Origin of the sequence: Candidatus Nitrospira neomarina, assembly GCF_032051675.1 — a bacterium.
GTDB lineage: Bacteria > Nitrospirota > Nitrospiria > Nitrospirales > UBA8639 > Nitrospira_E > Nitrospira_E neomarina.
On sequence record NZ_CP116968.1, the window covers coordinates 863,891 to 921,561 of the forward strand.

Annotated in this window: 39 protein-coding genes and 2 pseudogenes (2 of these 41 running past the window's edge); 11 read left to right on the plus strand and 30 right to left on the minus strand. The window is 52.6% G+C overall.

Annotated features, from left to right (window positions below; genetic code table 11):
* The 3 genes in view from treY to PQG83_RS03910 are tightly spaced (at most 10 nt apart) and all read right to left on the minus strand, a layout consistent with a single transcriptional unit that may run on beyond the window.
* On the minus strand, nt 1-97 hold the start of the coding sequence (gene treY / locus PQG83_RS03900) for a malto-oligosyltrehalose synthase (protein ID WP_312746998.1). It extends 2,810 nt beyond the left edge of the window; 97 of the gene's 2,907 nt are visible here — the first part of the coding sequence; it begins with the start codon at nt 95-97; its stop codon lies beyond the left edge, outside the window.
* A 10-nt stretch (nt 98-107) separates the two neighbouring features.
* Nucleotides 108-1,400, minus strand: coding sequence for a glucose-1-phosphate adenylyltransferase (gene glgC, locus PQG83_RS03905; protein ID WP_312747000.1), 1,293 nt, complete (start codon nt 1,398-1,400; stop codon nt 108-110).
* Between the two features lie 6 nt (nt 1,401-1,406).
* Nucleotides 1,407-1,688, minus strand: coding sequence for a lipopolysaccharide assembly protein LapA domain-containing protein (locus tag PQG83_RS03910; RefSeq protein WP_312747003.1), 282 nt, complete (start codon nt 1,686-1,688; stop codon nt 1,407-1,409).
* A 56-nt stretch (nt 1,689-1,744) separates the two neighbouring features.
* Between PQG83_RS03910 and glgB the strand changes: the two genes are divergently transcribed.
* Nucleotides 1,745-3,949, plus strand: a complete 2,205-nt coding sequence (gene glgB / locus PQG83_RS03915; protein ID WP_312747004.1) for a 1,4-alpha-glucan branching protein GlgB — start codon at nt 1,745-1,747, stop codon at nt 3,947-3,949.
* A 145-nt stretch (nt 3,950-4,094) separates the two neighbouring features.
* On the opposite strand, the gene treZ is transcribed toward glgB, so the two are convergent.
* A complete protein-coding gene (treZ, locus tag PQG83_RS03920) occupies nt 4,095-5,972 on the minus strand; it encodes a malto-oligosyltrehalose trehalohydrolase (protein WP_312747007.1) in 1,878 nt (625 codons plus the stop codon).
* A 201-nt stretch (nt 5,973-6,173) separates the two neighbouring features.
* Here treZ and glgX point away from each other — a divergent pair, with 201 nt between their 5' ends.
* A complete protein-coding gene (gene glgX / locus PQG83_RS03925) occupies nt 6,174-8,309 on the plus strand; it encodes a glycogen debranching protein GlgX (protein ID WP_312747010.1) in 2,136 nt (711 codons plus the stop codon).
* 154 nt (nt 8,310-8,463) lie between these two features.
* Here the strand turns inward: glgX and PQG83_RS03930 are convergent, their stop codons facing one another.
* Together PQG83_RS03930 and PQG83_RS03935 are read right to left on the minus strand one after the other, a co-directional pair.
* Nucleotides 8,464-8,691 (minus strand): YtxH domain-containing protein, encoded by a 228-nt coding sequence (locus PQG83_RS03930; protein ID WP_312747012.1) that lies wholly within the window; start codon nt 8,689-8,691, stop codon nt 8,464-8,466.
* 50 nt (nt 8,692-8,741) lie between these two features.
* Nucleotides 8,742-9,089, minus strand: coding sequence for a DUF2934 domain-containing protein (locus PQG83_RS03935; protein ID WP_312747015.1), 348 nt, complete (start codon nt 9,087-9,089; stop codon nt 8,742-8,744).
* A gap of 536 nt (nt 9,090-9,625) precedes the next feature.
* On the opposite strand from PQG83_RS03935, the gene malQ reads away from it, so the two are divergent.
* The 6 genes from malQ to PQG83_RS03965 all read left to right on the plus strand — a co-directional run bounded on the left by malQ (nt 9,626) and on the right by PQG83_RS03965 (nt 17,802).
* Entirely contained in the window at nt 9,626-11,860 is a 2,235-nt protein-coding gene (malQ, locus tag PQG83_RS03940) for a 4-alpha-glucanotransferase (RefSeq protein ID WP_312747017.1), read from the plus strand.
* Nucleotides 11,861-12,067: 207 nt separating this feature from the next.
* Nucleotides 12,068-12,916, plus strand: coding sequence for a mechanosensitive ion channel family protein (locus PQG83_RS03945; protein WP_312747020.1), 849 nt, complete (start codon nt 12,068-12,070; stop codon nt 12,914-12,916).
* Between the two features lie 3 nt (nt 12,917-12,919).
* The gene (locus PQG83_RS03950) at nt 12,920-13,756 is read left to right on the plus strand and encodes a magnesium transporter MgtE N-terminal domain-containing protein (protein ID WP_312747022.1); all 837 of its coding nucleotides are present in this window, start codon (nt 12,920-12,922) and stop codon (nt 13,754-13,756) included.
* Complete coding sequence (gene mgtE / locus PQG83_RS03955; protein WP_312747024.1) at nt 13,753-15,087, plus strand: magnesium transporter; 1,335 nt, start codon at nt 13,753-13,755, stop codon at nt 15,085-15,087. Before PQG83_RS03950 ends, mgtE begins: the two co-directional genes overlap by 4 nt.
* Nucleotides 15,088-15,260: 173 nt before the next feature.
* Nucleotides 15,261-16,028: a CBS domain-containing protein gene (locus PQG83_RS03960; protein ID WP_312747027.1), complete on the plus strand. Its 768-nt coding sequence runs from the start codon at nt 15,261-15,263 to the stop codon at nt 16,026-16,028.
* Nucleotides 16,029-16,365: 337 nt separating this feature from the next.
* Nucleotides 16,366-17,802: a Do family serine endopeptidase gene (locus tag PQG83_RS03965; protein WP_312747030.1), complete on the plus strand. Its 1,437-nt coding sequence runs from the start codon at nt 16,366-16,368 to the stop codon at nt 17,800-17,802.
* A gap of 152 nt (nt 17,803-17,954) precedes the next feature.
* Here PQG83_RS03965 and PQG83_RS03970 read toward each other — a convergent pair whose 3' ends face one another.
* From PQG83_RS03970 to PQG83_RS03980, 3 genes are all read right to left on the minus strand, one after another.
* Nucleotides 17,955-18,554, minus strand: a complete 600-nt coding sequence (locus PQG83_RS03970) for a hypothetical protein (protein ID WP_312747032.1) — start codon at nt 18,552-18,554, stop codon at nt 17,955-17,957.
* Nucleotides 18,555-18,673: 119 nt separating this feature from the next.
* The gene (locus PQG83_RS03975; protein WP_312747035.1) at nt 18,674-19,114 is read right to left on the minus strand and encodes a hypothetical protein; all 441 of its coding nucleotides are present in this window, start codon (nt 19,112-19,114) and stop codon (nt 18,674-18,676) included.
* On the minus strand, nt 19,111-19,491 hold the full coding sequence (locus PQG83_RS03980; RefSeq protein ID WP_312747037.1) for a hypothetical protein: 381 nt from the start codon (nt 19,489-19,491) through the stop codon (nt 19,111-19,113). Before PQG83_RS03980 ends, PQG83_RS03975 begins: the two co-directional genes overlap by 4 nt.
* Before the next feature lie 605 nt (nt 19,492-20,096).
* Between PQG83_RS03980 and PQG83_RS03985 the strand changes: the two genes are divergently transcribed.
* A complete protein-coding gene (locus PQG83_RS03985; protein WP_312747039.1) occupies nt 20,097-21,641 on the plus strand; it encodes a DegQ family serine endoprotease in 1,545 nt (514 codons plus the stop codon).
* 593 nt (nt 21,642-22,234) lie between these two features.
* On the opposite strand, the gene PQG83_RS03990 is transcribed toward PQG83_RS03985, so the two are convergent.
* The 14 genes and pseudogenes from PQG83_RS03990 to PQG83_RS20865 form a co-directional block, all read right to left on the minus strand.
* Nucleotides 22,235-23,878: an acetolactate synthase large subunit gene (locus tag PQG83_RS03990; RefSeq protein WP_312747041.1), complete on the minus strand. Its 1,644-nt coding sequence runs from the start codon at nt 23,876-23,878 to the stop codon at nt 22,235-22,237.
* Between the two features lie 176 nt (nt 23,879-24,054).
* Entirely contained in the window at nt 24,055-25,719 is a 1,665-nt protein-coding gene (gene pgi / locus PQG83_RS03995) for a glucose-6-phosphate isomerase (RefSeq protein ID WP_312747043.1), read from the minus strand.
* Entirely contained in the window at nt 25,716-25,853 is a 138-nt protein-coding gene (locus PQG83_RS04000) for a hypothetical protein (RefSeq protein WP_312747045.1), read from the minus strand. The genes pgi and PQG83_RS04000 overlap by 4 nt, the downstream gene beginning before the upstream one ends.
* 406 nt (nt 25,854-26,259) lie before the next feature.
* Nucleotides 26,260-26,955 (minus strand): HAD family hydrolase, encoded by a 696-nt coding sequence (locus PQG83_RS04005; RefSeq protein WP_312747047.1) that lies wholly within the window; start codon nt 26,953-26,955, stop codon nt 26,260-26,262.
* Between the two features lie 327 nt (nt 26,956-27,282).
* Nucleotides 27,283-28,317 carry a cytochrome d ubiquinol oxidase subunit II gene (gene cydB, locus PQG83_RS04010; protein WP_312747049.1) on the minus strand — a complete coding sequence of 345 codons (1,035 nt, stop codon included), beginning with the start codon at nt 28,315-28,317 and terminating at the stop codon, nt 27,283-27,285.
* Between the two features lie 11 nt (nt 28,318-28,328).
* Nucleotides 28,329-29,672 (minus strand): cytochrome ubiquinol oxidase subunit I, encoded by a 1,344-nt coding sequence (locus tag PQG83_RS04015; RefSeq protein ID WP_312747050.1) that lies wholly within the window; start codon nt 29,670-29,672, stop codon nt 28,329-28,331.
* A gap of 83 nt (nt 29,673-29,755) precedes the next feature.
* Nucleotides 29,756-29,896 carry a hypothetical protein gene (locus tag PQG83_RS04020; protein WP_312747053.1) on the minus strand — a complete coding sequence of 47 codons (141 nt, stop codon included), beginning with the start codon at nt 29,894-29,896 and terminating at the stop codon, nt 29,756-29,758.
* A gap of 179 nt (nt 29,897-30,075) precedes the next feature.
* Nucleotides 30,076-31,482 (minus strand): Si-specific NAD(P)(+) transhydrogenase, encoded by a 1,407-nt coding sequence (sthA, locus tag PQG83_RS04025; protein WP_312747054.1) that lies wholly within the window; start codon nt 31,480-31,482, stop codon nt 30,076-30,078.
* 406 nt (nt 31,483-31,888) lie between these two features.
* Entirely contained in the window at nt 31,889-33,466 is a 1,578-nt protein-coding gene (locus PQG83_RS04030) for an efflux transporter outer membrane subunit (protein ID WP_376753569.1), read from the minus strand.
* Between the two features lie 46 nt (nt 33,467-33,512).
* The gene (locus tag PQG83_RS04035; protein WP_312747060.1) at nt 33,513-34,793 is read right to left on the minus strand and encodes an efflux RND transporter periplasmic adaptor subunit; all 1,281 of its coding nucleotides are present in this window, start codon (nt 34,791-34,793) and stop codon (nt 33,513-33,515) included.
* 1 nt (nt 34,794) lies between these two features.
* Complete coding sequence (locus PQG83_RS04040; protein WP_312747062.1) at nt 34,795-37,974, minus strand: efflux RND transporter permease subunit; 3,180 nt, start codon at nt 37,972-37,974, stop codon at nt 34,795-34,797.
* 1,314 nt (nt 37,975-39,288) lie between these two features.
* Nucleotides 39,289-40,902: an efflux transporter outer membrane subunit gene (locus PQG83_RS04045; protein ID WP_312749117.1), complete on the minus strand. Its 1,614-nt coding sequence runs from the start codon at nt 40,900-40,902 to the stop codon at nt 39,289-39,291.
* A 17-nt stretch (nt 40,903-40,919) separates the two neighbouring features.
* Nucleotides 40,920-42,194: an efflux RND transporter periplasmic adaptor subunit gene (locus PQG83_RS04050; RefSeq protein ID WP_312747064.1), complete on the minus strand. Its 1,275-nt coding sequence runs from the start codon at nt 42,192-42,194 to the stop codon at nt 40,920-40,922.
* Nucleotides 42,187-45,379 (minus strand): annotated as a pseudogene (locus tag PQG83_RS20865) (efflux RND transporter permease subunit). The gene PQG83_RS04050 and the pseudogene PQG83_RS20865 overlap by 8 nt, the downstream one beginning before the upstream one ends.
* 669 nt (nt 45,380-46,048) lie before the next feature.
* Here PQG83_RS20865 and modA point away from each other — a divergent pair.
* Nucleotides 46,049-46,852 carry a molybdate ABC transporter substrate-binding protein gene (gene modA / locus PQG83_RS04065; RefSeq protein WP_312747075.1) on the plus strand — a complete coding sequence of 268 codons (804 nt, stop codon included), beginning with the start codon at nt 46,049-46,051 and terminating at the stop codon, nt 46,850-46,852.
* Between the two features lie 178 nt (nt 46,853-47,030).
* Here modA and PQG83_RS20870 read toward each other — a convergent pair.
* The 3 genes and pseudogenes from PQG83_RS20870 to tkt form a co-directional block, all read right to left on the minus strand.
* Nucleotides 47,031-47,611, minus strand: a pseudogene (locus PQG83_RS20870) (glucose-6-phosphate dehydrogenase); the annotation flags it as partial.
* A gap of 10 nt (nt 47,612-47,621) precedes the next feature.
* Entirely contained in the window at nt 47,622-48,635 is a 1,014-nt protein-coding gene (gnd, locus tag PQG83_RS04075; RefSeq protein WP_312747080.1) for a phosphogluconate dehydrogenase (NAD(+)-dependent, decarboxylating), read from the minus strand.
* 43 nt (nt 48,636-48,678) lie between these two features.
* Nucleotides 48,679-50,763, minus strand: coding sequence for a transketolase (tkt, locus tag PQG83_RS04080; protein ID WP_312747083.1), 2,085 nt, complete (start codon nt 50,761-50,763; stop codon nt 48,679-48,681).
* Between the two features lie 284 nt (nt 50,764-51,047).
* Between tkt and PQG83_RS04085 the strand changes: the two genes are divergently transcribed.
* Nucleotides 51,048-51,227 carry a hypothetical protein gene (locus PQG83_RS04085; RefSeq protein ID WP_312747084.1) on the plus strand — a complete coding sequence of 60 codons (180 nt, stop codon included), beginning with the start codon at nt 51,048-51,050 and terminating at the stop codon, nt 51,225-51,227.
* Between the two features lie 916 nt (nt 51,228-52,143).
* Here the strand turns inward: PQG83_RS04085 and PQG83_RS04090 are convergent.
* The 4 genes from PQG83_RS04090 to treS all read right to left on the minus strand — a co-directional run.
* Nucleotides 52,144-53,442, minus strand: a complete 1,299-nt coding sequence (locus PQG83_RS04090) for a TrkH family potassium uptake protein (RefSeq protein WP_312747086.1) — start codon at nt 53,440-53,442, stop codon at nt 52,144-52,146.
* Nucleotides 53,443-53,788: 346 nt separating this feature from the next.
* Entirely contained in the window at nt 53,789-54,262 is a 474-nt protein-coding gene (locus tag PQG83_RS04095) for a response regulator (RefSeq protein ID WP_312747089.1), read from the minus strand.
* 425 nt (nt 54,263-54,687) lie between these two features.
* Entirely contained in the window at nt 54,688-56,676 is a 1,989-nt protein-coding gene (locus PQG83_RS04100) for an alpha-1,4-glucan--maltose-1-phosphate maltosyltransferase (RefSeq protein WP_312747091.1), read from the minus strand.
* Between the two features lie 143 nt (nt 56,677-56,819).
* On the minus strand, nt 56,820-57,671 hold the 3' portion of the coding sequence (gene treS, locus PQG83_RS04105) for a maltose alpha-D-glucosyltransferase (RefSeq protein ID WP_312747092.1). The gene runs 2,481 nt beyond the window's last position; only the last 852 of its 3,333 coding nucleotides appear in the window; the start codon falls outside the window, past its right edge; the stop codon is at nt 56,820-56,822.

Below are 57,671 nucleotides of genomic sequence, written 5' to 3' on the forward strand. Positions count from 1 at the left end.
AATACGGGAGGATGCGAGAGGCGTCTTGGAATGTGAATGACGCGTTAAATTGAAGGCGATAGGTCGAGAGCGGAATGTGCAGAGGCAGAGGAGTCATGCTCCCTCCTTTATGTTAAAGAGGAGGGTGAGGAATGGATGGCCCGTCCGCCATAGGATTGCCCACGAGGGAAGAGAGTGAGGCCGAGCTTCCCGGCTGCGGATCGTCGACTGTCTCGTCCGTGTTTGTCGCCTAGTTTGGTTCCGGACGAGATAATGTTAAATCGGTCAATGATACAACGATGGAGATGGCAATTGGAGCCAATGAGTGTCCCATCAAGAATAATCGATTCTTCAATGGTACAGCCTTCTCCAATTCTGACATTGCGTCCAATAATGGAACGTTTCACCGTACTGTCTACGACAAGGCTGCCTTGGCCGACCATGGCATCATCCATGTGGGATCGGACCAGACTGGCAACGGGTTCAACGGACGCATCGGTCAGAATAGGCCATTTGACATTTCGTAAGTCAAGGATCGGCGATTCACCCAAGATATCCATGTTCGCTTGCCAATAGGCCTCCAGGGTTCCCACATCGCGCCAGTACCCCCATTCTTCGTAAGGATGGATGCCGGGAACCACATTGTCCATGAAGTCATAAGCGAGGACCCGGTGAGATTTGATGAGCGACGGAATAATGTTCCTACCAAAATCGTGCGTGCCGGCTTGACTGGCATCTTGTTCCAGGATTTTTACAAGAATGTCGGCATTAAAAATATAATTTCCCATCGAACTAAACGCCATCCCGGAATTTTCAGGCATGGGTTTGGGAGAGGCCGGCTTTTCCTCAAATCCGATAATTTGATGGTCGGCATTGACTTCGACAATTCCGAACCCCTTTGCCGCCTGAATCGGAACGGGAAGCGACGCGACGGTCACATCCGCTTCCTGGTCAAGGTGAAATTGGATCATCTGCCGCACATCCATCCGGTAAATATGGTCGGCTCCGAAGACGGCCACCAATCCTGGCGCAAAATCCTGGATAAGATTAATATTCTGATAGACGGCATCTGCTGTCCCCTCATACCATTTCCCGCGTCCCTTCATTTGAGGAGGGACGACCGTAATGAAGTTTTGTCGGTTGGTGCCACCAAAGCGCCAGGCCCTTCTCAGGTGTTCAATCAAGGATTGTGAACGGTATTGCACCAAAACGTACATGGACTGGATGCCGGAATTAATAAAATTGCTGAGGACAAAATCCACAATACGATAGGTGCCGGCAAATGGCACGGACGGCTTACTTCGTTGTTCGGTTAACGGCATGAGCCGTTCCCCTTTGCCACCGGCCATGATCATGGCAAGGATTTTTTGTGGCGTCCGTTCGATGAGTTTTTTGCGGCGAGGTCCGGAAGAGCTTTTCATACGGATTTAGGTGTTGGACGGAGGATTGGTGAACTGGGCGACGGATTGTTCCAGTGTCGCGATCGTTTTTTGTTGCTTGGCGATCAGACGGATTTTTTTTATATAGATGGGCAATGCAGCCAGTACGGTCAGGCCGACACCTAATGCCAAAGCTGAGAGCAACATCAGGGCCCGCGACCCTTGAATGGTCCAGGCGAAAAAGTTCAGAATAATGGGTTCGGAGTTTTGTATCGAAAAAGCAACCGCAAAGAACAACAGAAGCAGCAAGGCCAACAGTGCAGAATACATAGTCCCTTTTGTTATGTTAGGATGTTGTTAATTAACATAGAAAGGAGTCATTGGCAATGCCAACGCTCTCAAATCGTTTTCAACGTCTGGTTTCTGCCACTGAATGGGATCCGTTTTCCGTGTTGGGTCCTCATCGTGGGGAATCGACGGATTCTTCCGGTGTTTGCATCAGGGCTTTTCTGCCTGACGCTGCCGAAGTTGCGGTGCTTCCGGGCCGAAATGGCAACACCCCTATTCCCATGAAGCTCGTGCATCCTGCTGGAGTGTTTGAAGCTCGATGGGAGGGGCATTCATTGGGAACGGATTACCAATTTCGCATTGTCGATCGGCAGGGAAAATCCAGTCAACGTCATGACCCCTATGCGTTTCTTCCGCGTATTTCAGATTTTGATTTACATCTGTTCGGTGAGGGGAAGCTTTATAGAAGTTATGAACAGCTTGGGGCGCAAGTTTGCACCCATCAGGATGTTCCGGGGGTCAACTTTGCTGTGTGGGCACCCAATGCCAAACGGGTCAGCGTGGTCGGAGACTTCAATGAATGGGATGGGCGTCGGCATCCGATGAGAAGCCGCGGAGGTGGTGGTATTTGGGAGTTATTCATTCCTGACATGAATGATGGTGCGGTGTATAAATTCGAAATTTTACCGCAAAATGGGGATGCACCGTTTTTGAAAGCGGACCCCTATGCTTCCTCAGCTGAATTACGACCCAAAACCGCCTCTGTTGTCCGTGATCTTTCGGGATATGAATGGCGGGATGGTGAGTGGATGGCATCCAGGCAAAATTGGGATCCCCTCGCTCAGCCTTGGTCCATCTATGAGGTGCATTTGGGATCCTGGAGACGTGTCCCGGAGGAAGGGTCTCGATGGCTGACCTACTCAGAATTATCAAAAACCCTCATTCCCTATGTGAAGGACATGGGGTTTACCCACATTGAGCTGATGCCGGTGACGGAACATCCCTTTGACGGGTCTTGGGGGTATCAGGCCACCGGGTATTTTGCACCCACAAGCCGGTTTGGCACTCCTGCCGAGTTTATGGCATTTGTGGATGCCTGTCATCAGGCCGGAATCGGGGTCCTGATGGATTGGGCTCCTGCGCACTTTCCGGAAGATCCCCATGGCTTGGCCTGGTTTGATGGGACAAATTTGTATGACCATTCGGACCCGCGGCTAGGATTTCATCCGGAATGGAATAGCCGGATTTTTAATTACGGTCGGACCGAAGTCAAAAACTTTCTGATCAATAGCGCACTCAGCTGGTTTGACCGGTACCACATTGATGGCCTTCGGGTGGATGCCGTGGCATCGATGCTCTATCTCGATTATGCCCGAAAAGCCGGCGAATGGATTCCCAATAAATTCGGGGGCAGAGAGAATCTTGAAGCAGTGGAATTTTTGAAAGAGCTCAATACCGTGGCCCATCAGGAACATCCCGGTATTGTGATGATTGCCGAAGAATCCACGGCATGGCCTGGGGTCTCCAAGCCGACTTATGTCGGAGGGTTGGGATTTACGTTTAAATGGAATATGGGGTGGATGCACGATACCCTGGATTATTTTAGTCTGGATCCTATTTATCGGAGGTTTCATCAACATAATGTGACTTTTGGATTAGTCTATGCCTTTACCGAAAACTTTGTCCTCCCGCTTTCTCATGATGAAGTGGTCCATGGCAAGAAATCGCTTCTGGATAAAATGCCCGGGGACGAATGGCAGCGATTTGCGAATTTGCGGGCCTTGTATGGACACATGTGGGGCCATCCTGGAAAGAAAATGCTCTTTATGGGATGCGAGATCGGCCAATGGTGGGAATGGAACCATGATGATAGCCTTCAATGGCATTTACTTGAGTATGATCGGCATCAGGGTCTCCAGCGTTATGTCGCTGATCTCAATCGATTATATGCCTCACAACCCGCGCTCCATCAGGTTGACTATGATTGGACGGGGTTCCAGTGGATCGATCTTCATGACAGTGATCATTCGACGCTCACGTATTTCAGGCGCGCAAAAGATCCTTCCGATATTGTGGTCTGTGCCATGAACCTCACTCCGGTCCCTCGGGAAACATATCGAATGGGTGTGCCCAACGCCGGATACTATCGAGAGCTTTTGAACAGTGACTCTGAAGCGTACGGTGGAAGTAATATGGGGAATGCTGGAGGTGTCCAGGCTGAAGACATGCCTTGGCATGGCCAGCCGTTTTCTGTAGTGATTACCCTTCCGCCTTTAGCCGCAGTCTTTTTTAAGCCTGTTTAGCTTTCCAAGATCTCCGTGAAATGGCTGTTCTACCTCTTCCATTTCGATCAGGTTGGTATGTTGAGCCGACTAGGACAGATATCCTTCCGGACAAAGAGTGAGCGATGTTCATTGATATGCTCCCTCTAATGGTCATCACCTGAGCCTAGTCAGATTTCAGAAAAATCCAGGCGGGATAGGGTGGAAGCTTGAGAGAGACCTGCTCCACATTCTGAACGGTGAGATTGGAGGGAGCCAGGAGTTCTTCCTGATCGCCGGCGGCGAATGTTCCACTATCCAGGCGGGATTCCCAATTCCCTTTTGGAAGTTTGACTAAGGCTAAAGAGGCCTTGTGGTGAAATCCCAGAAGGACCAGTGCCTCGGGCCCCTGTTTCGCACGGCGATGAATAATCAGCAATTGACTTTTCGCATGTGACCCAATCTGGATTTTGTGGCCTTTCACTCCGGTGCCTAATGCGGGAATAGATTTTCGCAGGTGAATCAACGCCTGGCACCACCGCGCGTGGGTGTGTTGCTGGGGATTGGTCTCAAGACATGGATGAATGATGGAACGATCGAAGGTTTCTTGAGCATAGGGATCAGGAATGTCCGTCCATCCGAATGCGGCAAATTCCCTGGTTCTCCCTTGTCGGACGGCTTCAATTAACGCAGGATCCCCATGGTCGATGAAATACAAAAAAGGAGCGGTTTCGCCGTATTCTTCTCCCATAAATAAAAGAGGAAGATATGGTGAGAGCAGCACGGTGGCATTGGCGACTTTGAGGGCTTCAAAACTCACCAAGCTACTGAGTCGGTCTCCCTGTGCGCGATTGCCGATTTGATCATGATTTTGGGCGCACACCACAAGTTGTGTTGGTGAGCAGGGTTTAAAGGAATTGCCATGTTTCCGTCGCCGGTGTGGAGAATATTGTCCTGAATAGACCACACCTTCCCGTATAGCCTTACCCAGGTCTTTAAGTTGTCCAAAGTCTTCATAGTAGCCCTTACGCTCATTTGTGAGCAGGGCATGCAGGGCATGATGAAAGTCATCGCTCCATTGCGCGTCCAACCCATATCCCCCTCGTGAGGGAGGCGAAATGATGCGGACATCATTCAAATCACTTTCGGCAATGACCTGAACCTGGCGCTTGAGTCGGTCTCCCTCCGTATGAACCGCTTCCCCGATGTCCTGAAGAAGATGCTTGGCGCTGAAGTCGAAGATGCCGTGAATCGCATCAAGCCGTAACGCATCAATGTGGTATTCATGAATCCAATAGACCGCATTGCTGATCATGAAATGTCTGACAGCATCACTATCGGGTCCATCGTAGTTGAGGGCGCTCCCCCATGGGGTTTTATAGGTGTCGGTAAAGTACGGACCAAAATCACCAAGGTAATTTCCTTCCGGACCCAGGTGGTTGTAGACCACGTCCATGATCACCGCGAGACCCGCTGCATGACAGGCATTGACCAATCGCTTGAGGCCATCGGGTCCACCATAGTTGTGTTGCGGAGCAAAGAGAAAGGTTCCATCGTATCCCCAGTTTCTGGCCCCAGGACATTGCGCCACCGGCAAGAGTTCAATGGCGGTAATGCCAATCTGGTCACGCAAATATGGCAGACGGCTGATGATGGCATCAAAGGTTCCATCCTGGGTGAACGTGCCGGTATGGAGCTCGTAAATGATGTATTGATCGAGGGGCAGGCCACGCCAAGCTGTATCCGTCCAGGAAAATGCCAAAGGATTGATAATTTCCGAGGGGCCGTGGACACCGTCCGGTTGGAATCGGGAAGCCGGATCAGGGCGTTCAATGGAGTGATTTAATACATATTGATAGCGGGTGCCTGGAGAAATGTCTTGCAACGTGCCTTTCCAATATCCAAAAGGTTCCTGGCTAAGGAGGGTCGCTTCCCCGGTACTTCCCATGATTTTGACGGCCACCGACTGGGCCTTCGGTGCCCACACCCGAAACTCCACAGATGAGGTGTCGATATATGAGGCGCCCAGGTCTAATTGCCATTCTACTGGCTCTAATTTTTCCAAACGTGGTGCCTCCTTTTTTGGTATTTTTCGATTGAATTGTTAGCTGGTGGGGGATGAGTGAAGTTTAACAAAAAAGCTGAAGAGCTGTATATGGAACTGCAGGAGCGTCTGATTAGGTTTGCCCCATTTTGAGATATGCTGTATTATCGTCCCCCGCTATTCCCGATATCCGGAACCCCATATTCAGGAGAGCAGAATATTATGAGAATTTGGCCAGGTCGATCATACCCGCTCGGTGCCACATGGGACGGGCAGGGAGTTAATTTTGCACTGTTTTCCGAAAATGCAACCGGTGTGGATCTTTGTCTGTTTGACAATGAACTTCAGGAGCAGGAAACCCAACGGATTCCTATTGAGGAACGAACGGATCAAGTCTGGCATGTCTATTTACCTGAGGTGCGTCCTGGCCAACTTTATGGATACCGGGTGCATGGGCCCTATGATCCAGAGGCGGGGCACCGGTTTAATCCTGCCAAACTTCTGATCGATCCGTATGCGAAATCCTTGACGGGTGTTGTGCGATGGTCCGATTCCATGTTTGGTTACCGTCTTGGCGATCCGGCAGGTGACCTGTCATTCGATGATCGGAACAATGCGGCAAACATTCCTAAAGGGGTGGTCGTCGACCAGGCCTTTAGCTGGGGAGGAGACCAACGGCTGAATACTCCATGGGAGCAGACGGTCATCTACGAGGTCCACGTCAAGGGAATGACGATGCGGCATCCGGATGTTCCTGAAGCATTGCGTGGAACCTATGCGGGCTTGGCGTCTCCGGCGATTCTTGAATATTTTCAATCGTTGGGGATTACCGCAGTGGAATTGTTGCCGGTTCACCATTTTGTGAATGATCTCTATCTGAAAGAGAAGGGCCTCACGAATTATTGGGGGTACAACTCCATCGGGTATTTTGCACCTGACATCCGGTATTCGGCCTTCCCCGGTGGAGGAGAAAAGGTCGATGAATTCAAATCCATGGTTAGAAAACTTCACAGTTCCGGCATCGAAGTCATCCTGGATGTCGTCTATAACCATACCGGAGAAGGGAATCACTTCGGGCCGACGTTATCATTCCGGGGAATTGATAACGCCTCCTATTACCGGGTGTCTCCGGACAATCCACGCTATTACATGGATTACACCGGCTGTGGAAATACGTTGAATGTCCGACATCCACGGACCTTGCAGTTGATTATGGACAGTTTGCGGTATTGGGTGAATGATATGCATGTGGATGGTTTCCGGTTTGACCTGGCATCCGCGCTCGCACGGGAATTACATGATGTGGATCGACTCAGCGCCTTTTTTGACATCATTCACCAGGATCCGGTGTTGTCACAGGTGAAGCTGATCGCCGAACCCTGGGATCTGGGAGAAGGCGGCTATCAGGTGGGAAATTTTCCTCCTGGGTGGGCCGAGTGGAATGGGAAATACCGCGATTCCATTCGCCGGTATTGGAAAGGAGATGGTGGATTGCTTGGGGAAATTGCCAATCGTTGGTCCGGGAGTAGCGATCTCTACGGAGAAAGTGGGCGACAACCCTATGCCAGTATAAATTTTGTGACCGCTCATGACGGATTTACCCTCCAGGATTTGGTGTCGTATGACCACAAGCATAATGAAGACAATCAGGAAGGAAATCGGGATGGAACCGATGATAATGATAGTTGGAATTGTGGTGTGGAAGGCCCGACGGAGGATCCCGCGATCCAGGAGTTGCGTGACCGGCAGGTCCGGAATTTTTTCGCAACCTTACTGTTATCCCAGGGAGTACCGATGATCTGTGGCGGGGATGAATTAGGTCGTACGCAACAGGGGAATAATAACGCCTATTGCCAGGATAACGAGTTGAGTTGGCTGAATTGGAACCTGACGCGATCCCAACTCGGATTGCTGGACTTTGTGAAGATGCTCATTGACATTAAAAAAACCCATCCGGTGTTTCAACGACGAAGGTTTTTTCAAGGGCGCCGGATAGAAGATTCGGAAGTGAAGGATGTGGCGTGGTTCGGATCGCATGGAAAAGAAATGTCGCATGAAGATTGGCAGATGGGGCATCGAACATTGGGAATACGATTGGCCGGGGACGCCATCGTAGAGAAAGACAGTCAAGGGCGACCGATTGTGGATGAGACGTTTTTAGTATTGATAAACGCCCATCATGAGGATGTGGACTTCATACTTCCTGCCCACACCAAGTCGGTGCGGTGGGAGTTGGAGTTCGACACCGCTGTACCGGTTGACAAGAAAAATCCCAAGCATTCGAAATTATTGAAGGGGGGACAACCCTATCATTTAATTTCTCGAGGGCTGGCCTTGTTCCGAACTCCGAAATCCTGACGAGAGGCACGTCATGGTCACCAACCCTTGGGCCCGATGTAACCCTTAAGCATAGGAATGAATCAACCGCTATGCCCCACGCCACGGCCATATGGCCAAGCGGTGAGGGAGACATAGGCCTTTATGAGAAAACGGCCCATCTGGCCTCAGTACGCTAAACAACAAATTTTTTGCTGCGCTCCACCATGCCGGTGACCGCTTCTTTGGCATCTTCTGCAAATTCTCCGGCCCGTTCGCTGGCGTCTTCCATCATATTCTTTAATTGACGACGGGTTCGGGATCCCGACTGAGGAGCCATCAACAGACCAAGTCCGGTTCCGAGAACCACTCCGACCATAAGAGAAACCCCAGCGAGTAAAACATATCGTGTGTCGTTATCCATGTGAGATGCCCTCCATTAGTGTGAAGTCAGTGAGTAATCGTGTTCAACAATCAAGGTTCCATTTGTCTACTATGTGGCGGAGGCTGCTTCAAGAGTATCTCACGCTCGGCTTGAAGCCAATCTTCCCAATCACTGCCATGTTGGCCTCCGCGACGGTGATGAATTTCATAGGCGCGTCGGGCAATACGTTCCCGCAATTCCTCGGATAGGGCCATTGAAGGACCAGGATAGGAGACTTCAGGTTCCTTGTGAATCGCCTGAGACGACGTCTGGCGCTTGGTCGTGGCTGGGTTCACAGATTTGCTGCTGGTTTTTTTTGCGGTCTTGGCTTCAGGTGTCGCTTTTTTTGTGGTGGACGGCTTTTTCTTCGGTTTCTCGTCTGGTGTTTTAGGGGGCATGTTTCCTTTCTCAGCTCCTATGCTTGTCTGACCTTTGGGGGACCCCATTCCGACTCATTTATAGCCTTATTGTACCGGAATTTTGGTTCTTCGTCCAAGCTGTTGGGCGAGGTTTTGCTTTTTTTTCGAGGCTATCGCCGTGTCGTGAAAGAACGAAAAGGCATTCTCCCAGGGAGTGGGTGGAAACGTTCCTATGGAAACAATCAGGTGTGTATAGTACGTGGCATTTTTTGACGTTTCGGATCGATATTTTCAGGAGTGAACAACGAGGTTTTGCAGAAGACACAAGATTGATCTTCCCTTACAATTACAACGATAAAGTCTTAAGGGAAGTAAGAGACCGTTGGGAGGGGAGTGATACTCTTTCAGAATGGATGGTTGGGCCAATCTTCTGATACGAAGTGCCGAACAACATATGGTGGAGCCATGGTGCTTCAGCAAGACACTCTCATGAGCCGGATGCAACCAAACAGGGTATGAGGGATGGTTAGTAACTATGTCCGCAACAGCTGCCATCAAGGACCGTATCTTTTTGAATGACAACCATGAATAACTTTGAACTTGCCACGAAGCCGATTTGGCAGTTAGGCCGGCAGTATGGCATTGAACCGGTTTATGTTGATGGTTTAGGTGTTGAGCGGCAGGTTAGGGTGCCTCATCTTCAACAAGTCCTGGCAAGCATGGGGGTGAAGGCCTCATCGAAGAAGGAAATACTTGACTCGCTTGCTCATGCGGTTTCCCGAACCTGGACACAGGTCATTGATTCAGTTGTGGTGCGGTATCCTTCTGATGCTCCGTTCATGTTGGCTCTGTCCCTTCCTCTTGGGAACATCAGTTTGGAGAAGATTTCCCTTGTCATCCAGGTGACGGATGAGAAGGGGGGCACCCGGCGTCTATCTCTGCCAGGATCCAGGGGCAAGGTGACATCCGAGAAGGCGATCCGTGGTGTGAAATATGTCCAGGTTCATTTTCCTCTTTCGGGGAAATTTTCACTTGGATATTTCCGTCTTTCAGTCCGTGTGAAGCTGCATTCAGAGCGAATAGTGGAGGGACGGGCCCTGCTCATAGTGGCACCCAAGAAATGTTATCTCCCCCCTTCACCCAAACGGGCTTGGGGAATTTCGCTCCAACTCTATGGTTTACGGTCCCACAGAAACTGGGGAATTGGAGATTTTCGAGATTTAGAAGAGGTCATGAAGGTGGCGGGGACTCGTTGGGGAGTCGCCACCATCGGGGTCAACCCTCTCCATATCCCGGCGGTGGGATTAACGAGTCCCTATTCTCCGTCCAGCCGTCTCTTTTGGAACCCTGTGTACTTGAACCTGGAGGGGGTGGAGGAGTGGCGGACGTCTGCAGGGCTTCGTCAAAAAGCCAAGAGTGCAAAATTCCAGCGTCGCCTCCAACAGTTTCGAGAGAGTCCATTGGTCGATTATGAGGCCGTAGGGAAACTGAAATGGACCATTCTCGAAGAACTATTCCGAGTGTTTCGACGACACCATCTCCAGCCTAAGCATCCTACGGCACGTGGAAAGGCATTTACCAGATTTGTGTACGGGTTCAATCCCCATCTGACCATGTTTTGTACATTTCAGGCTTTGACAGAGCGCCTGGGAACGGTGGCGTGGCGTACCTGGCCGAACTCCTTCCGGCATCCCCAGTCACCTGATGTGGAAGTGTTTCAACGAGCCCATGCCACTCGGATCCAATTTTATCAATATGTTCAATGGTTATGTGAGCTGCAATTACAGAACCTCGATCATGTTGCCAAGAAACATGCGTTGTCGTTCCGGCTGTATCACGATCTACCGGTTGGTATTCATCCCGAGGGAGCCGATGCCTGGGTCTTTCAAGGTCAGCTTGCCTCAGACATCACCGTTGGCGCGCCGCCGGACTCCTTTAATCTGAATGGACAAAGTTGGGGACTGGTTGTTCCCAATCCCGTTCGATTGCGGGAAGATGGCTATCGCTTTCTTCGAGAAACCTTTCGGCAAAATATGCGACATGGAGGTGTCCTCAGAATCGACCATGCCTTGGGGCTGTTTCGAATGTTCTGGGTTCCTCAAGGCGGAACAGGAAAGGATGGCGTGTATGTCAAGAGCTATGTGGATGAAATATTGGCGGTCCTGGCTTTAGAAAGTGTGCGACGAAAAGTGATGGTGGTTGGGGAAGACCTGGGTGCGGTCACTCCTGTCATTCGGGAAAAATTAGATGCCGCCGGGCTTCTATCCTACCGCTTGCTATTTTTTGAACGAGAACATGGGGGGGAGATGACCCCTCCACATGCCTATCCTGAGCAGGCGCTTGTGGCCGCAACCACACATGATCTTCCTACGCTCAAAGGTTTTTGGGTTGGACGAGATATCATGATCAAGCAAGCAGGGGGGGTATATCTCAGAAAAAAAGATTGCAAGCAAGACCGGCAGCAGCGGGCGGAAGATCGGAAACAATTATGGGAGGCCTTACATCGGGAGGGCCTCTGTTCTACCGAGCCAATTCCCCCTAACCTTTCTGACGATATGCTTCAAGCCATGTACCGGTATTTAGCCAGGACACCCTCCCGCCTGCTCATCGTGCAGCTTGAAGATTTGTTGGCGGAGCTTGATACGCCTAATCTGCCTGGAGCACCGGAATCAGTCTATCCTTCCTGGCGCGTGCGGATCGGGCGAGACTTGACTGCTTGGCTCAATGATCCGGCCATCCTGCGCTTTACTAAGGCCATGCAGCGTGAACGACGGAAAGGTGGACGTGGCCACCAAATAGGCAGGGAATAGGCTTTGGGAGCGTTTAAGAGTAAGGATGGACAGCCAGATGGTCTCCCATGAGTCAAATACGGTGTCTCGCCGGAATGTCAGTTGCGTGATGTGTAGGAGGATACTATGATCAACGATTGGCGTGGTCCGATGCCCATCGGGTCTGATGGGGAAAACGAGGCGTTTCGTCTAAGTTAGGTCGATACCGAAGAGAGGACGATCCTTCATATGCAAGAGAAAAAGTTGACGATGGCCGGGTGGGTGGATGGCTTAACCGACGCGGTTACCGCGAGCCTGGCTCAAATTATTGCTTATTTGCCAACCCTGATTTTGGCGTGCATGTTGTTGGGACTTGGTTATGTGTTGGCCAGGCTGGTTTGTGTCGTGGTGACCCGCTTGTTGCAATTGATGGGGTTTGACCGTTTGCTGAGTCGAACTGCGGTGCAAACCTTATTGGAGCGATCAGGAACCAAGCAGAAAAGTTCTGAAATTTTGGGGATGATTGGTTTTTGGATTATTTTCCTGGTTTTTCTCATACAAGCGTCCGACACCCTCAGCTTGACGATGGTCTCGGATGCCTTGACGAGTATTGCCTATTATATTCCCAAAGTCGGGATTGCGGTGTTGGTGCTGGTTTTGGGTTTAATTGCCGCGAATTTTGTTCGTGAGTTGATTACCATGACGTGTAGTTCGGCAGGAATTACCCACGGGACCATGGTGGCCCAAGCCGTCTATGTGGCGGTCGTGTTGTTGATTGTGGTGACGGCCATTGACGCACTCGGCATTAATACGGAATTGTTGAACAATACCATTGTCATCCTCTTAGCAGGATTGATTGGGGGTGCGGCATTGTCGTTTGGGTTAGGGTCACGAACCGCTGTGGCCAATCTCATTGCCGCCCATTATTTAGGATCAATGGTTCGAGTGGGCATGACCGTAAAAATTGGAGAGAACCAAGGAACCGTGGTTGCGGTCACACCAATTTCGGTCGTGTTAGAAACCCGGGAAGGCCGGGTCATCGTTCCTGCGACTCAGGTGACCGAATCCACAGCCGTCATTACCCATCCCGAGCATTAGCATATGGAACTCGAACATCGGTTGACTCTGGGGTATTTGCAGGCCCATCCCGTGGAAGCGGCTCGTCATTTGGAATCGCTGGATCCTCATGAAGCGGCTTCGCTCCTGGAGACCTTACCTGGGGAAGAAATCGCTGGTGTGTTAGAGCATTGTTTGCCGGTGTCCACGGGCAAAATCATCGAAGAGCTTTCGAAAGATCTTGGAGCAAATGTCTTAGGCGCCATGAATGCCACATCGGCAATCGGGGTTCTTCGACAATTTGAGGAACCTGTTCGTCAGGACATATTGGACCGGTTAGATAATCCAATGGGAGCGACCCTTCGCCGTGCTTTGCGGTATTCACCCAACACGGCCGGAAGTTTAGCGGATCCTCAGGTGTTTACCCTCCCACCTGATATTGCTGTCGAAGAGGCCATCGACCGTATTCGTACCTATGGCCAGAAAGCCATGTACTATGTCTACGTCATCGATCGCGATAGTAAATTGGAAGGTGTCATCACATTGAGGCAACTGCTCATTGATCGGTCTGATCATTTAGTCGGAACATTGATGGAGACTCAGATCACCACCTTATCAGCAGAAGCCAATCTGGAAGAAATCCTCAAACATTCTGAGTGGAGCCGGTTTCATACCCTGCCGGTGGTGGATCGGTGGGGAACATTTTTTGGAGCTCTGCGATATCGGATGTTACGAAGGATTGAGAAAGATGTCGGAGGCAAGGCCCCGTTGGGATCGGTGAGTGATTCGCTCATGCAACTTTGGGAAGTCTATTCGTTAACGGGCATTCGCTTAATGACCGATGTGGCGGAGACGCTACAGGAACGGAACAAAATAGGGTGAGGGATCTGACCACGCAGAGGAGTACGAAGGTTCGGGGAAGGGGGCATCTCCTCAATGAGGCATTTTTTCAGAACCATCATGAGGAAGCCGCACGAATTCTGGAAGGGTATCCGGTGGAGGATATTCTGCGAGTCTTACAAGGAACCAGTCCGAACAATGCGGCGAATCTTCTGGCCTGTATTACTCCTCCCGTGGCTGCGGATACGTTGGCGATCATGCCCACCGATTTGCTGAAACAGGTTGTGCCGCATCTCTCGCCGTCATTAGCGGCATCTCTGTTTCAACGGTTGGACGACGATCTGCAACGGGCCATTCTTTTCAGAGTTCCTGAACGGTATGCCCAGGAAATCCGGTCCTATATGACCTACCCCGAGGAATCCGTCGGTCGAATCATGGATCCAAAATTTTTTGTGTTGCAGGAAGAAAGCACGGTTCGAGAAGCCATGGTCCAGGTGCGGATCAGGGCGCAGAAAGATGTCCATGATGTCTATGTTATTGATCGAACCCAAAAGCTCGTGGGCCGGATTTCCGTCCGTGACTTGTTGCTGGTGGATCCCCAAGAAAAATTACAGTCGGTGATGGTTCAGGATCTTCCCACCATTCATCCTCTGGAGTCGCGTGAAGAGATTGTCGAACTCTTTGGTGAACGACATTTTTTTACGATTCCGGTTGTGGATCTGGACGAACGGCTCTTAGGCGTGGTCCGGAACGAAGCCATTATTAAGGCCAGTCAGGAAGATGCCAGTGCAGACCTGCTTACAATGGTGGGTGCCAATAAAGATGAGCGTGCGCTTTCTCCCGTATGGTTTTCCGTCCGAAAACGATTGCCGTGGTTGCAACTGAATCTGTTAACGGCATTCCTGGCCGCATTCGTCGTGGGCATGTTTGAAGGGACCATTGCGAAATTTACCGCTCTGGCTGTTTTACTCCCGATTGTCGCCGGGCAGTCAGGCAATACCGGGGCCCAATCCCTCGCCGTGGTCATTCGGGGGTTGGCCCTGCGGGATATTCGACCATCCCAATGGCTCAGGGTCAGCGGGAAGGAAGTCTATGTCGCATTTTTAAATGGCCTGGCTGTTTCTGCGACAGCCTGTCTCGCCGTGGGATTGTGGAGCCGGTCGTTGGGATTGGTTTTCATCATCGGCTTGTCCATGATTATTTCGATGGTCATTGCCGGGTTATCCGGTGCCATCATTCCCATCGCCTTGAAAGCACTCAAACAGGATCCGGCCCAATCCTCCTCCATTGTGTTAACCACGGTGACCGATATAGTCGGGTTTTTCAGTTTCTTGGGGCTTGCTACCTTGCTTTCAAGTTTATTGGAAACCTGAGCGTTGATCGATTTGTGGGCAGGATCCTCTTCCTGTCCGCAACCCCCCGCTCCCATGCCCCTCGTGGGCTCATTTTCCTTCCGAGAAAATTTCTGATTGCCTACTCATTGATGGTAGGGTAGTATCGTTTTTGCTCTCATTTTTATCGTATGTCATTGAGGAAAGGAGGCTCTATGGGATCACAGAAGATGTCTAAAACGGATCGGGTGGGGACATTGGATCAGGATGTTTCCCGGATACGCCAACAGTTAGAAATTTTGAAAAAATTTCTGATAGATGAGCCTTCCATGGGCGCTTTAAACGAATTTGATTCCGCTACAGAAGAGATTCTCGAGGATGCGTTTGGCGGTTCCTCTGCGCTCTTAGATACCTATGATTATGCCCAACTTGGAGAGGCAGCGGGGCTGATGAATCTTTCTGAAGAGGCACCGGAAGGCACCACCCATCACTCACAGCGGGAAACGATCCGGCAACGGCAGCGAGTGCTGGAAAGCGCGATTGCAGATCTGGAGGCCAGGCGAGCCTCCCTCTCGCAGGAATCGAAGAAACGGAAAGCGTCCGGGCCGACCGTCTCCGATTATATGGCAAAAACTGTGCGATCTGTGTCGCTCGATGCCACCCTGCAGGAAGTCGGACAGTGCCTTCAAAAATGGAAAATTGGGTCGGTGTTAATTCAAGGCGGAGATGAGTACTTGGGGTATATCACCGAAACCGAATTGACTCGAGAGGTCGTCGCGTCCGGAACAGACCCCCTTACCACCACGGTGAAGACCTGCATGCGCGAACCGTTAGTCACGGTTGAGACGAGTGATCCAATTGTCGAAGCCGTGCGTCTCATGAAAGAAAAAGGCACCAGACACCTTGCGGTCACAGAAAGTAACAGGATCGTCGGTGTGGTCTCCGTTTCAGATATCATCCGATATTATTCCGGGGTTGTGTAAAGATTAGTCTTCTGAGAAATTGTCACTCGCCTTCTAGCATCGGGCTACCAGGCTCTCTTCCTCGGGAACACACGCAGGTTTTTCGTGGTCGTGTTTCTCGAGGAAGGTTCCACATTTTTCCATAAAATATTTGATCCGCCATTGTCATGAAGCTTTCGGAGGCAGCGAACGTAAGCAGAGAAAAATCTGCCTGATAGATCTCTGGTAACATTCGTATTTAGTCAATCGCATAATCTTTCCGAGATCGCAGACCTTCCATCACGAACCAATTATGGGGATAAAAATGGGTAATAGGACATGCAAGGTAACGCGTCACTTTCCCAGACGTATGGCGATCGTGAGTTCCGTCCTGGCCATGTGGATCGGTTGTGGCGGTGTGGTTGTGCTGATTACTGGAATGGACAGAGATGCCGGATGGGCAGCTGAATCCTCAGAGTCCTCTCAGGAACGAATGGAGGAAAAAACATTTAAGCAAGCAGGATTTGCGGACGTGGCTCAGGCCGTGACCCCGGCAGTGGTAAATATCACGGCAACCGTTGATATTGTCGAATCCCGGGGAGGAGGCGTTCCACTTCCGTTTAAAGGTTTTGGTGAGAGCCAACCGCCACGGGGTATACCCAAACGTCAAAAAGGTTCAGGATCAGGCGTCATCCTGTCTACCGACGGATATATTATGACCAATAATCATGTGATTGCCCAAAGCCGTGATCTTCTTGTCACTCTTCCCGATGCACGTGAATTTCCAGCCAAGGTTGTCGGGGCGGATCCCGAGACGGATTTGGCGGTTATCAAAATTCAGGCAGACAACCTTCCTGTGATTCCCTGGGGAAATTCCGCATCGTTAGCCGTTGGCCAATATGTATTGGCTATTGGCAATCCGTTTGGTCTGAATTCCACGGTGACGCTCGGTATCGTCAGCGCTCTTGATCGAGGAGGGATGGGGTTAGCCCGTTTTGAGGATTTCATTCAGACCGATGCGGCAATTAACCCAGGAAATTCAGGTGGGGCGTTGGTGAACACCCGAGGACAATTAGTTGGCATCAATACAGCAATAGCCTCTCAAAGTGGAGGGTATCAAGGAGTGGGATTCGCGGTGCCTTCTTCATTGGCAAGGCCGGTATTAGAGGAATTGATCAAACATGGCAAGATTGTCAGGGGATATTTAGGGCTGGGGGTACAGGAAATGACGACGGAACTCGCTCCGTGGTTTGGCCTGAAAAGCGGGGAAGGGGCCCTAGTAACCGATGTGGTTCCTGGTGGGCCGGCCGATAAAGCCGGAATACACCGAGGAGAGGTGATTCTTGAATACCAAGGGAAAAATGTGAAAGATGGACAAATGTTGCTGGAACACGTGACACGTGCCCCTATTGGAGAACAGATTGAACTGGGTACGATCGAAAATGGAAAAGAACGTCAGGTAAGAGCGGTCATCCGTGAGCAACCACCGATCCCTCATGCCCGGCGTACTCGAACGCCTCGCGTGGACCATCCTCTTGCCGGGGTGGAAGTGGCTGATGTCGATGAGGCGGCCATTCAAGAATATGGGCTGAATCCTGTCATCAAAGGAGCGGTGGTCGCATTCCTTGAGGAAGGATGTGCCGCTGAATTAGCGGGGATCGTAGAAGGAGATGTCATTATTGAATTGAATAAGCATCCCGTGGAATCCGTCAGGGAGTATTCCTCATGGTTTAAACGGCTTAAGAAGGAACAAGCGGTACTGGTGGTGCTTATCCGTTCCTCACGTCATTTGTATGTGGTGGTGAAATCTTCCTGAAGGAGTCAGGATGAGAAGGGTTTCCGGTGATTCACGGATTTATCAAAAGAGCTTTTGTCTGCGGTATTTAAATTCTTTGTCCAATGGTTCTTTATTTTTCTCAAGGGGCCGTGGATGTTTGAAAGTTCTTGATTGAAAATAAGAGCACCAGATCAAAATGGCGCGATCAAATCGGTAAACTCGAAGTCGAAAAAGAACAAGATGGTATATTCGTTGAAGTAGGTTGACCCTTGAAACCAGGGAGTGGAGCGAACAAACTGTCCCGTCTCCGTTTCGTAAATATCCAGGCGGAATCTGGTATATCCTGACAATTTTTGAGAAGCGTATATCGCAATCTCGGGCAAGGCAATTGGGAGGAGGGCACTCTGTATAGGTGGTAACCCAAACAAGGAGGACCGTTGCTCGACTCCTAGACCCTGAACAAGGATGTGGATCCGGTACTTGGCTTTAGCTGGATCCAAGACGATTTTCAGCCCGCTTTCTCCAAGCCAACCCCCAATTGCACCCTTAAAAAAACCTTGGGCAACGGTCAACCCATCTTCAACGTGCAATCCAGAAATATCGAGACTTACGGTATCACCAGAGGTTAAGAGAATGGACCTGGTGTTCTCTCCATGCAGGCTTCGCTCCACGGCTTGAGCCATGAGGAGTTGTTGGACTGCAGTTGGTGATTCGGGAAGGGGTATGGCATTCATGGCACCGCAGCCGGTCAGTATTCCCACTAACAGGAGAACTTGTAGAATATTGATCATGGACTTATTCAACCCTTGCTTCGAGTAACCAAACCACTTTCACCTCTTTTGTTGATAAGACCAGGGAGGTACGTGACTCAACTTCATGGAGAATAGCTCTTTGATACTGCCTCGTTAGTTTAGAGTGCAGATCCTGGCGAATCAATCATTGAGCCGGATTCCTTTGTCGATGCGGATGGAATGGACGGATTTGGAGGTGCCGGAAGAGCAGGGTTCATCTCCTTGTGTTTGGTAACCCGAAGCAATGTGGGGTCGTGAATAAAAGGTACGTATTTCGGCACGTCTAATGTCACCAGATCACGTTCCTCAATGAGGAGGTCGATCTCAGGCACCTGCTGTTGAAAGGTGGCTAAAATGCTTCCGTCTTGAGTCGTCATGGTGACCAGTAAACGATCCTCTTGGCGTTGTTTGTGCGTCCCCGATCCCTCAAGTGGATGCATGGCGTCCTTCAAAAAAGCGGGAAGATAGGAATCCAAATACCGTGAGGCTAACATCGGGCTGCTAAAGCCAAGGCCAAATCCTAGAAAAAATACCGTAGCCGGTATGACCCATGGTCTCATGGTTTCTGTTCCGTGGTTGGAGGGTCGTTTATTGGTTTTTCCGATTCTTTTGAAGGAAAGATCTGCTGTGTGGTTGGAGGTTCGTCTAGTGGTTTTTCCGGTTCGGTTGGAGGAAACGTCTGCTGTGTGCTTGGTGGTTCGTCTTCCAGGAGTTCTTGCTGCACTGGAGAAGGTTTCTGCTGTCCACGAATAAAGGTTTCCAGGCGACTGAGGGCATCAGCAGTCATGTCGCGGGCCCCCTTGGTCGCATGTTCGGATTTTTCGGTAAGGTCTTCTATTCGTCGGCGGAGATCCCGCATCCCCCCGCCGGTTCGTTGAAATGCCATGATCGCAATCACTAAGGCGGCGATAGCGATCACTAGAGTCAAGATTTCCATAATGTCCTCCTGTTCCGGTCAAGCCGTCCTTTTAGAATGTGAACAGCGTTGGGGTCTTGTCAGTACCAATTGCAGATTGAGGCACATTTACTGAAATAACCGTCCTCTTGTCCTTCCGGATTCCAGTTCTTTCTGCCCTTCTTTTATTATTGTGACAGGTCATGCATTGGGAATCTACCGTGAACATGCTTTTGTCTGTACACGGACATCTTGTAAAGTCGATGTTGACCTTTCTCATGAATGTGTCCAAGGTCGAATCTGGCGGCATGCCCTGTTTGCTCAATCGGGGAAAACTGGGTGCCCTCGGCCTCCGGATGACATAAGGCGCAGTCGCCTTTCTTTTGGTTTGCGATTGGGTTGTTGCCGGCATGTGATTTCTTAGTGGAGAAATGCGTCTGGATTACCTGTGGTGTTGATGTGCGTGTTGTCCTTATCTCACAGAGGAGCTCCTTGAGGCTGCGAACCTATTGACCGACTCATCAAATGGGTTGTGTGAAAATTAATCAAAATTAATAGTCAATTAATCCTCAGCTTATACTGAATAGATAGGATGTCGATACGAAATATCTCAGCGTCGGCAATCTTACTATCAAGGAGGAATATCAATGGGTACAAACAATCGTGGTTCTCGTAGTTGGCGGTTCCAATGGCCTTTGTCCTTTACCGGAATGAATGCCGGGAAGGCGGGACTGGCCGGCATCGGTTTTTTGGCTGGAGTCCTTCTGCTCGGGTCATGGAATATGCCGTTTCATTCTCAAGCAGCCGTTTCCCAAGCGGCAGATCCTGCATCCGTGGGTTCTCCCCCCAATATGGATAAAGGAGGATTTGCTGACATTGCCCAGGCGGTGACCCCCGCAGTGGTCAATATTACGGTTCGAAAAGAAGCGCCGGTCCCCATGTCGGGAATGCCGTCTGATCCGATGAGAGAGTTTTTCGGTCTGCCCGGAATGCCGGAGATGCCAGGAATGCCGAACCGGCCCAATGGTCCTCCTGCTCCGGAAGGGCAGGGAGCTGGTTCCGGTGTCATTATTTCTAGTGATGGATATGTGTTGACCAATGATCATGTGGTCGACGGGGCCAAGGAAATCATGGTGACGCTTCCGGATAATCGGGAATTCACGGGAAAAGTGATCGGCCTTGATCCTCAGACTGATTTAGCGGTCATTAAAATTGACGGGAAGGATCTCCCGTATGTTCCATGGGGAAATTCCGGCGAGCTTCGAGTCGGAGAATATGTCCTGGCGGTCGGCAATCCATTTGGACTGAATTCCACCGTCACGCTGGGGATTGTCAGCGCATTGGGTCGAGGAGGCATGGGCATTACCCAGTATGAAGATTTCATTCAGACCGATGCCGCGATCAATCCGGGGAATTCCGGTGGTGCGTTGGTGAATACGCGAGGCCAACTGGTCGGCATTAATACCGCAATCTTTTCCCAATCCGGCGGGTACCAAGGCGTGGGATTTGCGGTTCCCACCAATCTTGCCAAACCGGTGTATGACAGTTTGGTCAGTACCGGAAAAGTTGTGCGAGGATTTTTGGGGGTCGGTATACAAGCCGTCACGACGGATCTCGCAGACTCCTTTAAATTGGATCAATCCAAAGGAGCGCTGGTCACGAACGTTGTTCCCGGAAGTCCTGCGGACAAGGCGGGCCTCAAACGGGGTGATGTGATTGTCGAATATCAGGGCAAACCCGTATTGGATCCGCGTAGTCTTCAGCATCATGTCATCAGGACTACTATCGGAACGGAAGTGAAGATGGTGGTGATCCGGGATGGTCAGAAGCATACTTTGAATGCGGAGATTCGTGAACAAGATAAGCCTGTTCAAGTGGCACAAGCAGGCCAGATGGGCACGACGGAAGGACCGCTTGCCGGGGTGGCTGTTCAGAATCTCAACCCTGGTATGGCCGAGCAATTAGGGGTGGAAGAACATGTGAACGGGGTGGTAGTTATGGATGTCGCTCCGGGAAGTTATGCCGCACGGGCAGGACTGGCTCAGGGCGATGTGATCAGCGAAATCAACCGTAACCCGGTTCGCTCGGAGGAGGATTTCAGGCAAGTGACCTCAGGCTTGAAGGACAAGTCCTCCGCCTTAATCTTTATCCATAGGGGTCAAGGAGCCTTGTATCTGACTGTAAAAGTGTAATAGACCGAAAAAATAAACGGTAAGTCGTAGCGGGATACCATACTTCCTGAACAAAAAGGAGCGGTGTGGTATCCCGTTTTGGTTCAGGAGTGGATTAGATCATGAGCCGAGATGAGGGGAGTGTTGAATAATAATAATTTCCAAAGGCATATTGACCCACAGACACGTTGCATATCTGAGGCCTCGGGGCGGTTCAAAAAAGTTCGTCCAGCAAGGCCGCAGTCATTTATGCGCGCAGAGCGTACTTCCAGTACGTGAGCACGAAAAAATGGCGAGAACGCCGCTGGCGGCTTTTTTCAACGGCCCCATGAGTGATTCAATTGGACATGAAGCAGATGGGGGTTAGGAACCTTGCCCAATGATGAACGAATCGTGCAAATAAAATGATGGATTCACGTTATCATCCTTCTGGAAGCCGGGGCACCTGGTCCTAAATATTCTTCAAACACTCTCCTGACCTGCGGGCGCCGGGAACGGCGTTTTTTTTGGAAACTATTGCATTATTCCGGAAAGAGATTTGTCCGATCGGCAGAGAGGTATGGGGTGGGGCACATGACTTTGGGAAAGGACTTGCCGGAAACGCGCCGGTGTGTTCATCGTTGACCCTCTGGCATTGAGGGAAGAGTACCGAGTCTTTGGGTGAGGAGTATATTCTCGGAAGCATCGACCGGGCAGTCGATGATTGAAAGGGTATTAGAGGTCAACGCTTTTCGCAGCACGGGTGCCAGTTCCTTTGCCGATGCGATGCGATACCCTTTCGCACCAAAGCTTTCCGCGTATTTCACGATATCCATATTGTGAAATTCCACGTATGTCGATCTGCCGAATTGCTGCATTTGTTTCCAGCGAATCAGGCCGAGACCACCATCGTTGAAAATGAGCACCACAAAGGGGGTAGCCATGCGTACGGCGGTCTCCAATTCCTGGGAGTTCATCAGGAACCCTCCATCACCGGTGACCGCCACGACACGGCGGTCCGGGTGTGCCAATTTGGCCGCCACCGCGCCGGGCAAGGCAATGCCCATGGCGGCGAATCCGTTCGAGATGATGCAGGTGTTGGGAAGAAAGCATGGGAAGAGGCGCCCCAGCCAGACTTTGTGCGCGCCGACGTCCGAGATCACGATATCATCGTGGGCAAGCGACGCACGCAGGTCCGCGAGGATTCTTTGCGGCTTAAGAGGAAATGACGTGTTCTGACCGCCTTGTGCCAATTCCTCGTGAAGCATGTGGCGGAATCGTGAGGCCCGCGTTGTGGCGGGCGCGTGGACCTGATCCGTCAGCGCTTCAAGTGACGAAGCGATCGTACCCACGACCCCGACCTCGATGATGTACGACGCGTCAACCTCGGCGGGCGACAGGTCCACGTGCACAATTTTCTTGTCGCGGTTGGGGTTCCAGGCATGGGGAGCATATTCCACGATGTCATATCCAATCGCGATCACGACGTCCGCGTCCAGAAATTCGCAGTTCACATAGTCCATGGTCTCCAGTCCAATGGCACCGAGCGAGAGCGGGTGGGTATCGGGAATGGTGCCTTTGGCCATAAAGGTTGTGGCAACCGGAATGTTCAGCGTTTCCGCAAAGCGCACCAGCGCTTCGGAGGCATGTCCGCGAATGACGCCATTGCCCGCGAGCACGATCGGATGTCTGGCCTCCCCGATGATACGTTGGGCCTTGTCGAGTTGTTCGGGTGCGGCCCCCCCGGGGTGAACCGATTGCACGAGCAGGGGGTGGCCCTCGGTTTCCCTCGAAGCGATGTCTTCGGGAATTTCGATGTGTGTGGCGCCGGGTTTTTCGGCCTGCGCGAGCTTAAAGGCTTTCCGAAAGACTTCAGGAATGATGTCGGGAATGGGCAAGGTGGCATTCCACTTGGTCACAGGACGAAACAGGGAAACGATGTCAAGGTGCTGATGGGATTCCTTATGCAGCCGGTCCCGGTCAGCTTGGCCGGTCAGGGCAACAAGTGGCGCACGATCCATGGTGGCATCGGCCACGCCACTGATAAGATTCGTTGCGCCTGGCCCCAGCGTGGCGAGGCACACGCCGGCGTTACCGGTCAACCGGCCGTATACGTCGGCCATGAAGGCCGCCCCCTGCTCATGGCGGGTCATGACAAAGCAGATAGAAGAACCGATCATCGCATCAAGAAGATCCATATTCTCCTCGCCCGGCACACCGAAGATATATTTCACGCCTTCGTTCTCCAGGCATTGTACGATGAGTGTGGCGGCTTTCATGCGTGCTTTCCGGATTCAATATTCTTGAAAAATTTAATTAACGCTGGCAGAGAATGTGAGCTTTTTCCAGTCCCTACTCACGCGCGCCGTATAATCCATTGCCGGGCGAGCCGCGACACTGCCGCGCGGTAGACATGCCTGCCGACCGATCAGGCCAGTTGACGGATGTGATCCATTCAGGGAGGACTGTTCTTAAAGCGGCGGTAGCGACGGATGAGCGCGTTGGTTGAACTGTCATGCTTGAGCTGCGGCTCATCAGGGCTCTCCAGTTCTGCAAGCGTCCGTTTTGCCAGCACCTTGCCCAGTTCAACGCCCCATTGGTCGAATGAATCGATATCCCAGATCGTCCCTTGCGTGAAGACGCTGTGTTCGTAGAGCGCGATCAACGCCCCGAGCGTTTCCGGCGTCAGACGCTCGGCAAGAATGGTGTTGGTCGGGCGATTGCCGTCAAACACGCGGTGCGGCACCAGCCAGCTTGGTATGCCGTCGGCTTTGACTTCCTCGGCGGTCTTCCCGAAGGCCAACGCCTCAGTCTGTGCAAACAGATTTGCCATCAGCATGTCATGCTGATGGCCGATCGAATTCAGGGTTTGGGAAAAACCGATACAATCGCAGGGGATTAACTTTGTTCCCTGGTGGATCAGCTGGTAGAAGGAGTGTTGGCCGTTTGTGCCTGGTTCGCCCCAATAGATCGGAGCTGTCTGATACCCAACGCCTGCTCCTCCGAGTGTGACATGCTTGCCATTGCTCTCCATCGTCAACTGCTGGAGATAGGCTGGAAAGCGCTTGAGGTAGTGGTCGTAGGGTAAGACCGCGACCGTCTCTGTCTTGAAGAAATTGTTATACCAGATGGTGAGGAGTCCCATGAGCACGGGCAGGTTGCGGTCGAATGGAGCCGTGCGGAAATGTTCATCCATCGCGTGAAAACCGTCCAGCATCGCCCGAAAGTGATCGGGGCCGACGGCGAGCATGGTCGAGAGGCCGATGGCGGAATCCATCGAATATCTCCCGCCGACCCAGTCCCAGAACTCGAACATGTTTGCCGTGTCGATCCCAAACTTTGAAACCTCTTCGGCATTGGTTGACACGGCCACAAAGTGCTTGCGCACGGCTTCCTCGTGTCCGATCTGTCCCACACTCCACGCGCGCGCGGTGTGGGCGTTCGTCAGGGTTTCCAGCGTCGTAAAGGTCTTCGAACAGATGATGAAGAGCGTTTCTTCCGGGTTGAGGTTGCGTGTGGTTTCGGCAAAGTCGGTGCCGTCGACGTTCGAGATGAAGTGGAAGGTCATGTCGCGCTGGCTGTAATGACGCAGGGCTTCATAGGCCATCACCGGACCGAGGTCAGAGCCGCCGATGCCGATATTGACCACGTGGCGTATCCGCTTGCCGGTGTGTCCCCGCCATAAACCGTTGCGGACCTGGTGTGAGAATTCCGCCATGCGGTCGAGAACTCCATGCACCTCAGGAACGATATTGACACCATTAACGAGAATTCGTTTGGTCTCAGGCACGCGCAGAGCGGTGTGCAGAACGGCGCGTCCTTCTGTCACGTTGATCTCCTCACCACAGAACATGGCCCCGATGCGCTCACGCAGACCGCAGTCTTCGGCAAGCTGAAGGAGAAGGCCTAGAGTTTCGTCGGTGATGCGATTTTTCGAATAGTCAAGGTAAATGCCGGCGGCTTCGGCAGTCAGGCGCTCGCCCCGGTCGGGATCGTCGGCAAAAAGCTGGCGCAAATGCAGACCGTGGATCGTCTTATAATGCGCGGCCAACGCTTTCCATGCGGGCCGCTTGGTCAACACCGGGCGAGCCCTGTGAGTGGTTGATTTCACGCGGCTCATGCTGATGCGACCTTTATCATCGTGGTGATTTTGGCGGGAATCTTGTCCATCAGATCATGCCAGGACGTGGCTAAGGCTGCCGTCCGTTCACGTTGGAGGTTTCGTGCAGGTGTCTCATTTTCATCTTCCGACATGATCACTCATTGGTCCTAACATCGTGGATGTTGAGCGTACCAGGAAACAAAGATTCTGAAAAGGGATCCTTCACAAGAAAAGGAGTCGATACTCACATTTTTTTAAGTTTGGGCATATGGCTTATGAAATGCATAGGATGTGCCAAGAAGAATTGTGTGGCCCTCTGACGGTTCATCCTAAAGGGTCCATGATTCAAAACAGGATTGGTATGGGGGTTCATTTCCATGTTACCTTCGGGGGGATCCTGAATTATCGGAAGGGTGAGTAGATGAATAGATTCCCATGGATGAAACCACGATTGTCTACATTTGAGACCAACGCTTTAATTTGGGATGTAACGAAATTCCACAGATTCTACATTTCCTTTCGATAACCCTGACATGATCTTCACCTTCAGGGCGTCTCCTATTCCGTATGGCCGGTATCGACCAGGCCCATCAAGGCGGGAAGGTCATATGTGACCAGGTCGCCAATGCGCTCAACCGTAAGGTCGGCCGGGGGGTAGGCCTTGACGTTATTTTGATCCAGCGCGTAATGGCCCTGGCGGGGAAAGATCGTTCTCAGACGATCGCCCCAAACCTGTTTCATGGCTCCAAGAATGCGAAGCTTGTCGTCTATCATGATGTAATGTCGAGCTGGGTAACGTCGCTCAACATCCGCGAGCATGTGTTCCTTGTGCACGTAAATGAGCACCCGACCCTCGACGGCGTCCCACAATCCCGAGCGTTGGATCTTGCGGGGCTGAAAGACCACATCACCATCCGAGAGGATGACCGTTCGGCCCCAATGATCAAGATGAGCGAGAAGGTCGAGCGCGCCAGGATAGAGGCGTTCTGCAAACGGATAGTCAACCAGAAATGAAGACATCATCAGCAACCTCGGGTCATTCATGGTTTCGACACGGTAGCGTTGCAAAGCTCCCAGATAGTCCGCATAACCGAGCTCCTTTCTCAACGCCTCAAAAATGTCCCAGTATCGATCCCGGTTTTTCTCGCCAAACTCTTGCGCAAGATGATGGCTGAGGTCGGTGCCGATGTGGTCGTTATCCAATAGCGTATTATCTACATCCAATAAAAAGACCACTTCTTCCGGGATGGTCATGTTCTTATCCTTTCCGGTACGTCCGGCATGGATTATGCCAATCTCCGTCTGTTTCGATGAGCACATCTGCCTCTGACAGTTTCTTCCCTCGTCAACAAGATCCTACAATTCCTCTGCGAAGACTGTCCAACCATCAGCACAGTGGATTGGACAACGTTCAGAGAGGACGCAGATCGATGATAGGCAGTTGCTTGGCCAATCCTTCCATCTGTAGATTCCGGTGACTCTCGGGAAACGCCTAGATGGCGGGTTTCCGCTCAGAGGCCTGTCGTCGAAAGATCCTGGTCGTGAATCCGGTGTGGAGACGAACTTCCAGAATGGACAGATTCAGTGTGCCCCGAGTTTGACCTTCCCCCGGAAGGCCTGATGCGCGCAAGCTTGATACGCAATGAGCAGAATGAATCCGATCAAAAACCACCAGAGGCCGATCTGCAGGCCATAGACGCCGGCGGTGGCGTTGGTTACGGTCAAGCTATTGGCCGGATCGTTGGTCGCAATCAGGATGTTCGGGTATGACCCCCAGGCCGTGCTGGCCAGCATTGTCAGAATCAAGAGACTCGTGGCGGAAAATGCTCCCGCATCCCAATCGCGCCTTCGTATCATGAGAGCCGCTACCAGCGTCGCTATACTGAGAACCGGGAAGATGTATCCCATGGGATGGGCGGCATAGTTGAGGAAGAACAAGGGTTGGACAAAGGGAACGGCGGTCAGGGCCAGCCCGACCAGAATAACCACGGCCGATCCACTCAGCCAGGCCGCTCGTCGTGCCCGGTTCCGCAACTGGCCCTCCGTTTTCATGGCCAGGAAATTGGCGCCGTGCATGGCGAGGATCGCTGCGCTTGTGGCTCCGAAGAGAACGGTAAACCAATCCAGTATGCCCGGCTCCGGTCCGGTCATGAAATTTGTCCAGAGGGCCACGAAGAAATAGCCTTCGGGATTCAAGGGCACGCCGCGAATAAGGTTGCCCAGGGCCACGCCGAACACGACAGCCAGTAAGAGACTCGCTCCGGCAAACGCCACGTCCCAAAACTGCCGCCACAGTGCGTGATCCACGTGCGAACGGAGTTCGAGTGCGAGGCCACGGGCAATCAGCAGCCACAAGACCAGATGTAAGGCCAGATAAAAACCGCTGAACCCTGCCGAGTAGGCCTTGGGAAAGGCAAAGAATAACAGTCCTCCTGCAGCGATCAGCCACACTTCGTTGCCGTTCCAGATGGGGCCGATGGCGGCCAACGCCGCACGTCGGTCCGCTTCATTTTTCGCGACAAAGGCATAGACAATGCCCAGGCCGAAGTCGAAGCCGTCAAGGACCACAAAGACAGCCAGCATTAATGTGACAGCAACATACCAGAAAGTTTCCATCGTACCGGTTCCTATGGGTTTGCAGACTCAGGGAATGAGCCCGCCGGGCCCTGCCGTATTATTTCAGCCATTAGGAAAAGGAAAAGCAGTCCCAATACAAGATAGATGCCGAGATACCCGAGTAACGTAAACAGTGCGTTTCCCGAATGGACCATCGGTGAGGCACCATCAGCGGTGCGGAGCAGGCCATATACCAGCCACGGTTGGCGGCCGAGTTCGGCGGTCATCCAGCCGGCCGTTGTTGCCAGATAGGGAAACGGGACGGAAAGCATAAGCAGCCAAAGCAGCCAGTTCGCGGTAAACAATCGTCCCTGCCATAGCCAAAACAGCGCCAGACCCATGATCGATACAAGAATGGTTCCAAGCAAGGCCATCACATGATAGGCATAGTAGAGCAGCGCTACATTGTCCGGCCACTCTGCACGTGGAAATGCCTCGAGCCCTCTCACCGTGGCATAGAGTTCGTCAAAGAGCAGTAGACTCAAGGCGTCCGGCACGACGAGCGGATTGTCGATCGTCATGGTTTCGAGGTTCGGTTGGCCGATAAGCACCATCCCCGCGCCACGCTCGGTCTTGAAGAGGCCTTCGAATGCGGCACCTTTGACCGGTTGGTGTTCAAAAACCTGTCTGGCATTTTCGTGGCCGGTCGGAAAGATCATCAGCGCCGTCGCGATGGCGCCTGCCACGACGCCGGTACGGAGGAACGTCTTCGCATATTTCACGTGCAGACCGGATAGGAGATAGAACGAACCGACTGCGGCCACCACGAATGAGGCGGTCACGACCGCGGCCGTCATGTTGTGGGCGAATTGCCAGACTAGCCAAGGATTTGTGAGCAGACCGGAAAGACTGTCGACAAACAACCGTCCGTCCGGAGCCACCGTATAGGCAACCGGATGTTGCATCCAGGCATTTGTCGCCAGAATGAAATAGCCGGAAAGCCAGGATCCGAGAAACAGCATCAGCGAGGCGGCCCATTGCACCCGCTGACTGAATCGCCCCTCGCCGAACAGCAAGATACCGAGAAACGAGGATTCCAGAAAAAACGCAAACAGGCCTTCCATGGCCAGTGTCTGGCCAATCACCCCGCCGGCGAAGTTCGAAAATTTCGCCCAATTGGTGCCGAATTGAAATTCCAAGGGAATGCCGGTCACGACACCAAAGGCAAAACTCAAGGCAAAGATCTTTGTCCAGAATCGGGCAACCTGATTGTAGTGGTCGTCGCCGGAAACGAGCGCACGGCTTCGCAGGTAAAGCAGCAGTAAGGCCAACCCTATCGTCAATTGCGGAAAGAGATAATGAAACGTGACAGTGAAGGCAAATTGCAGGCGGTCGTAAAGTAGCGCGCTGGCCATAGAAATCTTTCGAACTGAACAGTGACGCCCCTGAACGAGGATCGTCCGGCTAAAGAACTTCTTTTAGCAGGCGGGTCTCTCCCTCAACCGTGTTGTCGGTGTAACACATTCAACAGGTAGGGTGGAGTGACCCCGTCCACTCCATACACAAACAGTTGGCCAAGAATTAAGCAGTCTCTCCCGACTAAGATACTGACCGTCGTCTTATCTGGAACATTTACCATGAATCCACATTGAGCCTCTCAAAGAATGCCCCTCTGATTTCTACGGGTGAAGATACCTGTGCATGATGGTGGGTGGAAAACTTGTGTGATGGTTGGGAAGGGTTCAGACGACAACCTTCCAATGTGAAATAAATAAAGACCAGTATGCGTTGACGATCCATCAACGTCGTTTTAGGGTGCTATCCTATACGTGAAAGTTTATTAAACGCATTTAAAGCGGCTACCTTGTAACATTCCGCAAGAGTCGGATAATTGAAGATACGGTCAAGAAAATAGTCCAGACCTCCCCCTAATTCCAGCACCGCTTGTCCGATATGGATGAGCTCCGTCGCACCAGTGCCAATCACATGGACGCCGAGGAGCTTTCGGGTCTCACGATGAAACAGCATTTTGAGCAAACCACTGTCATCTCCCATAATTTGCCCGCGAGCGATTTCCTTATATCGGGCAACACCGGTTTCATAAGGGATTTTTTTTTCGGTCAGCTCATGTTCATGCGCGCCGATCATGGAAATCTCAGGAATGGCATAGATGCCGAAGGGAAAGTGTGTATCCATGGGACCCGCACTGACCCCGAAGGCATGGCAGGCAGCCCGTCGACCTTGCGCGGCGGAGGTAGAGGCGAGACTGGGGAACCCGATCACGTCCCCGGCGGCGAAGATATGGGGGATCTGCGTTCGAAAAGCTTGATCCACCGCAATGCGTCCACGATTATCCGCCGTCAGGCCCGCACCAGCTAGATTTAATCGATCGGTTGCGCCGATTCTCCCAGCGGAATACAGAACCATGTCGGACACAAGTCGCTTCCCTGACTCCAGTTCTATCACAGCTTGTTTGGGAGGACCTTCAGCGATGGTCAATTTTTCCACGGTTTCTCCCAATCGGAAGGTCACATCCCGGTTTCTCATTTGATGAATGAGTTCCTCAACGATTTCGTTGTCCAGGAAATCTAGCAAACGCTCCCGTTTATCCACCACGGTCACGTCGATTTCGAGTGCGGCAAACATTGACGCATACTCCATCCCGATCACGCCCCCGCCGACCACCACTAATCTTTTGGGCAAGGATGTGAGGTGGACCATCTCGTCACTGGTGACAATGATTTCACCATCCACGCCGGTTCCAGGTGGCGGGGCGGCTACGGTTCCGACGGCAAGCAGAATATTCTCAGCCGTGACAGTTTTCGTCTCGTGTTCTGTGTGAATAACAAGGGTATGGGCGTCGGTGAAGGAGGCTTCGCCGGAAATGAGTTCGATATCATTCCTCCAGAGCTGGTCCTCCACGATGTCGACTTCGCGGTTTCTGACGAGTTGCACACGAGAAAATAATTGTTCCGCTGTGGGACGGTGCCGTTCCCGGTTTCTTGTCTGTTGGACAAACGGATGGTTGGTAGCCATGAAGGATAACACGGCCTCGCGCAGAGTTTTGCTGGGGATGGTCCCGAGTTCGATACACACGCCGCCTGCGCATTGCTGACGCTCAACCACTCCAACCCGCTTCCTGAATTTGGCGGCTTGAATCGCCGCTCGTTGGCCTGCCGGGCCGCTGCCGATGCATAAGAGATCAAATTCGAATTGGTCACTCATCTGAATCCAAAATATATCAAAACATATTTGATGCCAGGTGCAGGGATCAGGTCTGGATGTTATGGGGCATCCCCGATGTAAACACACAATAGGGCAGAGTCTCAAGCATTTTCACTGTCCCGTTCCCCTCAATGCGACAACAATGATTCCTCCCGTCAGGCTGATGACGGTTGTACCCATATCGATCGGCTGGGAATTCTGTCCACGCCTCTTTGGTTTATGCAGGTATTGGTTCCCATCAAGGCCAGGAACATAACATTTCTGTAATTTTCCCTTCAATCCATGAGGTTTAGTACCCTCATGATCCGTATATCGTATCGCGAACTCGGGTACTGACGTGACGGTAAACCATGCGGGAGTGCCGCTCTAACATACCCCATGCCAGCTGACCAGGGGTGAGCGTGGGTCAAGGAGTGGGTGGTTTGGTCAAATCATTATTCACCCCGTTATTGTCCGCGTTGACATCGATTCCCCCGGCTGATGGTGGTTTATCAAGATCGACATATTGGAACGTATCGAAGGGCTGAATCTGTTCATCGGCGGGCAATTGGTTGCGGTTCCAGCCCCCGCCCAGCGCGCGAATGAGGGCCACGGAAGATTTCAGCAGATTAGCCTTAATTGCTACGGAGTCGATACGCGCCGCTAGCGTGTTGACCTCGGCGTAAATGAGCTCAAGACTGGAGGCGAGTCCGCCAAAATAGAGGCTAGAGGTCAGGTCTTGCGTTTTGAGATAGGCCCCGACGGCGGCGTCCTGCCGTTTGGCCGCAGTGGTGAGCTGGTTGGTCAGACTCAAATTGTTCTCGACTTCGCGAAAGGCGTTGAGCACCGTCGAACGGTATCGGTCCTCCGTCTCGCGATAAACCGACCAGGACTGCTGCAATTGGGCGCGGCGAAATCCACCCTGGAAAAGCGGGAGCTCAATGGCGGACCCGTAGGACCAGAAACTATTGGCAAGCTTGATCAAATCGAAGCCGGTATCTTCGAACCCCCCTCCGGCCCGGAACGTCACATTAGGATAAAAGGCTGCGCGAGCGATGCCGATGGCACGATTGGCCTGGGCCATCCGTCGCTCCATCGCTGCGATGTCGGGGCGACGCTCCAATAAGGTTGATGGAATGGTCTGGGGCACCTCGAAATTTTCCACACGGAGGTCGGCGACCGGTTCGATCGTGAAACTGGCCGGTGCCCGATTGAGGAGGATGGCAATCGCCTGTTCAGTCACCTGGCGTTGGCCTCGAATTTCGGCCTCCTTCGTCTCAGTGCTGAACAACAGAGATTCCACGCGGGCAATGTCCAGCATGGACGCGATCCCGACCGTAAACTGCTCATTAATCAAATTGAGTGAACCTCTATAGAGGTCGATTGATTGGGTATAAATCGCCAGTTGCGCGTCGAGGCCACGAAGGGTGAAATAGTTCGCCGCAATTTCCGCCTGCAAACTGAGGCGTGCAAGCCCATATTCAGCCGCACGCTCTTCGGCCCGGTACATCTCTACACGCGTGGCGTTGCGAATTGCCGACCAGAAATCCGGCTCCCATGATGCAATCCCTCCGACGGAAACCGTCGAGGCCGTATCCGAAATATCAGGATCGCGAAACAGACGATTTTCTGATTGTCTGTTGTCGGAGGCGCCGAACCCCAGACCGGCATGTGGGATACGCCGTGAACGGGCTTTCATCATCATATCGCGGGCCTGGACAAAGCGCTCAGCAGCCGCTTGGAGATCCGGATTAGCACCCATAGCCTGTTCTTCAAGGTTGTTCAATACCGGATCGTTATAGAGTGTCCACCAATCTTGTCGTAATTCACCATCCGAGGGTTTCGCTTCGACGAAGGGACTGGAACCGTGCCATGAAACGGGGACGACGAATTCGGCCGGTTGATAATCCGGCGCGAGATCCACGTGTGGCAAACATGCCGATACATGAAGGGCAATCATCAACACACTGCTACGCCATACCCAAGTCAACAACCTACATGGCATCTCTGTTGGTGGTCGCAAACCTTCCTTTAACATGTTTCGACGGCCATTATTTTGATGATTGGTCATTTGCTATAGGTGCGTCGGTTTGGTCCTTTGCCACAGGTGTATCGGCCTGGCCCGATGATATTGATGCGTCAATCTGGGCTTTGGGCATCGGTGCGTCGGTGTTAAGACGATTATATCCCGGCGCTGGGGTGACGATGCGGACCTGGTCGTTTTCGAGCAATGCCGCGCTGGGATTATTCACAATGCGGTCGGTAGGGGTAATTCCCTCTGTGACCTCGACCGTGGCGTCAAGAATTTTCCCCACGGTGATCGATTTAAAATGAACGCGATCGTCATCCGTCAGCACGGCGACTTCGGTGCCGTTTTCCTGGAAGACCATCGCGCTGGTTGGAATCGTGAGAAAATCCGAATTCACCGACGTTGTGAGTTGTACTTTGGCGAAGGAACCGGGCCAGAGGGCCCTATCCTCGTTGTCCAGCACGAATTCGGTAACCGCGGTGCGCGTGCTCACATCGAATGCACTCGCGACGGTGAGGAATTTTGCCGTGAAACGACGACTGGGCAATTGCGGCACGGTTACCTCAGCCGTCAGACCCGGCTTGAGAAAGGCCCCGAAAGATTCCGGAACCGAGACAAAGAGGCGCATTTTGCTGACGACAGCCACAGTAAAAAGGTTGCTGATGGCATTTGGATCACTGATCGTGCCTTCTTTGTTGACATAGTCACCGACATTGATATTGCGGTCGATGACCACACCATCGAAGGGCGCCACGATCGTTTTGAAGCGAATCAGCGCCTCGAAATTCCTGACTTGCTGTTCCGCCGCGTTGACCTTTGCCGCTTGGGCCTTGGCCTCTGCCACCTTCACGGAAATCGATTGAGCGGAGACCGCATGTTTTTCGCGGAGTGCTAGATAGCGCTTGGCCGTCAATTGGGCAAGACCATATAGAGCGCGCTCGGACGCCAGATCCGCCTTGGCCTGCCGATATTGAGCGTCGAGAGTCGGCACGTTGATTGTGGCGAGAATATCGCCCTTCTTCACCTTCGCTCCGTAATCCGTGTACCACATTTTCACATAGCCCGAGACCTGGGCATAGATCGGTGCCTCATACCAACCCCGGAAATTGCCTGGGAGAGTAATGGTCTCGGTAGGCGGTAGCGGTTTGGGATTGATGATGGAAACAGTGGGGATAGCCCCGGCAAGTGTCTCCTCGCGTAGTGTTGCGGCGCCGCTGTTGTGTGCGTAAATTCGATAGCCCATGTATAGAATACAAAGTAGGATCACGAAGATCGCAAGGCCTTTTCCACGTAGGACCTTCATATTACCCCTGATTCGTTTGGCGAGTCGCTCGCCTGTTGTAAATGATGGCATAGACGCAGGGCACGAAAAACAGGGTAAACAACGTCGCGACCATCAGTCCGCCGATGACCGCGCGACCCAAAGGCGCATTCGGTGAGTTGCCCATCGACATCGGCAGCATCCCGATAATCATGGCCGAAGCCGTCATGAGTACCGGGCGAATTCTGGCTTTCCCGGCTTCGACAGCAGCGAGGAGTGCGTCACCGTGCATTTCAAGGCGTTCACGGGCGTAGGAGACAATAAGAATTGAATTGGCGGTTGCCGTGCCCATCGTCATAATGGCACCCGTTAACGCCGGCACGGAAATATTGGTATGTGTCAGGAACAATGCCCAGGCAATACCCGCCAACGCACCGGGTAATGCCGTAATGATGATAAAGGGATCAAGCCAGGATTGGAAGTTCACGACAATCAGAAGATACACCAACACGACGGCAAAGAGGAGACCGACAATCAATTCGACATATGCCTCGTACATGGTTTCGGCCTGCCCATGGATTTCGAGTGCCGCACTGCGTGGCAACTCGTCCTCCAGGCTTTTGGCAACCTTCTCGACATCCGCCAGAACGCCTCCGAGGTCACGCCCTTCGGCAGACACATAGATATTGAATAGCGGCATGATGTTCGCGTGCGAGATCAGGCCCGGCGTTCCGATCATTGAATGTGTGGTCACATTCCCAAGTAGCTGTACGTTATCTTTCGAGGAGTCGAGATTGTTTTGATCGACAGGGACCGTCATGAGATTTTTAATGCTCGTGAGCTGCGGTTGGGGCGTATAGATGTTAATCTGATAGGAAATGCCGGTTTTGTGATTGAGCCAATATTGCTGGTCGATCTGTTGGCTGCCAGAGGTGGACAACAGCAGATTGTCGGCAATTTCCCCTTCGCTCAGGTTTGTGCCGAGACCGAACGTGCGTTGACCTTCGACGAAAAGTGTCGGCGTGCGCATCGTCTGCTGTATCGTCACGTCGCTGGCCCCAGGAATCTTGCGCAGCTCCCCTGCCAGTTTTCGTGCGAATTCATAGTTGGCGTACATCTCCATACCGTTAATCTGCACATCGATCGGCGCAGGCGAGCCAAAATTGAGAATTTTGGCGGTCAGGTCAGCCGGTTGGAACGTGAATTCGGTACCAGGATACCGCTCCCTCAGGCCTTTGCGAAGAATTTGCCGATACTCCCAAACCGGTGACTTTTCATTCTTCAAGTCGATGGTGAGGTCGCAATCCTGCGACCCGATCGTCGGCGTCGGAATAAAGGCGAGGTTATGTGGTCCGACCGGCAGCCCGCAATTGCTGACGACGCCTTCGACCTGCCCGGGAAGCAATCGTGCGATGTCTTTCGAAACGAGGGAGGCGACGCGAGCTGAGACCTCTATACGCGTGCCGAGTGGTGCCCGCATATGCATCTGCATGGTTCCAGACTTGACCTCGGGGAAGAAGTCCCGTCCGTTAAAGAAAAACAGGCTGAGAGAAGCAAGTGCTAGCGCAAGAGCGATGACGACGAACGTGCGTCGATGGGCGATAGCATGTTCGAGGCGGGCATTGTAACGCTCACGAAATCGATCGAAACTGCGTTCGAAACTCTGCTGGAAGCGGACGAAGAAGTTCTGAGGTTTTTCCGGTTCGCTCCCTCTACCGTCTTCAGGGGACTGCGATTCGTGGTGATTCGCGAGGATAAATTTCGCCATGGTCGGCACCAGTGTGCGCGACAAGATGAAAGATGAGAGCATGGCGAAAATGATTGCCTTGGCCATGGGTGCGAAGAGCCAGCCGGATACGCCGCTGAGCTCGAAGAGCGGGAGCCAGACGATGGCGATGCTTAACGTGGCAACCAAGGTGGGGACGATGATCTGATTGGCGGCGTCGACGATGGCATCATCGAGAGGCTTTCCCATGGCGAGATGCGTGTCGATGTTCTCAATCATCACCGTGGCGTCGTCAACGAGTATGCCGACGGCCAGCGCTAACCCACCTAGTGTCATAAGATTTAGCGACTCTCCGGTTAAGTTTAAGCAGATGAGTGCGGACAGGATGGAGAGCGGAATTGAGGTGGCGATGATAACGGTTGGTCGCCATGATCCAAGCAACAACAAGACGATCAGGGCAACCAGGGCGGAAGCCGTTGCCATTTCTTTCACGACGTCCGCAATCGATTCCTTCACGAAGAGCGAGGCGTCGTTGAGAATTTTAACCTCCACGCCCTTGGGCACAATCTTTTCGATGCGCGGAATCGCCTTCTTGACCCCATCAACTACTTCCAGGGTCGAAGCCTCACCACTCTTCATGACGACGAGGGTGACGGCTTGTTTGCCTTCCACCAGCACGGCATTCGTTTGTGGCGGGCCGGCGAGGGTCACGTTGGCGACATCACGCATATAAATGAAGGCGTTTCCGTCTCTCTTAATTGGAATATTGTTAAAATCTTCGACCTGCAGCGGCATCGCATTTGTCTGGACCATCCAGTCGGTAGTTTTGATCTTTTGGTCGCCTGCCGGGAGCACTTTGTTCTGCCTATCGAAAGCATGGAAAATATCTGCCGGGGTGAGGTGACGGGCGAGTAATTTCTGTTGATCGAGCGAGACCAGGAGCTGTTTCGGTTGTCCCCCGTATGGATGCGGCAGGATCGCCCCGGGAATGGTCACGAGCAGGGGACGAATTTGGGTAAAGGCAAGGTTATAGAGCTCTGCGGGCGTCAAGGTGTCGGAGGTGACTTGCAGCATGGCCACCGGCACTGAGGACGCTTCGAGACGCATGATCATGGGGGGAGAAATATCCGGGGGCAGCGCTTTCACAACTGTCTGCGAAATCGCCGCAACCTCGGCTTCGGCACCGGCAAGGTTGACTCCCTCCTGGAGAAAGATATTGATAATACTGATGCCGAAATAGGATTTGCTATCGATCTTCTTGATGCCTTCCACCGTTGAGGTCAAGGCGCGTTCGAAGTAAAACGTGATACGCCCGGACACATCACTCGGTAGCAAGCCTGCATAGGACCAAACCACGGAGATGACGGGAATCCTGATATTCGGAAAGACATCGGTCGGTGTCTGAAGCACCGACTTCGTCCCGAATATCACGATGAGAATGGCAAGAACAACGAAGGTTAAAGGCCTTCGCAACGCAATGAGAACAAGCTGATTCATGCGCAATCTCTGTTAAATGCGGCTATAGGCGGGTTGAGGTTTTGTCATTTTGACACTGCGTACCTCATGAACCGTATTAGATACCTCCCTTGACTCAAGCATCTTTTCTGGCGAACAGCAGAACAATTACCAAATTGATTACCGAATAGCAAAACAATCCTCAGTTTGGATGCTCTCGATATCCGGGTCAGTAAGAGCAGGAGGTGCTCACCTGTATGGGTTCCATCTGTTCAATTGGAATGTTTTATACAGCAACATTTGGCAAATATTGAGTGCATTTTTAGCAAGGCGGGCATCACGCGGAATTTTCTAATCCCACACCCCCCCAAGTTGGGTAATTCGACAAAAAATCATGGAGAAATTGTCAGAAACGTGGGATTGAAGCAGTTTTTCTTTATGGGGTCACACGTATGTATTCTCCATTGTCATGGAACTTGCTTTGCCTAGTAAAAAAGGTAGGTTGATGTGGTTTTTCTGAATGTTTGAGGAAGTTGGGAAATCACAAAAGAAGCGACAGACTCTCAATGACGAGCGACGGATCTTCGTCCTGGCAGCCTTTCTGCCTGTGCCTATTATTTGAATAACCGCTCCTCAGAATACATACGTCGATCCAGGTAGGACAGCCATGGTCTGAAGTTTTGAGAAGCGGACTTTAGTAGTGGGAAAGAATTGTTTATTTCATGCCGGGCAATCGCACCAAAAACTGTTGCTCAGATGTGCTTTGGAGCCCGTCTCAGCACGGGGTGACCGCTTGGCGTTCAAAATATTGGGCATGAGTAGGATTTTTCCCAATCCCTGGCCTTTCTCCTCTAGATTAATCCGCTGAATGGGAGAAAAAGAACTGACAACGATGATTCTATTCCAAGGTCCTTGCTGAATCCGTTGCTAGATTGGATGACAGCATAGAAAGAATACATCCTCCTCGGGAATGATCAGAGGGGCGTATAGGAATCGATTCATGAGCGGGATCTGCAAAACGATGGGTTCCGATTGTCGACCGCTTCACCCGTCCATGCAAAAAATATCGAACTCCGACAAGTTCCAATGCGCAAACAATTCGAACATGGAGGTTGAGATTAGGAACGGAGGGTTAGACGGGTGCCATGAGAATCATGGTAAAATCAAAAATCTTTTGAGCCTTTGACTGATCATTTCCTATGAATATGGGGAGTAACGGCTCCAATGAGTATCTCGATGAGCAGGATTCCACCTGTTTGCAGGGTTGAGGATTGAAATTTCGCTCGATTCCCCTATGTTTATCTGCTTCGATTAAACGGGCTCATTTTTGATTATTATTGCACAGTGAAGGATTCTTCAAGGAACGGACGGTTTGGTCAAATCATTATTCACTCCATTATTGACCGCATTCACATCGATGCCTCCGGCAGGTGGTGGTTTGTCGAGATCAACATATTGGAACGTATCGAATGGTTGGATCTCTTCGTCGGCGGGCAATTGGTTGCGGTTCCAGCCTCCGCCGAGGGCGCGGACGAGCGCAACCGAAGCTCTCAGCAGTTCAGCTTTGATAGCCACCAAGTCGATACGCGCCTCGAGTGTACCGACCTGCGCATAGATAAGTTCAAGACTAGAAGCCAGCCCTCCCTTATAGAGTTCCGTCGTCAGATTTTGCGTCTTGAGTGTGGCTCCGACTGCGGCACTCTGCCGATTGGTTGCCAGGGTCAGCCGGTTGGTCAGGCTCAAATTGTTTTCGACTTCGCGAAAGGCGTTCAGCACGGTTGCACGGTAGCGATCTTCCGTTTCGCGATAGGCCGACCAGGCCTGCTGCAATTGGGCGCGGCGATATCCACCCTGGAAAAGCGGCAGCGAAACAGTGGACCCGTAGGACCAAAAACTACTGGCGAGCTTGATCAAACTGAAACCGGTATCTTCGAACCCGCCGCCTGCCGAGAACCGCACATCGGGAAAAAAAGCGGCGCGGGCGATGCCGATGACGCGGTTCGCTTGTGCCATCTGACGTTCCATCCCGGCTATGTCGGGCCGCCTCTCCAGCAAGGTGGAAGGGATGGTTCTGGGAATGGCAAAACTCTCTACCCGAAGGTCATCCACCGGCTCGATCGTGAAGCTGCTCGGCGCCCTGTTGACGAGAATGGCGATCGCCTGTTCCGTCACTTGGCGTTGGCCTTGAATCTGGGCTAATTTCGTCTCGGTACTGAACAGCAGAGATTCGACGCGGGCGACGTCGAGCGCCGATGCGATCGCGCCGGCGAACTGTGCATTGACGAGGTTCAGCACGTTTCGATAGAGGTCGATCGATTGGGTATAGATCGCCGTCTGCGCGTCGTATCCGCGGAGTGTAAAATAGTTCGCCCCAATTTCCGCCTGCAGGCTGAGTCGCGCCAGGCCATAATCCGCGGCTCGCTCCTCGGCGCGGTAGAGTTCGGCCGCCGTGGCATTGCGAAGTGCGGACCAAAAATCGGGCTCCCATGATGCGAGACCCCCGGTAGAAATGGACACTTCCCGGTTGTCTTCGCCGAAGCCGCGAAACAGACTATTGTTGGATTGCCTATTATTCGAGGCGTCGAATCCCAGACCGGCGTGAGGCAGGTACTGTGATCGGGCCCTCATCATCATATCGCGAGCCTGAACGAATCGTTCGGCGGCGGCCTGCAGATCCGGATTGGCTGCCATGGCCTGTTCTTCAAGACGATTCAGAATTGGATCGTTAAAAAGTTTCCACCAATCCGGGCGTAATTCATCATCTGACGGCTTCGCTTCGACGAAGGGACTTGCCCCTTTCCATGAGGCCGGGACGACATATTGCGGCGGTTCATAGCTAGGCGCCAAATCGACGGCCGGGAACCAATTGCAAGCCGGTAGATGGAGTGTCAGCAGGAACAAGCCGTAGCGCCACGCACGGGGCAGAAAGATACGCCATACTTCCAGTTTCAGAGGTAAACGTTCCTCCATCACGGGTATAGCGACTCTCATGGTGAAATGTGTTCCTTTGATGTCGGTGACTCATTCGGCGTCGGTGCGCCTGTTGGCAGCGGTCCGCCGGTTGGCGCGGGCGCGTCGGTCGGTGCGGGTGCGTCGGTATTGGTAAGGTCATAACCGGGGGCCGGCGTCACGATGCGCACTGTGTCTCCTTCCAGCAATCCGGCGCTGGGGTTGTTCACGATGCGGTCAGTGGTGGAAATTCCTTCGGCTATTTCGACGGCATTGTCGAGAAGTTTGCTCACAGTAATGTGGTTAAAGTGCACCCGGTCGTCCTCTGCCACCACCGCCACTTGCGTGCCGCGCTCCTGGAACACCAATGCGGTGGATGGAATCGTGAACACTTTCCGGTCAACCGGCGCTGTGAGGTGGACCTGGGCGTAGGAGCCCGGCCAGAGAGCCCTGTCCTCGTTTTCAATCGTGAAGACGGTAATTGCAGTACGTGTGCTGACGTCGAATCCACGGGCCACGGTCAGGAATTTGGCGGTGAAATGACGATCGGGCAATTGTGGGACTGTCACGTCGGCCGTGAGTCCTGGCTGGAGGAAGGGTCCGAACGACTCCGGCACGGAGACAAAGAGGCGCAGCAGACTCACGTCGGCCACCGTAAAGAGATTGCTGACCGAGCCGGGGGAACTGATCGTCCCCTCCTTATTGACGTAGTCGCCGACATTGATGTTGCGGACGGTTACCACCCCGTCATAGGGTGCGACAATGGTTTTGAAGCGAATGAGGGCCTCGAAGTTCCTGACGTTCTGCTCCGCTGCTCTGACCTTTGCCAATTCAGCTTTCGCTTCCGCTACCTTCACTGAAATCGACTGCTCGGAGACCGCATGGTTTTTGCGTAGCGCAAGCCAGCGCTTGGCTGTGATTTCGGCGAGGGAATAGATGGCGCGCACCGACTCCAGATCCGCTTTGGCTTGGTGATATTGGGCGTCGAGAGCAGGCGCATTGATTTCGGCGAGGATATCGCCTTTTTTCACTAGCGCACCGTAGTCCTTGTACCACATCTTCACATAGCCCGAGACCTGTGCGTAGATTGGAGCCTGAAACCAAGCCTCAACAGTGCCGGGGAGCGTAATGGTTTCGGTCGGCGGTACCGGCTTGGCATTAATGACCGCCACGGTGGAGACGGCGTTTTCGTGCGTCTTCTTGCGCAGCAGAGAGGCGTCGCTTTTGCTCTCATAAACCCGATAGCCGAGGTAGAAGATAACCAGGAGGGCTACCGAGATGACCATGAATCTTCCACGAAAAATCTTACGCATGGTATGCATGGTCCTTCTGGCGAGCCGCTCGCCTGTTATAGATCATCGCGTAAACGCAGGGCACAAACAGTAGGGTAAAAACGGTGGCAACAAGTAAGCCGCCGATGACGGCGCGTCCCAGAGGCGCATTCGTGGAATACCCTGTCGCCATAGGGACCATCCCGAAAATCATGGCTGAGGCCGTCATGAGCACGGGTCGGAAGCGGGTCACTCCGGCTTCCATTGCGGCCTGCAATGCATCGCCATGATCTTTGAGCCTGTCGCGCGCATAGGATACGACAAGGATTGAATTGGCGGTTGCTGTGCCCATGGTCATAATGGCGCCCGTGAGGGCGGGCTCCGAAAGCCGCGTATGGGTCAGGAACAAGGCCCAGGCAATGCCCGCCAGCGCGCCGGGGAGAGCTGTAATAATAATGAAAGGATCCAGCCAGGATTGGAAGTTGACGACAATCAGCAGATAGATCAGCATGACCGCTGCGAGAAGTCCGAGGATCAGTTCGAAATACGCGTCGTGCATCAGTGATGCCTGGCCGTGGATTTCAAGCTCAGCGGTGCGTGGCTTCTCGTCTTCCATGCTTTTGGCGACCTTCTGGACATCCGCCAATACACCGCCGAGGTCTCGTCCTTCGGCGGATATATAGATGTTGAACAGCGGCATAATGTTCCCGTGCGTGATCACGCCCGGCGTGCCCGTCGCGGTAATATCGGCCAAATTTCCGAGGAGCTGCACTTCCTGCCCCTTCGGATCTTTCGAGTCGCTCGCGGACTCGACCGGGATAGTCTTGAGACTGTTGACACTGTTGATCTGTGGTTGCGGCGTATAGACATTAATCAGGTACGACATGCCGGTACTGGGATCGAGCCAATAGATCTGATCGGTTTGTTGGCTTCCGGCGGTCGTCATGAGCAGATTGTCCGCCATTTCCTTGAGGGACCTGTTGACCCCGAGTCCGAACGTGCGATTGCCTTCGACCATGAGAGTTGGCGTGCGCATCGTCTGCTGGATCACCACGTCTGCGGCACCGGGAATCTCGCGAAACTTGCCCACCAATTGACGGGCGAACTCATAATTGGGGTACATGTCGGGGCCGTTGATTTGCACATCGATCGGCGCAGGCGCCCCAAAATTAAGAATTTTTGCAGTCAGATCGGACGGTTGGAAGGTGAATTCGGTTCCAGGATAGCGCTCCCTCAAGCCCTTGCGGAGAATTTGCCGATAATCCCAGACCGGGGATTTTTCATCATTCAGGAGGATCGTCAAGTCACAATCCTGTGAGCCGATCGTTGGCGTCGGAATGAAAGCGAGGTTATGCGGTCCGACCGGCAGGCCGCAATTACTGACGATGTTTTCAACTTTACCGGGCAACAACTCCTGGATGGTGTTGGAGACAAGAGTGGCAATGCGTCCTGATACCTCAATGCGTGTTCCGAGAGGTGCCCGCATATGCATCGTCATGACGCTCGACCTGATCTCGGGAAAGTAATCCCGCCCGAGAAAGAAAAAGAGGGACATGGAAGCCACGGCGATGGCCAGAGAGGTCGCGACGAAGACCTGCCGGTTGGCAATCACCTGTTCAAGTAGCGCACTATAGCGCCCGCGGAACCGGTTGAAGCCCCGTTCGAACCCGTTCTGAAAGCGGACGAAGATGTTGGCCGATGATTCCGTTCCGTTCTCTCCGTGGGGTTCATGCGGCTGCGACATGGTGATCCTTCAGCATATATTTTGCCATGGTCGGCACGAGTGTTCGTGACAGGATAAAGGACGCCAGCATTGCAATGATGACCGCTTCCGCCATGGGTTTGAACAGGTAACCGGCGACGCCGCCAAGCTGGAAGAGCGGGAGCCAGACGATTGCGATGCAGAGGGTGGCGACGAGGGTCGGGACGACGATCTCGTTGGCGGCATCGATGATGGCTTGTTCGAGGGGTTTGCCCATTTCGATATGGCGATCGATATTCTCGATCATCACGGTTGCATCGTCGACCAGAATGCCGACGGCCAGTGCCAAACCGCCCAAGGTCATAACATTGATCGTTTCTTCGAGCAGATGCAGCCCGATAATGGCGGTCAGAATAGACAGCGGGATCGAGGTCCAGACGATGACCGTGGCGCGCCATGAACCAAGCAGCAACAGCACGATGATGCCGACCAGCCCACCGGCCATGAGCATTTCATGCAAGACATCCGAAATCGAATCTTTCACGAACGTCGAGGCATCGTCGATGAGCTTGATCTCCACCCCCTCCGGAGAAATCTGCTCGGCGCGCGGGATCATCTTCTTGATGCCATCGACGACGTCAAGAGTCGAGGCTTCGGTGCTCTTCATCGCGACGAGGATGACGGTCTGTTTGCCCTTCACCAGTACCGCGTTTTGTTGGACACGACCCATGAGGCGCACCGTGGCTACGTCGCGCAGGTAGACGAATGCGTTGCCTTCACGCTTGATCGGGAAATCGGCGAAATCCTCAATCTTCAACGGTGAGGCGTTTGTGAGGACGATCCAGTCGGTCTCCTTGATCTTGATGTCGCCGGACGGTAGCACGAGGTATTGTTGCATGAGCGCTTTGTGAATGTCCGCCGGAGTGAGTTGACGGGCGAGCAATTTCTGCTGATCGAGGTTGACCATAACCTGCATATCCTGGCCGCCGTATGGGTGTGGCAGGACAATCCCCGGTACCGTCACGAGCAGGGGGCGGATTCGCATGTAGACGAGATTATAGAGTTCGGCCGGCGTCAGGTGATCGGAGCTGATTTGGAGCATGGCCACCGGAATAGAGGAGGGGGCAAGACGCATAACCATGGGCGGCGAAATATCGGGTGGGAGCGCATTGACGACGTTCTGTGCAATACCCACGATATCCGCTTCAGCCCTGCCCACGTCGACTCCATCCTGGAGGAAAATATTCGTGATGCTGCTGCCGAAGTAAGAATGGCTATGGATATACTTGATGCCTTCCACCGTCGAAGTCAGGAAGCGTTCGAACAGATACGTGATGCGCCCTTCTACCTGCTGCGGAAGCATGCCGGAATAGATCCAGACTACAGAGGTGACGGGAATCGTGATATCCGGAAAGATGTCGGTGGGCATGTGGCGCACCGTCATAACCCCCAAGAGCACGATGAGGATGGTCATAACCACGAAGGTGTACGGGCGTCGCAGAGCAATGAGGACGATCTGGTTCATGCACGTAGCCTCCCAAAAACAGATTGAGTTTCTGTCATGTTAATCATCACTGAGCTAAATGACCTCTTTGGTTTCTGTGATCCGGGTATCATCCACTGATCAAAGCCTTTCCTCTAGCGCCAAGCAAAATCCTTACCAAATTGAATTGCCTGGATATCACAGGTCATTCACGGCAGCTTGCTCGCACGTTATCGTCGCCATCAGCTCTACGTCGAAAGTTTTGAACAGCACTGGTTGAAGAATGCGGAAGGGTTTTTGCACTGAGCGCAATGTGCGGAATCTCACATGGTAGAACGCTCGCCATAGGCGATTAGAGTGAACAACATAGAGATTTCTTTAAAAATTTTAAGGTGAACCGAGTTTCTTTATTCCATCTTCTGGATCCGACAATGGGTATTGATTTTGCTATTACTCCAAGTTAGTTCATTCAACTATCAAAAAGTCGAAGGGCATGATAACAGGCTGAGATGTTTTGCTGGGACCTAATCGTTCTTGTGTAATGGGGAGATTAGATGCGCGCAAGATGCGATGCATGGAGGGGTCCATATGGGGATGCAAATGCACACGCAGAAATCATCCCTTCAGATCTCTCTGATTGAGAATTGATTCAGCCTCATTTATTCATTCTTTGGTAAGACCCCTGATGAGAGGGTTAGAAAGTGGAGAATCATGATGGGAAGTCGGAAATTTGGTATGGCGATAGCCCTGATAGGGAGCATCTTCGGTGTCGTGGCAACTGGAGCGAGTGTTCAGGCTGAAGCTCTGACGATTGGGGCTGCTCCAAGCTTGAGGTCGGCATTACAGGAAATTGTGCCGATGTTTGAGAAAGAATATGGTGCGGCCGTCAAGGTCGTGTACGGTCCGTCGCAAACAATGCGCAAACAAATTGAACAGGGAGCGGCGATCGATCTGTTCCTCCCTGCGGCGGTAGAGGAGGTTGAAAAACTCCAACACAAGGGGCTGACTCTCAACGGAGGGCCTCGGATCTATGCACAGACCAGTCTCGTACTTGTCATGTCGGCGACCTCACGCGTTATCCCGGTCGCCTTTCACGAGGCTCAGCCCGATGGAGCCACCCGTATGGTCTTGGGAAATCCAAAAACTTCGTCGTTGGGGGAAATCACGGTCCGGGCACTCACTAAATCCGATCCTGCGTATAAGAGTCGGTTCAAGCTTCTACAAGCAGACCACGCTGGGGATATCATGAACTTGATTCACACGGGGAGGGCAGACCTGGGCATCGTCTATCGGGTAGATGCGATCAACAATCCGGACGTGCGCATCATTGATGAAAATCCGGGCAGCACGCCCATACCGGTCCGCTTAGGGGAAGCGGTGGTGTGGACTTGTCGGAAAGCATCCTTGAATGTGGCAAAAGAATTTTTTGATTACATCATGAGTCCTCGCGTACAAAAGCTCCTACTCAAATATGGCTTTGATCATAGTTTCGATTCCGTGTCATCGAATGGGTGACGCCGAGGGCCAGAACTCATCCAAGAAATTTTCGGAGCAGGTTCAAGTGAGCCCGACGTTCCACGAGGGATGAAGGCAGACTCGTTATGCTTGCAGCATGACGGGATTATGCCAACCTCCGTCGGTTTGGATGAGCTCGTTCGCTTCTTTCGGCCCCCAGCTGCCGCGCTTGTAGGGACAGAAACGAATTGGCGAAGCGAAAATAGAGGATATTCATGATCTCTTCTTTCCCAAGGAAGTGGTCGATACGGAAGATCGAGTTCTCCGGGAATGCAGATCGTGCGATGCGGTTGGGGCTGCGTGCTGAGGCCCGATCACGCCCGAACGGCTTTTCAACGATTATCCGCGCCTGATCGGGAAGACCTGCGGCATTGAGCCTTTTGATTACGGTCGCGAATAAGTCTGGTGGAATGGCGAGTTAATGCGCCGGGCGTAGGGCATGGCCTAGTGCCTGCTTGAGCGCGAGGAAGGTCGCCGGGTCATTGTAAACGCCCCCACGTACTGCATGTGAGAAAGCAAGTGACTGAGGGCGATACGGTCATCAATTTTGCCGGCCTGCTTGATGCTCTCCCTCGGGTGTTTACGTAATTGCGCCAGGCTCCAGTGTGGGACCGCGACGCCGATCAGTGGCACCGTCAGTGTCTTGTGTTTCGCCATTGCATAGAGCGCAGGAAAAATCTTTTTATGCGCCAGATCGCCCGATATTCCGAAGAACACCAGTGCGTCAGATCGCGTGCCATCGCCTGTGGTCCTGTTCATCTCTGATTCCTCATTCCTTCTTTTCATCATGCCCGCCGAACTGTTTCCGCATGGCGGAGAGGAGTCGGTTGGCATAGTCGGCCTCACCCCTGGATTCAAATCGCCCGAAGAGCGCTGCGTTGATCACCGGCGTCGGCACGCCCTCGTCAATCGCAGCCAGCGCCGTCCAGCGCCCTTCGCCGGAATCCGAGACCTGCCCTGAAAAGCCGGTCAGCTCCGAATCATCAACCAACGCGGCCGCAGTCAAATCGAGCAGCCAGGAGGACACCACACTGCCCCGACGCCATACCTCGGCGACCTGACCCACGTCGATCTGGTACTGATAGGCCTCCGGGTCACGCAGCGGAGTCGTCTCGGCATCCTGCGCCCGGGGATGTAACCCGACGTCGGCGTGCTTGAGGATGTTGAGGCCTTCGGCATAGGCCGCCATGATGCCATACTCTATTCCGTTGTGGACCATCTTCACGAAGTGTCCTGCACCGGGCGGGCCGCAGTGCAAATAGCCCTCTTCCGCGGGAATTGAGGCACCGTTCCTTCCGGGGGTGCGAGGCGCCGACTTGATCCCCGGCGCAATCGTTTTGAAAATCGGATCCAGGTGCTTAACGACATCTTCCTCTCCGCCGATCATCAGACAGTAGCCGCGCTCAAGTCCGAAGACTCCTCCGCTGGTGCCGCAGTCGACATAGTGAATGCCGCGGATTTTGAGAGCCTTCGCTCGCTCAAGATCGTCGCGGTAATACGTGTTGCCGCCGTCAATGATGATATCGCCTGCCTCCATGCGCGAGGCTAGTTCCTGTACTGTCTCGCCAGCCACTGCGGCGGGTACCATCACCCAGGCGGCGCGCGGCTTGGAAAGTTTGGCGATGAATTCGTCAAGCGAGGCGGTGCCCTGTACACCTCGGCCCTCAAGCTCTTTCACGACAGCGCGGTTTCTATCGTAGACCACACAGGTATGGCCATTGTTTGTCAGGCGTCGGACCAGGTTCGCGCCCATTCGTCCAAGACCGATCATGCCAAGTTGCATCGTGTCTCTCCTTCCTAAAATGGGTATTCGTGTCTTCCGATCTTCAACGTGTCGTTTCCAGTAGAGCCAGAGCCCTTCTGCATACATTGGCGACAGTGAAGCCATACTCTCGCATGACAATTGCGCCGGGGGCCGATGCACCAAAATGATCCACGGCGAGCACGTCACCATGGTTGCCGACATAGCGGGACCAACCCTGAGACACTCCGGCTTCGACCGCAAGTCTTGCGCCGACTGCCCCCGGCAATACCGTGTTACGGTATTCCTGGGACTGGGCTTCAAACAGTTCCCAACTCGGCATCGAGACGAGGCGCACCTGGTATTGTTGTTCCTGAAGTTTCTGTCGCGCTTCCACAATCAGCGGAACTTCAGACCCGCTGGCGATCAGAATGAGATCAGGATTTCCCTTCGGGGCATCGGCCAGGATATATCCACCGCGCTGCAGGCCAGCTGCAGCGGAAAACTCTGTGCGGTCGAGCGTCGGCACCGATTGTCGCGTCAGGATTAAAGCCACCGGGCGATCCCGTGTTTCGATGGCAACGCGCCAAGCCACCGCCGTCTCGTTGGCGTCGCCGGGACGGATCACGATCAGATTCGGAATCGCCCGAAGGCTGGCGACCTGTTCCACGGATTGGTGGGTTGGGCCGTCTTCACCTAGTGCGAGGCTGTCATGCGTGAACACATAGACCACCTGTAACCCCATCAGCGCGGCGAGTCGGATCGGCGGCCGCATGTAATCGGAGAAGGTCAGAAATGTGGCCCCGAATGGGAGGGTGCCTCCGTGCGTGGCCATGCCGTTCATGATGGCACCCATTGCATGCTCCCGAACCCCGAACTGGAGATTACGGCCGGCATAACTCCATCCGCCGCCTGCCGATCCTTGTAGATCACCGACTGCCATGGACGAATGCCCAAAATTGCCGGCTTCGGTTAATTCCGTGAACGTGGAAGGATTCAAGTCAGCCGAGCCTCCGATCAGGCCAGGGAGTGTCCTGCTGATTTCGTCCATTATTTTTCCCGAGGCGACGCGGGTGGCTAAGCCTTTGGCATCGACGGGAAATTGCGGGATGTTCGCGTCCCAGCCCTGGGGTAATTCGCCCTGGATGAGTAAGCGAAGTTCTTGGGCAAGGTCCGGATATTCTTTTTCATATGCCGCAAACGTCGCATGCCATTCCGATTCCGTTTGGCGACCCTGGTCAATGGCCTGGCGGCAATGCTGCTCGACTGCATCCGGAACAAGAAATGGCGGGTCGACAGGCCAGCCGAGCTTCTGCTTTGTTAGTCTCACTTCCTCCTCGCCTAGTGGGGAACCATGCGCGTGAAAGGTGTCTTGTTTGTTGGGGGAACCATAGCCAATATGCGTTCGCACGAGGATCAGTGAGGGTCGTGCTGTGTCCTGACGCGCCGCATGGAAAGCGCGGTCGATAGCGTTGACGTCGTTGCCGTCCTCGACCGTTTGCGTGTGCCAGCCATACGCCGCAAATCGTTTGGCGCGGTCCTCGGTGAACGTGAGTTCTGTGGACGCGGCGAGGGTGATCCGATTATCGTCGTATAGATAGATCAGCTTGTCCAGTTTCAAATGACCCGCAAGCGATGCTGTTTCGGCCGCCACGCCTTCCATCAGGTCACCGTCGCTGACCAGCCCGTAGGTGTAATGATGTATGATCTCGAATCCGGGTCGATTGTAACGGCCGGCGAGATACGCTTCGGCGATGGCCATGCCCACTCCATTGCCGAATCCCTGACCGAGCGGGCCTGTGGTAGTTTCAACGCCGGGGGTTACCCCTCGCTCGGGATGACCCGGCGTGAGGCTGCCCCATTGGCGAAACTGTTTGATCTGATCGAGCGGCAAATCATAACCGGTGAGATAGAGCAAGCTGTACAACAGCATCGACCCGTGTCCGGCCGACAGAACGAATCGGTCTCGATTGAACCAGTGAGGGTTGGAGGGGTTATGTTGAAGAAATCGTGTCCACAGGACATAGGCCATCGGGGCCGCGCCCAGTGGGAGGCCCGGGTGACCACTGTTGGCCTTTTGCACGGCATCCACCGACAAAAAACGAATCGTATTGATCGACAATTGCTCCAATTGTGCCGGACTGAGAGTGGTTGCTTCTGTGGTATTCATCGTACGTTTTCCTTGCAGGCTTCGTGTGATGGCCCCACCTCGATGAATTCATGAGGGGCAAGACCATCCATTAAGGTGAGAGAATTTTTTGAGATTTTTTCCTTCAGTGTCTTCTTTACCGATCGCTATCGGATATCTCGACTGTGAATGACTTCCAGGACATCGCTAAACAATTCTGACAAGTGGGTTTGCTCCTATCTGTACTCATGACAAGGAGGATTGCGTCAGGCGACCCCCGACAACTCAGCCGTTTTAATCTGTCCACTCGTTAGGATGCCCTGCTCATGTTGAAAATCCTCGTCCTTCAATCATTGTCCTATTTAACCGATGATCAAACGGAAGATCAAATTTGTCACGGTAGTGCCGCGATTGTCCTGTCGGTCACTTTTTGGAAACATTCATATTCCATTCCGCGGGTGGTTGGCCCGATGCGTACCGGCCGGTCGAAGTCAGAGGACCCGTGAGCCCAGCTCTAAAGGCCAATGTGGAAAGGACCTTCTCCTCTCTGAACAGTCAAATCATGTTTGGGATTCACCAACTTTCCCGGGAGGATTCACAAGAAACGAACGATGTCGGTCGCGCTGGGAACTTTTAGCAAATTCCATTACGTATGCACTATCTTGCGGCCATCCTCTGAAAAGCAACGAAATGAACGGAAAAAGATGGCTGGCTAGACACAGGCAACAGGTCTCTTCGCGTCCTTCATGGCAGACTCGTCAAGGAAAATGAGTGCTCATGCATTCAATGACGAACGCTGTGTTTATTCATATTTGATTCAATGAGAAAACCATTTAACTCTTCCCGGCGTAAGGTCATTTGATAGAAAAAAAGCCCGCCGGGAAGCCTCATTAGGCTTCACGGGGTGTACGAATTCGAGTAAAACTGGATTGAATGGGACCGGTTACTTGAGGCCTGGTCGTAGAAAAGAAAAATGCTATGAGTGGTGCAGGAAAGAATCGCTTATTTTTTATTGTTGATTCCGACTTAGCGCACATGCCTACAGAGGGAATTGGGCGAGACAGGGAGAGAGCTGATAGAAAACCAGTTGGACAGGAAGATTAAGATGGCGGCAGTAGAGACGCCATCTCCGACGATTCCGGCAAATTATTGTGTGGCGTGAGAGATCATTGCGATGACGAGTGAGACTTCAGCGGTATTTGTCCTAAAAGGATCGGTCGTTCCCCGTGCACGGAAGTTCTCGAAGAGCACCCATGTCCATGAAAACTATTCCATCATGCCTCGGAGTTCTTGAGATGAACCGGAGAGAAAAAGTGTGATCCTTTTCACCCGAAATCAGGCTGAATACCCGGAGGTAGGGTGGTGGATGTCCCTCATGACATTTACCTGGCCAATTGGTCGGATGTTGCCATGCGTCTCATCTTACCCTATCGCAACTTTGGCCTGAGGAAAACGATAGAGCATGCGGACGGGTGGAGTGAGAGAGACAAGACCGACCAGGAGAGGTCCGAATCTCCCGAGAAGCATACTGCAAAGAATAATGACCTTTCCAAAATCAGTGAGTATCGCGGAGAGACTGAGCACGCCTCCGTTTCCGACGGAAAACCCAACCGTACCCAATGCGGAGGCCACTTCAAACATGAGAGCCAAAAACGGCTTATTTTCAATTAAGGCGAGAAAAAAGGTTAACGTGGTGACCGCTCCAATGGCCAGGAACATAATTGCCAGAGCTTGCAAGACGAGATGGAGAGGCATCCGTCGGTAGTGAAACTCCACATCCAGTCGTTTCCGGAAGACGGCCCAGACTGATAAACACACAATGCCGAACGTGGTGGTTTTAATCCCTCCAGCGGTCCCTCCCGGTGATCCCCCGATGATCATCAGCAAAATCAACATATATAACGTGCTGGGTCGGAGGAGGCTCAGGTCCAGCGTATTGAATCCTGCTGTCCGGGCGGCTCCCGAATGAAAGGCGGCGGCCATGGCTCCCGATGCAGGAGCTTGCGAGCCAAGCGTGGCCGGACTATGCATTTCCAATAAATAAAATCCTATCGTTCCAATCACCCATAAGCTTACCGAAACGAGTAAGGCCAGCCTCGTATGGGTTTGAATTCGATACCGTTCTTTTTGGTAATAACTCAGCAGGTCGCGAAAGACGATAAACCCAATGCCGCCCAGAACGAAAAGGAGAGTAATGGAAACATTGACCAGGATATCGTCACAATAGGGGATCAGATTTTGAGAAAACGTCGAAAATCCCGCATTGTTAAAGGCGGAAACGGCATGAAAAATACCATGCCAGCAGGCTTCAAAAAAGGGCATTTCCTGGGAAAACCGCGCGGCGAGTATGGATGCACCCACGCCTTCAAAGGTAAAGGTGATGATCAAAATGGTTTTGACAAAACGGATCGATCCCGCTAAATCCACTGAACTGAGCGCCTCCGCCACCATCATGCGGTTTCGTAGTCCGATGCGTTGTCCCACGGCGATGAGAATGACGGTCGCGAGCATCGCGTACCCCAACCCTCCCAATTGGATGAGGGTCAAAATGACGATCTGTCCGAATAAGGTGAAATCTTTTTCCGTGTCCGCCACAATTAGGCCGGTGACCGTTACTGCCGAAGTTGCCGTAAAGAGGGCGTTGAGAAAACTTAATGATTGACCTGGGCGGGTGGCCCATGGGGTTTTCAGTAGGAACGTTCCTATAGTGATCAAGGCCATGCCGCCTAGGGTGACGAGTTGGCCGGCTGATAGTTGGCCGTGAGGAAAAAATCGACCAATCGTGGTGGTTGGGTACCACGGGCATGGACGAGTAGGAAATGGTAATGAAGGCAGCATGAAGGCTAAGGAAGGAAAACTCCTACCTTCTCACCTGCAGGTCCGAAAAACAATCGACATCCAAAGCCGCTCAGCTGTGTCAATGGGATGAGAATCCTCCATTAAAACTCTGCTTCATGGCAGTCTCCTAGAGGGGAAAACCAGAGGAAGGAGCGAAACGATGGGGCATCTGCCTGCCAACCGTGTTTGATGAGAGCTCCTCCTGTCAAAACGGTCCGCATCAGGCCGCTTAAGTGGATAATCCTTGTTCAAGGAGATGGACGAGTTCCCCGTGGTGATAAGGCTTGGCCAGGATCGCAAAGGCCCCTGCATTCATGCCCAGGTGCTGGAGCTGATCTGACCAACTCGCCGTGATCAGTATAAACGGGATATTTCGATTCTTGGGGTCTTGCCGAAGGACGTGAAGCAGTTGCAGCCCATTCATTTCCGGCATCAGGTAATCGGACAGGATCAGACGAATGGAGGGGTGCTGCTGAATAAGGGCCAACGCTTCTCTACCATTGGCCGCTTCCAGGCACGTGTACCCGTTTATTTCAAGTCTACGTTTCAGTAGCCATCGGAGGTCAGATTGATCCTCCACCAGGATTATGGTTTGGTTCTTGGGTAGGATGTGATCGGAGACCGATGAGTTCGGTGCCTCAAAATCCTTCCAAGATGAAATTGTCATTTGCATGACAGCAGAGGAATGCAAGGAACATTCCATGAATATTCCTCAGAGTCGCCTTCGGTGGGTTAAGAGGCCTCCCTAATTACTGAGTATTTAAAGGCATATTCAGAAATGTCAAAAACGGGTCCGAGAAGAGAATGTGACTGGCTTTAAATGAGAGAAACATTGTCTCAAAAGGAGACAAACTGTCTCTTCTGTTGCTGGGATTTTTGTACTTGAGATGACCTAATGGTGAGGGTTTGGGTTTTTCTGTTTCTCAATTTCCTTGCGGATGAGTCGCGGGGATCAATCTGATGTGCGGCAAATACAAATGCGTGCCGCAATTCGTCGGTTATGTGTGAGTTGAGGTGCTCGTTGAACATTGCGCTCATGACGTCTCCGTTGAAGGTCAGACCCCTGCCAAGAATTGGCAGAGGCCGATTTTTCATTGTGGGGTACGAAAACCTGCGGATCGTTCCCTGTTACATGAAATAGTCAAAGTCGCTTTCACGACGAGTCCGGCGGCGGAGTGCGAAAATCGCGGCCGGTTCGTCGTTAGGATCCAATCGAATGGTGTAGTCACCTCCCACGACTTGATGGCGATAATCTTGAATGAGTTCATGCAATTGATAGGTGTCCTGTTCACCAATGCCGCATGCTTCAATCGGAATTCGCAGGCGAGCCTCATGGATGGTATAGGGATCCATATTGATCGCGAACAGAAGAATGTCTGTCTTGTCGGCATTCATTTTTCCATAGAAAAGAATGTGGTCGTTGTCGGATGGGAAAAATTGCAGATTGGTGAAGGTGTGTAGGGCAGGGTGATCCCGTCGGATCTGGTTGATGCGGGTGATATAGTCACGGATGTTTCCAGGACGATCCCAATCCCAGTGGCGGATTTCATATTTTTCCGAATCCTGATATTCCTCGGTTCCGGGAATCGCCTTATTTTCACAGAGTTCATAGCTATTGTAGATCCCGTAGGTCGGGGAGAGCGTGGCGGCCAGCACGAGCCGGAATTTAAAGGCCGGCCGACCTCCCTGTTGGAGAATTTCCGGCAGGATGTCCGGTGTATTGGCGAAAAAGTTCGGACGGAAATACTCTTGCATTTGTGTCCGGGTTAATTCGGTCAGGTATTCGGTCATTTCTCCTTTTGAATTTCGCCACGTAAAATACGTGTACGATTGGGTATAGCCGGCTTTGGCCAGGACCCGCATCATTTTTGGACGGGTGAAGGCTTCCGCTAGAAACAACACATCAGGATGCTCCAACTGAATTTCCCGAATGAGCCATTCCCAAAAGATCACGGGTTTGGTGTGGGGATTATCCACTCGAAAAATTTTGACTCCATGCTCAATCCAAAAGAGGAGGACCCGCTTCATTTCCTGCCAGATGTCCTGCCAGGCTTCGGTATAAAAATCAAATCCATAAATGTCTTCATACTTTTTGGGAGGGTTCTCGGCGTATTTGATCGTCCCGTCCGGGCGTTGCTTGAACCAGTCCGGATGTTGTGTCACGTAGGGATGATCCGGGGTGGCATTGATGGCGAAATCTATGGCGACTTCCATTCCGTGGTTTTTGACGGCTTGTTGAAAATGGTCAAAATCGTTCATCGTGCCGAGAGCCGGTTCGACCGCATCATGTCCTCCATGTCGACTTCCGATGGCCCAGGGACTGCCCGGATCGCCCGGCTTGGCCTTTAAACTGTTGTTGCGGCCCTTGCGGTTGGTCTCTCCGATGGGATGAATAGGGGTGAGATAGAGGACATCGAATCCCATATCCCGGATGGCCGGAAGGCGTTGTTCACAATCTTTAAATGTTCCCCCCTTTCCCGGCACGGTTCCTTCTGACCGAGGGAAGATTTCATACCAGGCGCCATACCGGGCACGCTCACGGTCGACAATCACTTCCAATTCCTTCTCATAAGTGGACCAGGCAGCCCGCTGTTCGTGTCGGTCGACGAGTGTGGCCACAATCGGATCCAGGGCGATGGCGATCCGGGCTTCCTGGTCGGAAGCCGACTTCCACTTTTCCAACCAGAGTTTCAGCTCGGACTTATCGGGACCTTTTGCTTTGGTCATCGCCTCTTTGACTTGGGCTTCCCCCTCCAATAATTCACTGGAAAGGTCCGGAAGCACCCCATGTTTCTTGGTCAGTTCAATTCTCCAGGTTTCAAAACTCCTGACATAGGCTCCCACGGAATACAGATACCGGGTATTTTCTGCAAGGAGAAATGATCCAGCCCACCGGTCATTATCGACGTGATGCATGGGGGTTTCCGACCATTCCTTCTGCCCCAGCACTTTGTAACGAAGTACGGCCCCGATGGTGTCGTGTCCTTCCTTGAAGACGTCCGCTGTGACCTCCAGGTTCTCCCCGACGATCCGTTTGACCGGATAGCGTCCCCCATCCAGTTCAGGCTCGACATGTTCAATGATTAGGGTTTGTAAGGTTTTGGGAATAGTAGACATGACGCACTCCTTCGTGTGTGGCTCTTCGAATATCCGTGTAGATGACGATTAGCGATTTTTTCTCCCGGCAAGAAGATTGGACATGTTTAAGCGATCGCCATGAGTCAGCCGGAATCCCGGTTCAAGGCTCAGTTTGAGAAACATCAGTCCACTTCTAAAATTTGGAGTATGCCATCCAGGGGGATACGCACCCAATCGGGACGGTTATTGAGTTCATAGCCGAGTTCATAGATCGCTTTTTGGAGTAAATATCCATTCAGCAAAACTTGGATGTCATCCGATGACGGAGGGAGAATGTCGCGGACTTCTTTGATGGAGAGGTACGCCTTGAGATAGCTGACGCTGACCCATAGTTGCCAATAGCGGGCCCAAGGTTCAAGCAAAGAAAAGTCTTCCGGTCGAACACCCTCGACCAATCCAATAGAGGAGGCATGCGCCGCGTAATGAAAGGATCGCAGCATGCCCGCGACGTCGCGCAGGGGGGATTCCTTCAGTCGTCTCACATTCAAGGGCCTGGCTGGTTCGCCTTCAAAATCGATGATGATGAAATCTTTTCCGGTATAAAGCACCTGGCCGAGATGGTAGTCGCCATGGCACCGGATGCGGGTGCAGGTGAGTTTCCGGTCACGTATGGTTAACAGACGTTTGCGTAATCGGCCTTCTCCTTCCAATACGTTTTTTGCGAGAGATTGCACCGGGTCCTGAAGCCCTTTGACCTGAGTGCGAAGAAGAGGAAAGTTCATGTTGACCGTTCCCAGCATGCTCTGATACAGACCACGCCGGTAAAAATCGGTGAACGGTTCTGGTTTAAACTCCGGATCTTCGGAATCGGAGGCGAGCGCGGCGTGCAGTTCTCCTGTTCGAAGGCCCAACAACCGGGCCTCTTCCAGATACGGACCAATCCATTCGCGGGCGCCACTCGGGATCTCCTCGTCGACCAAGGCCATCAGCGATTTCTGGGGAATGGACGAGGTCGTAATGGCTGTGGGGTGGGT

Bases quoted from the DNA above. Each gene is read 5' to 3' on its own strand.
- glgC (WP_312747000.1), bottom strand. From the start codon at position 1,400: ATGAAAAGCTCTTCCGGACCTCGCCGCAAAAAACTCATCGAACGGACG.
- PQG83_RS03910 (WP_312747003.1), bottom strand. From the start codon at position 1,688: ATGTATTCTGCACTGTTGGCCTTGCTGCTTCTGTTGTTCTTTGCGGTT.
- glgB (WP_312747004.1), top strand. From the start codon at position 1,745: ATGCCAACGCTCTCAAATCGTTTTCAACGTCTGGTTTCTGCCACTGAA.
- glgX (WP_312747010.1), top strand. From the start codon at position 6,174: ATGAGAATTTGGCCAGGTCGATCATACCCGCTCGGTGCCACATGGGAC.
- PQG83_RS03930 (WP_312747012.1), bottom strand. From the start codon at position 8,691: ATGGATAACGACACACGATATGTTTTACTCGCTGGGGTTTCTCTTATG.
- PQG83_RS03935 (WP_312747015.1), bottom strand. From the start codon at position 9,089: ATGCCCCCTAAAACACCAGACGAGAAACCGAAGAAAAAGCCGTCCACC.
- malQ (WP_312747017.1), top strand. From the start codon at position 9,626: ATGACAACCATGAATAACTTTGAACTTGCCACGAAGCCGATTTGGCAG.
- PQG83_RS03945 (WP_312747020.1), top strand. From the start codon at position 12,068: ATGCAAGAGAAAAAGTTGACGATGGCCGGGTGGGTGGATGGCTTAACC.
- PQG83_RS03950 (WP_312747022.1), top strand. From the start codon at position 12,920: ATGGAACTCGAACATCGGTTGACTCTGGGGTATTTGCAGGCCCATCCC.
- PQG83_RS03960 (WP_312747027.1), top strand. From the start codon at position 15,261: ATGGGATCACAGAAGATGTCTAAAACGGATCGGGTGGGGACATTGGAT.
- PQG83_RS03970 (WP_312747032.1), bottom strand. From the start codon at position 18,554: ATGATCAATATTCTACAAGTTCTCCTGTTAGTGGGAATACTGACCGGC.
- PQG83_RS03975 (WP_312747035.1), bottom strand. From the start codon at position 19,114: ATGAGACCATGGGTCATACCGGCTACGGTATTTTTTCTAGGATTTGGC.
- PQG83_RS03980 (WP_312747037.1), bottom strand. From the start codon at position 19,491: ATGGAAATCTTGACTCTAGTGATCGCTATCGCCGCCTTAGTGATTGCG.
- PQG83_RS03985 (WP_312747039.1), top strand. From the start codon at position 20,097: ATGGGTACAAACAATCGTGGTTCTCGTAGTTGGCGGTTCCAATGGCCT.
- PQG83_RS03990 (WP_312747041.1), bottom strand. From the start codon at position 23,878: ATGAAAGCCGCCACACTCATCGTACAATGCCTGGAGAACGAAGGCGTG.
- pgi (WP_312747043.1), bottom strand. From the start codon at position 25,719: ATGAGCCGCGTGAAATCAACCACTCACAGGGCTCGCCCGGTGTTGACC.
- PQG83_RS04000 (WP_312747045.1), bottom strand. From the start codon at position 25,853: ATGTCGGAAGATGAAAATGAGACACCTGCACGAAACCTCCAACGTGAA.
- PQG83_RS04005 (WP_312747047.1), bottom strand. From the start codon at position 26,955: ATGACCATCCCGGAAGAAGTGGTCTTTTTATTGGATGTAGATAATACG.
- cydB (WP_312747049.1), bottom strand. From the start codon at position 28,317: ATGGAAACTTTCTGGTATGTTGCTGTCACATTAATGCTGGCTGTCTTT.
- PQG83_RS04015 (WP_312747050.1), bottom strand. From the start codon at position 29,672: ATGGCCAGCGCGCTACTTTACGACCGCCTGCAATTTGCCTTCACTGTC.
- PQG83_RS04020 (WP_312747053.1), bottom strand. From the start codon at position 29,896: ATGGTAAATGTTCCAGATAAGACGACGGTCAGTATCTTAGTCGGGAGA.
- sthA (WP_312747054.1), bottom strand. From the start codon at position 31,482: ATGAGTGACCAATTCGAATTTGATCTCTTATGCATCGGCAGCGGCCCG.
- PQG83_RS04030 (WP_376753569.1), bottom strand. From the start codon at position 33,466: ATGCCATGTAGGTTGTTGACTTGGGTATGGCGTAGCAGTGTGTTGATG.
- PQG83_RS04035 (WP_312747060.1), bottom strand. From the start codon at position 34,793: ATGAAGGTCCTACGTGGAAAAGGCCTTGCGATCTTCGTGATCCTACTT.
- PQG83_RS04040 (WP_312747062.1), bottom strand. From the start codon at position 37,974: ATGAATCAGCTTGTTCTCATTGCGTTGCGAAGGCCTTTAACCTTCGTT.
- PQG83_RS04045 (WP_312749117.1), bottom strand. From the start codon at position 40,902: ATGGAGGAACGTTTACCTCTGAAACTGGAAGTATGGCGTATCTTTCTG.
- PQG83_RS04050 (WP_312747064.1), bottom strand. From the start codon at position 42,194: ATGCGTAAGATTTTTCGTGGAAGATTCATGGTCATCTCGGTAGCCCTC.
- modA (WP_312747075.1), top strand. From the start codon at position 46,049: ATGATGGGAAGTCGGAAATTTGGTATGGCGATAGCCCTGATAGGGAGC.
- gnd (WP_312747080.1), bottom strand. From the start codon at position 48,635: ATGCAACTTGGCATGATCGGTCTTGGACGAATGGGCGCGAACCTGGTC.
- tkt (WP_312747083.1), bottom strand. From the start codon at position 50,763: ATGAATACCACAGAAGCAACCACTCTCAGTCCGGCACAATTGGAGCAA.
- PQG83_RS04085 (WP_312747084.1), top strand. From the start codon at position 51,048: ATGTTGAAAATCCTCGTCCTTCAATCATTGTCCTATTTAACCGATGAT.
- PQG83_RS04090 (WP_312747086.1), bottom strand. From the start codon at position 53,442: ATGGCCTTGATCACTATAGGAACGTTCCTACTGAAAACCCCATGGGCC.
- PQG83_RS04095 (WP_312747089.1), bottom strand. From the start codon at position 54,262: ATGGAATGTTCCTTGCATTCCTCTGCTGTCATGCAAATGACAATTTCA.
- PQG83_RS04100 (WP_312747091.1), bottom strand. From the start codon at position 56,676: ATGTCTACTATTCCCAAAACCTTACAAACCCTAATCATTGAACATGTC.